The sequence below is a fragment of the Burkholderia sp. MSMB2157WGS genome (assembly GCF_001532755.1).
Lineage (GTDB): Bacteria > Pseudomonadota > Gammaproteobacteria > Burkholderiales > Burkholderiaceae > Burkholderia.
Window position 1 is genome coordinate 281,428 of record NZ_LPJG01000053.1, and the last position, 57,671, is coordinate 339,098.

The window sequence follows — 57,671 nt, forward strand, 5'->3', positions numbered from 1 at the left end:
GCGCGGCCCGCGAGACGCCGGCCGGGCGCCACACAGCGCCGCGCCGACGCTGCCGCCCGGACGACGCGCCACGCATGGCGCGGACGGAATCATGCACAATGCTGCGCATCTGAGTGGTGGAGAGAGACCGGTGGGCATCAATTTCGATTTGACCGACTTGCAGGCGTTCCGTGCGGTCGTGGAAACGGGCAGTTTCCGCAAGGCCGCCGAAGCGGTCAACCTCTCCCAGCCCGCGCTGAGCCGCCGGATCGACAAGCTCGAAGACGCGCTCGGCGTGCGGCTCTTCGAGCGCACCACGCGCCGCGTCGCGCTCACCACCGTCGGCCGCGTGTTCGCGCAGAGCGCCGAACAATTGCTCGACGATCTCGACGCCGCGCTGCTCGGCATCCGCGACGTGTCGTCGAGCCGCCTCGGCCATGTGACGATCGCGTGCGTGCCGTCGGTCGCCTACTATTTCCTGCCGCCCATCATCGCCCGCTATCATCGGCGCTTTCCGCGCATCCGGGTCAAGCTGCTCGACGCCGGCGCCAACGAGGTGCTCGGCGCCGTCATCAGCGGCGAGGCGGATTTCGGCGTGAGCTTCATCGGCAGCCAGGAGGCGGAGATCGAGTTCAAGGTCCTGCTCCAGGAACGGTTCGTCGCCGCCTGTCGCCGCGACCACCCGCTCGCGCGCAAGAAGCGCGCGACCTGGAACGAACTGTATGAACACGATTACGTCTCGGTGGACAAGACTTCCGGTAACCGCCTGCTGCTCGACCAGGCCTTGGCCGCCGTCGCGCCGCGCAAGCCGAGCGTGTGCGAGGCGCGCCACGTCACGACCCTGCTCGGGCTGATCGAGGCGGGCCTCGGCGTCGCCGCGGTGCCGTCGATGGCGATGCCGGGGCATGACCACCCTGTCCTCACGAGCGTGCCGCTCGTCGAGCCGGCCGTGAAGCGGCGCGTGGGCATCGTCAAGCGGCGCGGGCGCTCGCTGACGCCGGCCGCCGAGGCGTTTTACCGGATGGTCGTCGATGCGAAGAACGCGAAGCGCGGCGACGCCGGCGGCGGCGGCGCATCGGCATGACGACGACGGAACGCAAACGAAGGAAGACGGCATCGTGAGGTGGACCCGGCTGTTCAAATCGCTTTACGTGCAGGTCCTGCTTGCGATGATGCTCGGCATCGGCATCGGTCACGTGTGGCCGGCGGCGGGCGCGATGCTCAAGCCGCTCAGCGACGCCTTCGTCGCGCTCGTGAAGATGACCATCGCGCCGATCGTCTTCTGCACGATCGTGTCGGGCATCACGTCGTTGTCGAACGGGCGGGCCATCGGCCGCACCATCGTGCGGGCGCTCGCGCTCTTCTATCTGTTGACGGCCGCCGCGCTCGCGTTCGGGCTCGTCACCGCGTACGCGCTGCAACCGGGCGCCGGCATGCACATCGACGCCCGTCATCTGGATGCGAGCCTCCTCGCGCCCTATGCGAAGCATGCGGAGCCGCGCAGCCTGGTGGCGTTCGCGCTCGGCGTGATTCCGGACACGATGCTCGGCGCATTCGCGACCGGCGAAGTGTTGCCGGTATTGCTGCTGTCGCTGTTGTTCGGCTTCTCGCTGAATGCGCATCCGCGCGCCGCCCGGCCCGTGCTCGCGCTGATCGACGGCATCGCCCAGGTCGTGTTTCGCGTGCTCGCGATGATCATGCGGCTCGCGCCGCTCGGCGCATGCGGCGCGATGGCGTTCACGGTGGGCCGCTTCGGCATCGGCTCGGTCGGCTCGCTCGCGAAGCTGATGGTGTCGTTCTACGTGGCCTGCGTGCTGTTCGTCGCGCTGGTGCTCGCCCCGCTCGCGCGGCTGCACGGCTTCGCGCTGTGGCGGCTGCTGCGCTACCTGCGCGAAGAGTTGCTGATCGTGCTCGCGACGTCGTCCACGGAGCCGGTCCTGCCGCGCCTGATCGTCAAGCTGGAAGCGCTCGGCTGCGACAAAGGCGTCGTGGGGCTCGTGCTGCCGGCCGGCTATTCGTTCAATCTGGACGGCACCGCGATCTATCTGACGCTCGCGGCGTTGTTCATCGCGCAGGCCTGCGACGTCCCGCTTTCCGCGCCGCAGGTCGCGGCGATGCTCGCGATCATGCTGGTCACGTCCAAGGGGGCGGCCGGCGTGTCCGGCAGCGGGCTCGTCGCACTGGTCGCGACGCTCGCCGTGATGCCCGACCTGCCCGTCGCCGGGGTCGCGCTGCTGGTCGGCATCGATCGCTTCATGTCGGAGGCGCGCGCGCTGACCAGCGTGATCAGCAACGCGTGCGCGGTCATTTTCGTGTCGTCGTGGGAAGGTGCGTGCGACCGGTCGCGTCTCGTGCAGCGGCTCGCGGCGGCCGGGCCGTCCTTGCCGGACGGGGCCGATGAAGACAGCGCCGCGGCAGACGGCGGCGGTCGTGACGGGAAGACGATCTGATGCGCGCCCTCCCGTCGATCGGGCTCAATGCGCGGATACGGAATCCAGGCCGGTCGATTTCACGTCGGCCTGCACGTCGGGCGACGCAAGATAGTCGAGCAGCGCCTTCGCTTCCTGCGGATGCTGCGCACCGACCGGGATGCCGGCGGCGAAGCGCGTGACGGACTGCAGCGATTCGGGGATCTTGCCGACGAAGGTCGCGCCCTTGACGGGCAGCAGCTCGCTGACCTGCTGGAAGCCGATTTCGTAGTCGCCGTTCGCGACGACCGACGCCACCGGAATCCGCGGAATCATCTTCGCTTTCGACTTCACCTGCTCTTCGATCCCGAGCTTCCTGAACAGCTCGCGTTCGATATACACGCCGCTCGCGCTGTCCGAATAGGCGATCGATTTCGCGTGCAGCAGCACTTGCTTGAGGCCGTCGGCGGTGCTGATGTCGGGCTTGGCCGCGCCGTCGCGCACGACCATGCCGATGCGCGAGTCGGCCAGCTCGACGCGGGATTCGGGGATGACCTTGCCCTGCTTGATCAGATCGTCGAGCGCGTAGCCGACCATGATCACCGCGTCGGCGGGCTCGCCGCGCGCGAGCCGGTTCGGAATCGCTTCGGGCGACTTGCCCATCGACGGGCCGAGCGCGGTGGCCAGCGTATTGCCCGTCGTGGACGCGAACCGCGGGCCGAGCACCTTGTAGGCGGCGGTGAAGCCGCCCGAGCTCATCACGTGCAGTTCGGCGGCCTGGACGTTGGCCGCGACCGCCGCGGTGGCGACGAGCGCGGTCGCGCAGAATTTCAGGAGCAGGTTTCTCATGGTCGTGGTCGTGCGGATGGGTGGGTGTGAGTGAACGTTCCGGACGAGCTCGGCGTCAATGCGCGGGCGTCAACGTCGCCGTGCGATGACGATAGAGCGCGAACGTCGCGAGCAGCGCGCACACGGCGGCGAAGCTCATCCAGTAGCCGGGTGCGGCCTTGTCGCCCGTCGCGTGAATGAGCGCGGTCGAGATGGCCGGCGTGAAGCCGCCGAACACGGCCGTCGCGAGGCTGTACGCGAGCGAGAAGCCCGCGACGCGCACCTGCACCGGCATCACTTCGGTGAGCGCGACGACCATCGCGCCGTTATAGATGCCGTACATGAACGACAGCCAGAGCAGTACGAGCAGCATGTTGGCGAACGACGGCGCGTGAGCGAGGAACGACAGCGCCGGGTAGGCGGTCACGACGGTGAGCATCGTCATGCCGACCAGCAGCGGCCGGCGGCCGATCCGGTCGGACAGCGCACCGCCGATCGGCAGCCACACGAAGTTCGACACGCCGACGCACAGCGTCACGAGCAGGCTGTCGGCGGTGCTCAGATGCAGCACCGTCTTGCCGAAGGTCGGCGCGTAGACGGTGATCAGATAGAAGCTCGTGGTGGTCATCGCGACCAGCATCATGCCGGCGATCACGACGCCCCAGTTCTGGACCAGCGTACCGAACACTTCCTTCATGCCCGGACGATGCTTGCGGGCCTTGAACTCCTGGGTTTCCTCCAGGTTGCGGCGCAGCAGGAAAATGAACGGCACGATCATGCAGCCGACGAAGAACGGCACGCGCCATCCCCACGCGGCGATCTGCGATGCGCTCAGCCACTGATTGAGCGCAAAGCCGAGGGCCGCCGCGATGACGATCGCCACCTGCTGGCTGGCCGATTGCCAGCTCGTGAAGAAGCCCTTGCGGCCCGGCGTCGCGAGCTCGGCGAGATAGACCGACACGCCGCCCAGTTCGGCGCCCGCGGAGAAGCCCTGCAGCAGCCGGCCGATCAGCACGAGCACCGGCGCGAGCAGCCCGATCGTCGCGTAGCCCGGCACGAACGCGATCAGGATGGTGCCGCTCGCCATGATCGACAGCGTGACGATCAGGCCCTTGCGGCGGCCGACCTCGTCGATGTACGCGCCCAGCACGATCGCGCCCAGCGGCCGCATCAGGAAGCCGGCGCCGAACACGGCGAAGGTCATCATCAGCGACGCGAACTCGCTTTGCGCGGGGAAGAAGACGTTGGCGATCTGCGTGGCGTAGAAGCCGAACAGGAAGAAGTCGAACTGCTCGAGAAAATTGCCGGCCGTGACGCGAAAGATCGCGGCGGCCTTCGAGCGTTCGGCCGGAAGGCGGGACGAGGGATGCATCGGGGTGTCTCCTGAAAATCCTGGAATACGCGGGAGGGACTGGTCGATTGTCGTTTTTCGGCATGTTGGCGCGGGATCGATCAAACGATAAGTGCAATTTTTGGAACGATTGATGCAGCAGCGTTATCAATCCACGCGATCCGCGCGCGTCCGGGCCGCGCTCGGGCCGTATCGCCGCACGGCCGCACACGTTTGCGTCGTCGAGCCAGGCCGGGATCGTCGACGGGCGGCCATGCCGGCCTCGATTTTTCGTTAACCGTGCCGTTAACCGGGATTGGACCCGCGCCGGCGCACGTGCAGCCGGCATCTCAAAACGAGCGCGAGCATGCCCGCATTCACTTCGATCGAGAAAATCGCCGACTGGGCCGGACGCCACCCGTTCGTCGTCGGCGCGTTGGGCACGCTGATGTCGCTCGCGACGCTCGCGATCAGCGCGGTGACGCTGTGGGTGGCGCGCAGCGAAGTCGTCGAGCATGCGCACGAGACGTCGCGCAACGTCGCGGCCGTGCTCGCGAGCCAGATCGCGAGGACGGTCGAAACGTCGAACAACGCGCTGATCGCGCTGGCTGCCGATCTCGGCAAGCCGGACGTCCAGCGGATGGACGCCGGGCTGCGGCACGACCTGCTGTTCGAGCGAACCGCCGCGCAATTCGTGACCGGCATGGGCGTGACCGACAGGCACGGCCGGCTGATCGACGGATGCTGCAGCACGACCCACCGGTGGGACTTCGCCGATCGCGACTACTTCAAGGTCCATCGCGATGCGGACAACGTCGGGCTCTACGTCTCCCAGCCCTATCGCGCACGCTCGCGCGGCGGCAAGGAATCCATCGCGCTGTCGCGGCGCATCGAGCGGCCGGACCATGCGTTCGACGGGATCGCGGTCGTTGCCGTCGATCTCGCTTACTTCGAGCAGTTGCTGTCCCGCCTCGACGTCGGGCCGAACGGGGTCAGCGCGATCGTGCGCGCGGACGGCACGATCCTCGCGAGAAACCCGTCGTTGAACGACGGCCAGATGAACCTGCTGCGTCGCTCGACATCCTTCAAGCGGATGGTGAACAGCGAATCGGGCTTCTATCCGGCGCGCTCGAGCATCGACGGCATCGTGCGGCTGTATACCTATCAGCGGATACCGGGCACGCCGCTGATCGCGGTCGTCGCGCCGGCCGAGAGCGACGTGCTGGCCGGCGTCCGGCGCCTGTCGTGGACGGTCGGCGTGTCGGCATCCGTGATCGGCGCATCGTTCTGCGCGGCGGTCTGGCTGCTTGCCTTCGCATTGCGGGACAACTTCCGCAAGCAGACGCTGCTGACCGATCTCACGCGCACCGATCCGTTGACCGGACTGCGCAATCGTCGCGCGCTCGATACCGCGCTGGCCGACGAATGGGCGCGGCTGCAGCGCGGCAGCGGCGGCAGCCTGTCGGTGCTGTTCATCGACGCCGATCACTTCAAGCAATACAACGACCGGCACGGGCACGCGCTGGGCGACACCGCGCTGCGCTTTCTCGCCGAATGCATCCGCACGCATACGCGACGGCGCGGCGACCTCGCCGCGCGCTACGGCGGCGAGGAATTCGTCGCGGTGTTGCCCGATACGGACGAAAACGGCGCCGCGCAGGTGGCCGACGCGATTCGCCGCGAGGTGGAACGCAACCGGCTCGACGGGTTTGCGGAGACCGTTCCGCCATTCACCGTCAGCATCGGCTGTGCGACCGGCCGGCGCGCGCGACATGCGTCCGTGCACGCGCTGGCGCATCAGGCGGACATGGCGCTCTATCGCGCCAAGCGCGAAGGCAGGAACCGCGTGTGTTGCGCGCAAACGGAGCCGGCGTGAATGCCGCGGTCGAATCGGACCGGTGGCGGCACGCGCGCTGCCGATCGCGACGGCATTCCGCTCGGGACACCGTGGCGATGCGCGTGCGCTGCCGCGACCGCGGTCGTTTCACTGCCCGGGTTCGATATACGCCGCCAGTTCTTCCGGCTCGCCTGACGGAAACGCGTCCTTCAGGTGATCGAGAAACGCGGACACGCGCGCGCTCAATAATCGCCTGGACGGATACAACGCCCACAGGGCGATATCGGAGCCCGGCACGTCGCCCCAACTGACGAGCGCGCCGGCGGCGAGGTCGCGGCTCACGAGCGATATCGGCAGGCATGCCGCGCCCAAGCCGAGGCGGACCGTATCGCGCACCATGCTCAGCGACGACAGCCGCGCCACGGGCTCGACCGGTATGCGCACCATCCCGGCCTCGCCCGTGACCTCCCATGCGGCACGGGTGTCCTGCGCGCCGCGAATCACGGCCGGCGCGGGTGCGTCGCCGCTCGGCCGCGCCAGTTCGGGCGTCGCGACGACGACCAGCCGGTCGCGCAGGATCACGCGCCCGATCAGGCTCTCGTCCGGGTCCGGATTTACGCGGATCACGAGGTCGTACCCTTCCTCGATCATGTCGACGGGCCGGTCTTCGGTCGTCACCTCCAGCCGGACGTCCGGGTATCTCAGCGCGAACGTCGCCACCAGCTTCCCCATCGCGAACTGCGAAAACAGCATCGGCGCGCTGATCCGCAGGCGGCCGCGCGGCCGCTCGCTCCCCGCTGCGATCGCGGACGCGCTGTCGGCCAGCTCCGCGAGCAGCGCGCCCGTCCGCTCGTAGAGCGCGCGCCCTTCCTGCGTGAGCTTCACGCCGCGCGCGCCGCGCTCGAACAGGCGCAGCGACAGACTGTTCTCCAGTTCCGCGACCCGACGCGACAGCGTCGCCTTCGGGCGATCCGCGACGCGCGCGGCCTCGCCGAAGCTGCCATGGCGGGCGACGAGATTGAAATCGGCGAGAGCGAGCAGATCCATGTGTTCCACCAGTGAGACGGCATGTCTATTTATCACATCTTCCGGATCATGAGTGGATCACCTAATTTACGTGGGCAGTCCATCCCATCGTTACCTCAGGAGTGAACATCATGACCATTCTCGTTACCGGCGCTACCGGCCGCGTGGGCCGCCAGGTCGTCCGTCAACTCGTCGATCGCGGCGTCGACGTGCGCGTGCTGGTGCGCGATCCGGCCAAGGCCGATTTTCCGGCGGCCGTGACCGTCGCGCAGGGCGACATGCTCGACGTCGATGCACTGCGGGCGGCCTTCTCCGGCGTGCGCACGCTGTTCCTGCTCAACGGCGTCGCGGGCGACGAATTCACGCAGGCGCTGATTGCGCTGAACCTCGCCCGCGAAGCGGGCATCGAGCGCGCCGTCTATCTGTCGGTCCTCCATGCCGACCGCTTCGTGAACGTGCCGCACTTCGCGGTGAAATCCGGCGCGGAGCGGATGATCGAGCAGATGGGGTTCAGCGCGACGATCCTGCGACCCGCGTATTTCATGGACAACGAATCGATGGTCAAGGACGTGATCGTCGGACACGGCGTGTACCCGATGCCGATCGGCGGCAAGGGCGTCGCGATGGTCGACGTGCGCGATATCGCCGAAGTCGCGGCGATCGAGTTGATCCGCCGCAACGACGCGCCGGGCAAGCTGCCGGTCGAAACCCTCAACCTGGTCGGGCCCGACACGCTGACCGGCCCGCAACTGGCGTCGATCTGGTCGGACACGCTCGGTCGGCCGGTTGCGTATGGCGGCGACGATCCCGCGCCGTTCGAACGCAATCTGGCGCAGTTCATGCCGAAATGGATGGCCTACGAAATGCGGCTGATGGCCGAGCGCTACGTCAGCGACGGGATGGTGCCGGAGGCCGGCGACGTCGAGCGGCTGACCGCGATCCTCGGTCGCCCGCTGCGGACGTATCGCGACTTCGCGGCTGCGCTCGCGCGTTGAGTGAGATGCCGAGCGTTCATGCGTCGGGCGGCGGCGCAGGCGATCGCCGGGCCGTCGAACCGGCCGCGCCCGGCCGGTTCGTCCATTTGGCCGCCATGCAGTCGCCAGCGACGCGGCCACGCGGTGGCGTCGCCGCGTGCGCGGCGGATTGCGCGGCGTCCGCACGTCCGGCAGCGAAGCGGCGCCGTCAATATAATCGGCTGGTCCTGCCGATCGGCGCCCGGCAGTCCGCCGGTTTCGATTTCGACTGCGTACAACAGCCCACTGGAGAAGAGATGACCTTGCCCGCCCTTCCGTTTGCCGAATCGTTCGACCTCGAAGCCGCCTTCGCCGACGTATCCGAATACTGGTCGCCGAAGGTCGTCGCGCAGGTCAACGATCAGTACGTGAAAGTCGCGAAAGTACGCGGCCAGCTCGTGTGGCACGACCATGCGCACGAAGACGAGCTGTTCTTCGTCGTGCGCGGTCACCTCAGGATCCAGTACGAAGGCGGTCGCGTCGCCGACGTGCCCGCCGGCTCGATGCACGTCGTGCCGCGCGGCACGCAGCACAATCCGATCGCCGACGACGAATGCTGGATCGTGCTGATCGAGCCCGTGCAGACCCGGCACACCGGCGACGTTCAGTCGCCGCTGACGCGCACGATCGACGAGCAACTGGGCCGCGCGCGCTGAATGCGTCGGGTGCGGCGGCGGCCGACGGCTACAACATCGCCTGACTGACCAGCCCGTACAGTCCGACTGTCGGATCGGCCGCACCGCCGTGCGCGGCGGCCGGCGCATGGCGAACCATCTTCGAACAGGTATCCACCTGTTTCAGTCCCTGTTCGCTCAACCAGTCCGGCAGACTACTCCCGTCGGGCACATCGATACGCACGAATTCGCCGTCGCGTTTCGTCAGCCAATAGCCGATCAGCGCTTTCGCGCGCGCATCGTCGCTCGAACGCGGCGCGACCACCGGCCCGATCACGTCACCGCGACCGAAGCGCCGCAGCACCGAAAACCCGACGATCTCGCCGTCGCGCTCGAGCACCACGCTTTCTCCCCGCGTCTGCAACGCGGACAGCAGCGCGTCGCGTTCGAGGCCGGACGCACGCGCGTCGAGTTCGACCAGGCGCGGCCAGTCGGCCGGCGAACCGGCACGCAGCCGCTCGCCGTCGGGCACGGCAATCGCGGCGGGTCGATCCACGTTGCCCTGATATTGGCCCAGCGATCCGCACACGGTGAACCCCAGTTTCTCGTAGAGCGGCCGACCGGCCGGCGTCGCGTGCAGAAACGTGATGCGCGTGCCCAGTTCGTCGAGGAGCGTCTCCATCAGTTTTCGGCCGATGCCCCGGCCCTGATGCGCGTCGGAGACGATCACATGCCCGATCGCCGCGCGGTCCGCACCGTACTTCCAGCACATCGCCGTGCCGATGACCACGCCGTTTTCCTCGGCCGCGAACGCGGTCGACGTTTCAGCGGAAAACTGCCAGTCTTCCGCCCGGAACGGCCAGCGAAGCGCGCTGGAAAGCGCATGGGCGGCGGGGACGTCCGCCGCGGTGAATCTGCGGTAGCGAAGCGCCGACGTCGCGCCTTGCTCCTTCGCTTCAGGTTCCTGGTTCATCAAGTAGTCCTGTCGAATAATGTAGTCGTGCAACACGGCACGTCGGAAAAAATACGCGGCGATCACATCGAAGCGACGATGGATTGCACGGTTCTCGCCGGCTGGCCTGGGCGCACGACGATCCGGAAGCACGCGTGCCCCGGACGCGGCACCCGATCGACCTGACGTCCACCGGTTTCCACACCGCCCCGACGCATCACGGCGATCGCGCGAAGTAATGCTGCGCCAGCGCGACCCAATAGCGGACGCCGGCCGGAATGATGTCGTCGTTGAAGTCGTATTTCGGGTGGTGCAGCGCCGGAGAGGCCGCGCCGTCCCGCGCATTGCCGATCAGCACGTAAGCACCCGGCCGCTCCTCCAGCATGAAGCCGAAGTCTTCGGACGTCATGTTCGGCGGCACGTCGCGCTCGACGCGCGCGTCGCCGAACGTGTCGCGAATCACCGCTTCGCACAGCGCCGTCTCGGCCGGCGTGTTGACCGTCGCCGGGTAGTACTGGAAAAACTCGACGTCGACCTGCGCGCCATAGGCCCCCGCGAGCCCCTCGCACGCGAGCCGCACGTCGCGCTGCAGCTTCTGCTGCAATGCCGACGACAGCGTGCGGATCGTGCCGCGCAGCTCGGCGGTGTCGGGAATCACGTTGTCGGTCGTGCCCGCATGGAACATGCAGACCGAAATGACCGCGGGATCCACCGGGTCCTTGTGCCGCGCGGCGATGGTCTGGCACTGCAGCACCATCGAGCACGCGAGCGGTACCGGATCGATGCCCAGATGCGGCTGCGCCGCGTGCGCGCCCTTGCCCGTCACCGTGATCCTGAAGCGCGAACCCGCGGCCATGATCGGGCCGGTGCGCAACCCGAAATGCCCGGCCGGCAGACCGGGCCAGTTGTGCATGCCGAATACCGCTTCCGTCGGGTATTGCTCGAACAGCCCGTCGTCGATCATCCGGCGCGCGCCCGCGCCGCCCTCTTCGCCCGGCTGAAACACGAAATGGACGGTGCCGGGCAACTGCGGCAGCGCCTTCAGCACGCGCGCGGCGCCGAGCAACATCACGGTATGGCCGTCATGGCCGCACGCGTGCATGATCCCGTGCGTGCACGATGCATGCGCGAAGTCGTTGGCTTCGTGGATCGGCAATGCGTCGAGATCGGCGCGCAGCACGATGCCGCGGCGCGGATCCGCGCCGGGCAGGCTCGCGACCACGCCCGTGCCGCCGAGCCCGCGCGACACCGCATAGCCGAGCGCCTCGAGCTCGCGGGCGACGACGTCGGCCGTCCGGTGTTCTTCGAATCGCAACTCGGGATGCGCATGCAGGTCGCGGCGCAGTTTCGCCCAGTGCGCGTGATGCGCATGCAGCGACGAGTCGGGGATGACGGGGTTGTCCAATTTCGGTACCTCAGGCATGTAGCGGGCTTCCAACTGTACTGCGTGCGCGGATCGCGCGCAGCGGCTGCGTCAGTCGTAAAAGCCGACGATCGACTTGATCTCCATGTATTCCTCCATCCCTTCGATTCCGTACTCGCGGCCGTTGCCCGACTGCTTGTAGCCGCCGAACGGCGCCTGAGGGTCCCATGCCGGGTAGTTCAGATGCACCTGCCCTGCGCGGATGCGGGCGGCCACCGCGCGTACGCGCGCCTTGTCGGTGCCCTGCACGTGCGCGCCGAGCCCGTAGACCGTATCGTTCGCGATGGCGATCGCTTCGTCGACAGTGTCGTAAGGCAGGATCGCGAGGACCGGGCCGAAGATCTCCTGCTGCGCGATCGCCATGTCGGTGCGCACGTCGGAGAAAATCGTCGGCCGCGCATAAAAGCCGCGGTCGAGACCCGCGGGCCGGCCCGGGCCGCCGGCGATCAGCTTCGCGCGTTCGTCGATGCCCACGTCGATCATCTGCGCAACCCGCCCGAACTGCGCGCGATTGGCCAGCGGCCCGTGCGTCGTGGCCTCGTCGAACGGATCGCCGACCACGAGCGTTTGCATCGCCGCGACGGCCAGCGCCTCGACCGCGCCGAGCGCGTCGCGCGGCACGATCATGCGGGTCGGCGCGCTGCACGATTGCCCCATGTTGCGGAACGCGGCGGCCACGCCGGGCGGGATCGCACGCGACAGGTCCGCATCCGGCAACACGACGTTCGGCGACTTGCCGCCGAGTTCCTGCGCGACGCGCTTGACGGTCGGCGCGGCCGCCTGCGCGACGAGCACGCCGGCGCGCGTCGATCCGGTGATCGACACCATGTCGACCGCCGGGTGCGACGAAAGCGCGGCGCCCACCGTCTCGCCGCTGCCGCTCACGAGATTGAACACGCCGGCGGGCACGCCCGCATCGGCGAGCACTTCCGCGAACAGCAGCGCGCTGAGCGGCGACAGCTCGCTCGGCTTCAGCACTACCGTGCAGCCGGCCGCGAGCGCCGGGCCGACCTTCGCAGTGATCTGGTAGATCGGCCAGTTCCACGGCGTGATCAGCGCGCACACACCGATCGGCTCGCGCGCGATCGCGGTCGTCCCGCGCCGCTCGACGAACGGGTAGCGCGCGAGGTTTTCGCGTGCGACGCGGATATGTTCGGCCGCGAGCGGCACGTGCGCGCCGCGGGCATAGCCGATCGGCGCGCCCATCTCCAGCGCGAGCGCGGTCGCGAACAGCTCGGCGCGCTCCAGCATCAGCGCATGCACGCGGTCGAGCAGCGCCGCGCGTTCCTGCGGTGAAGTCGCGGACCAGCGTTCGAACGCTTGGCGCGCGGCCTGCACCGCGCGGTCGGCGTCGCGCGCGTTGCCGAGCGGGATCTCGCACAGCGTGTCTTCGGTGGACGGGCTGACGACCGCGAACCGGTCGCGGCCGTCCGGCAGCACCCAGTCGCCGTCGATGAAGAAACGATCCAGCCGGCCGGCTTGCATCAGGTGAACAACGGGGGAATTCATTGCAGCGTGTCCTTGAGTCGATACCAGGCGCCGACGAACGGCAGGAACCAGGGTTTGCCGAAGTGGCCCGGAATCGCGGGCCAGTCGAAATCCTTCCACGGGTTGATGTCGGCGCGTCCGTCCATGATCTCGGCCATCAACGTGCCCATCAGCGTGGCCATGTGCGTGCCGTGGCCGCTATAGCCCATCGAGTAGTACACGCCGTCGCGCTCGCCCGCGCGCGGCAGCCGGTTGGCCGTCATGTCGACCATCCCGCCCCAGCAGTAGTCGATGCGTACGTCGGCCAGCTCGGGAAACACGGCGGCCATCTGCTGCCGCAGGATCGCCCCGCTTTTTTCGTCGGAGCGCGGATTCGACGCGGCAAAACGCGCGCGCCCGCCGAACAGCATCCGGTTGTCGGGCGTGACGCGAAAGAAATTCACGAAGTTCTTCGTGTCGGTGACCATCCGGCGCGTCGGCAGCAAGCGATCGAGCAGGTCGTTCGGCAACGGCTCGGTGACGATGATGAACGCGCCGACGGGCACGATCCTGCGCCGAATCCAGCCGAACGGCCCGACCTGCGAAATGCCGCTCGCGAGCAGCACCTGGCCCGCGCGGATCTCGCCGAGCGGCGTACGCACCGCGTAGGCGCCGCCCGCTTGCCGCTTCAGGTCGAGCACCGGCGCATGCTCGAGAATATGCGCGCCGCGGGCTTGCGCGGCGCGCGCGAGGCCGCGCACATAACGGCCGACGTGCATCCCGGCGCTCTTGCCGAACAGCAGCCCGCCGTGATATCGGTTCGAGCCGATCTCGTCGCGCAGTTCGGCCTTCGTGATCAAGCGCGTGTCGGGGTCCACGCCCGCCGCGAGCAGCGCCTGACTGCGCACGAGCTTGTCGTAGTGCTCGGGCTTCGCCGCGAGCTTGAGCTTGCCGCGGCGCACGAAATCGCAATCGATCGACTCCTCCCTGACCAGCCGCTCGACCGTGTCGACGCCCGCGTCGAACGCGAGATACAGACGATTGGCCAGTTCCGTGCCGATGCGCTGCGACAGCGACGCGTAATCCTGCGCGAAGCCGTTGTTGCACATGCCGCCGTTGCGTCCCGATGCCGCCTGCCCGACGGTGCCCGCCTCGCAGACGATCACGCGCGCACCCTTCTTCGCCAGCGCCAGTGCGGCCGCCGAGCCCGTGATCCCGCCGCCCACCACCGCCACGTCGCAACTTCCGCCGGGCAACGCCGGCGAGCGGCTCGCGAACGGCTCCGACGTATCGAGCCAGTAGGAACTGAAACGCATCAGAAACTCCCAAGCTGTCCATCGCACCGCGCTTCCACGCTGCCGAACGATCGCCGCGCCGATCCGGCCGCTCGCTCGCGATCCGGATCGAAGCGCCGCGTCGGGAGGCGGCCCCGCATCGGTACGACGGCCTTGCACTAGAAATCCGCGACCTTGCCCCATGCGGACTCGCTGAACCGGCCGGGCCGGTACGGCGTCGGGTCGACGAACGGTTGCGCACCGGACGCGAGATCGGCGATCAGGTGCCCGGCCCCCGGCCCGATCCCGAAGCCGTGCCCGGAAAACCCCGCCGCGAGGATCAGCCCCGGCACGCCCGGCACTTCGCCGATGCCCGGCACGCCGTCCGGCGTGCTGTCGACGTACCCGGCCCATGCGTGCGTGATCTTCGCGTCGCGCAGTTCGGGCAACAGTTCGGCCGCGCGGCGATACGTTTCGGCGACGGTCGGCATGTCGGGCTTCGGATCGAGAATGCGTACCGCTTCCATCGGCGTCGGCGCATCGAGCCGCCAGCGCTTCAGCGTTTCATGGCCGCCGCGCACGCCTTCGAGGCCGCCCGGCAGCAGGTTGCGCCAGCGCTTCGCGAACATCGGCACGAATTGCGGCGCGAAGCGCAGGAACTGCGGCGTCAGGTCCACGCGCGCGCGGCCGCTGATCGCCAATGCGTAGCGTCCGTCGCTGCGGCGCGTGATGGACACGCCGGACGTGTACATCGCATCCGGCAGTGGCGTTTCGACGGGCGACACGCTCAGGATCGACTGACGGATCGATGCCTGCGGAAACCGGATGCCGAGCTGGCGGCAGAACGACGACGCCCATGCGCCGCCGGCCATCACGACCGTCCGGGTCTTGATGACGCCGGCCTCGGTGACGACGCCGGCGACGCGGCCGCCTTCGAGCTCGATGCCGCGCGCCGCGCAGTGCTGATGGACACTGCCGCCCAGCTTGATCAGCGCGGCGGCCACGGCCGGCGCGGCCTTGCCTGGATCGGCCGTGCCGTCGGTCGGCGAGAACACGCCGCCCTTCCACTGTCGCCCGGTCGCGCGTCCGCGCTCGGCCGCCTGCTTGCTGTCGAGCATGTAGGTGGTCACGCCCGCGGTCTTCGCGAATTCGCCCCAGCTCGCCCAGCGGGACAGCTCGGCCTCGTCGTTGCTGAGATACAGCAGCCCGCAGCGATGAAAGCCGGTATCTTCGCCGGATTCGGCGGCGAAGCGTTCCCACAGATCGATGCTCTTGCTCGCCATCGGCAACTCGCGCGCGTCGCGGTTCTGCTGCCGGCACCAGCCCCAGTTGCGGCTCGACTGTTCGGCGCCGATGCGCCCTTTCTCGACGAGCGCGACCGATATACCGCGGCGGGCGAGATAGTAGGCGGTGAAGACGCCGATGATGCCGCCGCCGATCACGACGACGTCGGCCGCGGCCGGCGGCGTGGACAAGGTTTCGATATGGCGCAGCGGAGGGGACATGCTCAGTCTCGTTCGGTGGAGGGTTTGACGTTCTGCATCACGTAGAACTTCGCCACGCGTTCGCTGCTTTCCCACCCGATCGCCGCGCCGCGCGGCACGAACAGCGCGTCGCCGGTACCGAGCGACGCCACGCTACCGTCGGGCGCCGCGAACCGGACGCCGCCGTCCAGCAGGAGCATGAACTCGTTCGCGCGATGCGGCCTGACGATCCGGTGATACGGCGTCGAATCCCATGTGCCCGCGCAGTACCCGGCGCCGTCGTCGGTGAACACGTTGTCGCTGCGGCATTGCGGCGCGGGGCCGAGCAATACCTCGGCCGGCAGCGTGGCGGACGGCTTGAAGTCCGCGTCGGCGCGCAGCGCAAAGACGCCGCGTTTCGTCGGTTGCGCGCACGCTGCCGCGCAGAACATCAGCAGCACCGGCGATTGCGCGGCGATGCGCAGCGCCGTGCCGCAGCCGATGACGGCGCCCTGTCCCGGGCCGACCACGAGCGGTGCGGCCCCGGCCGCTTCGAGCGTCAGTTCGCCCTGGACGACGACGAGGGTTTCGATGTGCGGAAAATTCGCCACGTCCAGTTCGCCCGCGAAGCCGATGCGCCCCGCGGCCATCGCGTCGGGGCCTTCCCACGCGATCTCGCGATGCGACGCGAACGGATCGCTCGCCCCGAACGCCTGCTGGCGGAACGCGGTGGAAGAAGGTGCGCCGTCGGCCCGGTGCAACACGAAAACTGCGGTCATTTCTGCTCCTGTGCAATGCGTGACGGATTCGTTCGGAAGCTGTCACGCGATATCGGAAATCGTCGTTGGCCGGCGCGCCTGCCGGACCTCCTCAGCGGGGCACGTCGTCCATGTCCATGCCCGTGCTTACGCCGCGTGATACGACGCATCGCGGCGTTCGCTGCGCACGCGCGTCGACGGCGCTCGCACCGGCGCGCCGCCCGTGCGGGCGACCACGTAGTCGCGCGGCGTGATCCCGAGCACGCGCCGGAAATGCCGGCACAGATGGCTCTGATCGAAGAAGCCGACGTCGGTCGCGACGACCGACGGCGCAAGACCGGCGCGCAACAGGTCCTGCGCCCGCCGTACCCGCACGAGACACAGATACCGGTGCGGCGACAGCCCGGTTTCGCTGCGAAAGCGCGCGGTGAAACGCGACACGCTCAACCCGGCGACCGCCGCGAGCGTATCGAGGTTCAGCGGTTGCGCGAACGACGCGTCGATCGTGCGCAGCACGTCGCCGATCGCCGGCGAGACGGGCCGCGCGACACGCGGCGAGCCAACGAATTGCACTGTCATGTCGAATTCTCCCGGCGCTCGCTTCAATGCAGGAAATCCTGCATCCGGTAATACGCGCCGACGAGCGGCAGGAACCACGCGTGCCCGAAATGGCCCGGTATCGCCGGCCATTCGAGCTCGCGCCACGGGTTCGACGCGGCCGCGCCATACAGCACGTCGGCCATCACGCGGCCCATGTGCACCGACATCTGCACGCCGTGGCCGCTGTAGCCCATCGAGTAATAGAGCCCGTCGTGCTGGCCCGCGCGCGGCAGCCGGTCGGCGGTGATGTCGACGAGGCCGCCCCAGCAGTAGTCGAGCCGCACGCCGGCCAGTTCCGGGAAGTAACCGGCCATGCCGGCGCGCAGGACGTCACCGCTCTTCGCGTCGGAGCGCGGGCTCGACATCGCGAAACGCGCGCGGCCGCCGAACAGCAGCCGGTTGTCGGGCGTCACGCGGAAGTAGTTGCCGATCTGGCGCGACGTCACGTACGCGCGGCGATGCGGAAACAGCCGGTTCAACTGCGCGTCGGGCAGCGGCTCGGTCACGACGATGAAGCTGCCGACCGGCGCGATGCGTCGCCGGAACCACGCGAACGGCCCGTGCTGCGACGCGCCGGTCGCGACCAGCACGCGATCGGCGACGAGCGTGCCGCGGGTGCACGTGACCCGGTGGCGCTCGCCGTCGAGCCGGTCGAGCTGCGTGACGGCCGCGTGCTCGTAAACGCGTGCGCCGGCACGCACGGCCGCTTGCGCGAGCCCGACGCCGAACTTGCCCATGTGCATCTGCGCGCCGTTGCGCTGCAGGAGCCCGCCGTAAAAACCGTCGGATGCGATTTCATCGCGGATCCGCGACGGCTCGATCAGTTCGATGTCCGGATCGACGTCGCGCCGCAACGCGTCGAAGGTTTTTTCGAGCCCCGCGAAATGTTGCGGCTTCGCGGCGAGCTTCAGCTTGCCGGCGCGCCGGAAATCGCAGTCGATCGCCTGTTCGGTCACGATCGCCTCGACGCTCTTCACCGCGCTTTCGTACGCGAGATAAAACTGCTTCGCCTGCGCGGCGCCGATGCGCGCGGCGAGCGACGCGTAGTCCTGCGCGACGCCCGTGTTGCACTGGCCGCCGTTGCGGCCGGACGCTTCGCTCGCGACCTGCGCGGCTTCGAGCACGACCACCGAGACGCCGCGCTGCGCGAGCGCGAGCGCCGCCGACAAGCCGGTGAAGCCGCCGCCGATCACGACCACGTCGGCGCGCCCTTCGACGGGGCCGACGCTACCGGCGCGAAACGCGGGGCGAGTATCCAGCCAGTACGATTCCAGTTTCATCGGATCCTTTGTGCATGCCGGCAACGACGATCGGCAACCATTCAATGCGAATCATTTAACCACTGGCAAAAACCGCAGTTGCCGCGTATTCGCGCGCGGCACGCGCACAAATCGCCGTTTTGCGCGACCGCCGCGGCACACTATGCGGCGGGCCGTCCACCGCACCGCGCGATGAACGGTTCGCGCGGTGCGCACTACAGCTGCACCGGCGTGACGCCGGCGGAAACCGGCTCCGCCTGGAAGCGCGCGAGATCTTCCTCGCTGCGATGGCACAGCACCTGCGCGCCGTTGCCGAGCGTGCGCAGCGACGGGGCCGTCCGGTTGCACACGCCGTCCACGCGCATCGCGCAGCGCGCCAGGAACGGACACAGCTCGGCCTCGTTCTCGCGCTCGCCGATCGGCACCAGCGGCCGGTGACAACGCTCGGCCGCATCGTCGAGCCAGCCCGCGCGCAACTCCGGCGCGGACGACACAAGCAAGTGCGAATACGGGTGATAAGGCGGTGCGCACAGCGCGTCGCGGCTGCCCGTCTCCACGCGGCGGCCCGCATACAGCACGACGATGTCGTCGCTGATCGCGCGCACCTTCGCGATGTCGTGCGTGATGAACACGTACGACACGCCGAGCTTCGCCTGCAGGTCGCGCAACAGCTCGATGATCGCGGCGCCCACCACCGTGTCAAGCGCCGACGTGACCTCGTCGCACAGGATCAGGTCGGGCTCGGCCGCGAGCGCACGCGCGAGATTCACGCGCTGCTTCTGTCCGCCCGACAGCTCGCCGGTACGCCGCGCGGCCACCGCCGGCGGCAGCCGCACGAGCTCGAGCAATTCCGCGACGCGCTGGCGTGCCCGCGCGCCCTTGATCCCGTGGTAGAACGCGAGCGGCCGTGCGAGCGTGCGCTCGACGGTATGCACCGGGTTGAGCGCGGTATCGGCGTTCTGGAACACGATCTGCACGCGCCGATGCTGCTCCTTGGTGCGCTTGCCGATATCGCGCGCGAGCGGCACGCCGTCGAGCAGGATTTCGCCGCCGGTCGCCGGCACGAGGCCCGCGATCACCTTCGCGAGCGTCGTCTTGCCGGAACCCGATTCGCCGATCACGCCGACCGTCTGCCCACGCCCGATGCGCAGGTCGACTTCATGCAGGATCACCTTCGCGGGCCAGCCGTTCGCGGTGCGGCCGCCGTAGCCGGCGATCGCGCCGCGCATGTCGAGCAGCGGCGCCGGCGCGACCGGCTCGGGTGCGCGCGCCGGCGCGCCGCGTTCGGCCTCGTTCGGCGTGACCGCCGCGATCAGGCTCTGCGTGTACGGGTGCGTCGGCGCATGCAGGATCTGTTCGGTGTCGCCCGCCTCGCGGATCACGCCGTCGCTCAGCACGACGATCCGGTCGGCCATCTGCGCGACCACGGCCAGGTCGTGCGACACGTACACCGCGCTCATCCCGTAGCGCCGGATCACGCGCTTGAACGCCTGCAGCACGTCGATCTGCGTGGTCACGTCGAGCGCGGTGGTCGGCTCGTCGAGGATCACCAGCTCCGGATCGGTGATCAGCGCCATCGCGGCCATCAGCCGCTGCAGCTGCCCGCCCGATACCTGGTGCGGATAGCGCTTGCCGATCGTCTCCGGCTCCGGCAGCGCGAGCGCGCGAAACAGCTCGATCGCCTTCGCCTGCGCGTCGCGCTTCGTCATCGTCTTGTGGATCAGCGCGCTCTCGATCACCTGGTCGAGAATCGTGCGCGACGGGTTGAACGCGGCAGCCGCGCTCTGCGCGATATACGCGACCTTACGGCCGCGCAGCGCGGTCAGCGCTTGCGCCGACAGCTTGCACACGTCGGTGCCGTCGACCTTCACCGAGCCGCCGGCGATCCGGCATCCGGCGCGCGCATGGCCCATCAGCGACAGCGCGATCGTCGTCTTGCCGGAACCCGATTCGCCGATCAGCGCGAGCACCTCGCCGCGCCCGATCTCGAAGTCGACGCCGTGGACGATCGTCGTTTCCTCGCCGCCCGGCCGGCCGCCGACCACGCGCAGCCCGCGCACCTCGACGAGCGGATTCGATTCGTGTCGCATCAGTGTCCTCCGGCGGCGCCGGCCGCGCCCTTGCGGCGGCCGCGATGCGGCAGACCGTCGATCATCAGGTTGACGCCCACCGTCAGGATCGCGATCGCGACCGCGGGCATGATCGCGACGGCCGAGCCGTCGCCGAGGCTCGCGATGTTCTCGCGCACGAGCGAGCCGAGGTCCGCATACGGCGGCTGCACGCCGAGCCCGAGAAAGCTCAGGCCGCTCAGCAGCAGCACGACGAACGTGAAGCGCAGCCCGGTGTCCGCCAGCATCGGATGGATCATGTTCGGCAGCATCTCGACGCACGCGATGTACAGCGCGCTTTCGCCGCGCGCCCTGGCCACCTGCACGAACTCGAGCGTGCTGATGTTGATGGCCAGCGCACGCGCGATCCGGTACGAGCCGGGCATGTAGCTGACCGCGGCGGTGAGGACCAGCAGCGGCAGCGACGAGCCGAACGCGGCGACGAACATCAGCGCGAACATCTTCGACGGAATCGACGTGAGCGCGTCGAGCAGCCGGCTCATCGTCTCGTCGACCGCGCGGCCCGACACGGTCGCGAGCAGCCCGAGCGTCGTGCCGGTCACCGCGGCGAGCAGCACCGCGGCCAGCGCGAGCAGCACGGTCAGCCGCGTGCCGTACAGGATCCGGCTCAGCATGTCGCGGCCGAGGAAGTCGGAGCCGAACGGCAGCTTCGCGCTGAACGGCGCGAACACGTCCGGCGTGACGATCGCGCCGACGTCGTGCGGCGCGAGCAGCGGCGCGAACACCGCGACGAACAGCATCAGGCCGGCCATCGACAGGCCGACGCGGCCGCCGGCGGTCAGTCCGATGCGTGCGCCGCGGCGCTTGCGCGGCTGGTCGGGGGACGGCGCGGCGGGCGGCGTCGCGCCTCCCCACGGCGAGCGCGGCTCGCCTGACGGCGGCAGCGCGCTGCTGCGATGAACGGGGTCGGTCGGGTGCATGGGCGGCATCTCGGAAGGTGGACGGGGGCGCTCAGGTCCGCAGTCGCGGGTTCGACACGATCGAGCACAGGTCGGCGAACAGCACGAGCGTCAGGTAAGCGACGCAGAAGATCAGCGTGCACGCCTGGACCAACGGGAAATCGCGATTGCTGACGGCGTCGACCATCAGGCTCGCGAGGCCCGGATAGTTGAAGATCGTCTCGACGACGATCACGCCGCCGAGCAGATACGACAGGCTCAACGCGATCGCGTTGGCGATCGGGCCGATCGCGTTCGGCAACGCGTGGCGCAGCACGACGCGCGCGGGGCTCGCGCCCTTGAGCACGGCCATCTCGACGTACGACGCGCTCAACTGCTCGATCACCGCGGCGCGCGTCATGCGCGCCATCTGCGCGATCACGACCGCGCACAGCGTCAGCACCGGCATCGCGTACGCACGCAGGAAATCGTGCAGGCTGTCGATCGGGCCGCCGTACGACAGCGCGGACAGCCAGCGCAGCTTCACCGCGAACACGAGCACGGCGACCGTCGCGATCAGGAATTCCGGCGTCGCGACGAGCGACAGCGTGCCGAGGCTGATCACGCGGTCGATCGCCGATTCGCGCCTGACCGCCGCGAGGATCCCGAGCAGCAGCGCGATCGGCACCGACACGGCGGTCGTGATCGCCGCGAGCGCGAGCGACTTCGGCAGGCGCCCGCCGATCAGCTCCGACACCGGCATGTCGCCGGACAGCGACCGGCCGAAATCGCCGTGCAACAGCCCGGCGAGCCAGTGCACGTAACGCACGTGCGCCGGCATGTCGAGACCGAACTGCTGGCGCAGCGCGGCGACCGTCTCCGGCGTCGCCGACTGGCCGAGCGCGGCCTGCGCGGCGTCGCCCGGCAGCAGGTTCGTGATCGTGAAGATGATCGCGGACACGATCAGCAGCGTCAGCGCGGTGACCGCGATGCGCCGGCCGATCAGCCCGATGAGAATTCGGTTCATGGAGCGTCACTCCCGAAAAAACCGCGCGTGGCCGGCGCGGTGATCCGCACCGGCCGCGCGACGGCGGCCAGCGACAACGTCATGCGTTCCACCACACGTTCTCGGCGAACATGAAGCCCATCATCCCGCCGGTCGGAATCGAACCGAGGCCAGCGAGCCGCTTGTCGTATCCGTCGAGGAAGCTGATGAACGCCGGAATGCCGACCCGGCCCTGCTGCGACACGATCGCCTGCATGTCGCCGTACATCTGCTTGCGCTTCGCGTCGTCGGTTTCCGAGCGCGCGGCGAGGAGCAACTGATCGAACTTCGCGTTCTTCCAGCCCGACTCGTTCCACGGCGCATCCGACTTGAAGAACTGCGTGAACAGCACGTCGGCGCTCGAGCGCGGGTTGATGTTGCCGAACGTGAGTGGGTGCTTCATCCAGTGATTCGACCAGTAGCCGTCGGGCGACGCGCGGTTGACCTGCAGGTTCAGCCCGATCTTCTGGCCGGCCTGCTGCAGCAGCACGGCCATTTCGATCGACCCGTTCGCGTCGGAGGTCGCATAGATCGGCGGCAGCGTGGCGCCGAGCGCCCCCGCCTTCTGGAGCAGGAATTTCGCCTTGTCCGGATCGTGCGGCCGCTGCGGCAGCGATGCGTTGAAGTAGCGATGGCCCGGCGGAATCGGTTGATCGTTGCCGATCACCGAGTAGCCGCGGAACACCGCCGAGCGGATCTGCTCGCGATCGAACAGGTACTTCATCCCTTCGACGAAATCGGGATTCGCGACGATCGGGTTGTCGGTGCGCGCGATCAGGTCGGTATAGAGGCCCGACTTGGTTTCCTTCAACGCGTAGCCCGGCGTCGACGAGACCCGCTGCGTCGAACGCGGATCGATCGCGTTGATCAGGTGCACGTCGCCCGACAGCAGCGCGTTCAGCCGCGCGGCGCTGTCGCTGATGCCGATCAGCTCGATCTCGTCGAGATACGGCCGGCCCGGCTTGAAGTAGCTGTCGTTGCGCACGCCGACGGTCGATACGCCCGGCTTGAACGATTTCAGCTTGTACGGGCCGCAACCGATGCCGGTCGAGAAGTCGGTCGTGCCGTCCTTGACGATCACGAGCTGCGGCGTCGCGAGGATCACCGGCAGATCGGCGTTCGCGCTCGCGAGCGTCAGCGTGACTTCGTCGGGGCCGGTCGCCTTCGCGTCGGCGAACTGCTCGGCGAGCGGCTTGACCTTCGACGCGGTGGCCGGGTTCTTGTGGCGCATCAGCGAATACACCACGTCGGCCGGGCCGACCGGCTTGCCGTCGTGGAACGTCACGCCCTTGCGCAGCTTGATGATCCAGGTCTTCGCATCGGTCGTCTGCAGCGACTCGGCGAGGTTCATCTGCGGCGTCAGGCTCGCATCGAGCTGCGTGAGGCCGCTGTAGAACATGAAGAAGCGCGTGTAGTCCGCGCCGGTCGAGCCCTTGGCCGGGTCGAGCGTGTCGGCCGTCGAGCCGGATTCGTTCGCGACCCGGATCTTGCCGCCGCGCTTCGGCGCGGGCGCGGCGAATGCCGCGTCGGGGGTCATCAGCAGTCCGCCGGCACCGGCGGCCATCATGCCGCCCGCCGCCATGACCTTCATCATGTCGCGGCGCGTGAAGCCGCCCTTGCCGTCATTGTCGATATCGTCGCTCATCCGAACTGCTCCTGACTGTGGGAAGTGGGTCCAAGGGTCCAGCGTGGTTGTTCAATCTCGCCGCGCCCGCTTGCTGGTGGCGGGTACGACGTCGTTCACATGCAATTCATTTAAGCATCGCCAAAATGGCGGTTGTCCCGATTCGAGGCACCCTCACGATACGAATCGACCGTTTTGGGTAGCCTGCGCAGCATGATTTGCTGCATGCGCCGGGGACTGCCGGCGCGTGCCGGCCGCATGCCGACGCGCGTGAAAGTTCAGAGGATTGTTCGCCGGCATCGACGCGCTCATCCCGAACGCGCGGCGCGAATGCGCGCAGGCTGGCGCGACGTGGCGACGCCGGCAGCCTGCCGCCTGCGCGGAATTTCCCCGGGATCGCGACGGGCGGCGACATGGTGTGCGCGACACCGCACCGGGGAAACGCGTCGCTTACAACCCGAGCTGCGTCGCGAGCTGGCCGATGTCCGACACTTCGTAATAGTTGTAGAACGGCGTGCCCGGCTCGTGGCCGCGGTTCACGAACGCCTTGTGCTTGATGCCGAGATCCTCGGCCGTCATCAGGTCGTAGCGCAGGCTCGACGACACGTGCAGCACGTCCTCCGGCTTGCAGCCGAGCTTGTCGAACATGTATTCGAAGCCCTGCATCCGCGGCTTGTACGATTGCGCCTGCTGCGCGGTGAACACGGCGTGGAACGGCGCGCCGAGCTTGTCGACGTTGCTCATGATCTGGTCGTCCATCGCGTTCGACAGGATCACCAGCTTGTACTTCGATGCCAGCCGCGACAGCCCGGCCGGCACGTCCGGGTGCGGCCCCCAGGTCGGCACCGCATGATAGAAAAGCTCGGCCTCGGCTTCGTCGAACTTCACGCCGAGCCGCGCACAGGTGCGACGGACCGCGTTGACCACGACGTCGCGGTACGGCTTCCACGCGCCGAGCACCTCGTCGAGCCGATAGGCGGCGAACGCGCGCACGAATGCTTCCATCGCGGCCGGCGACAGCCGGTCCGCATAGATTTCCCGCGCCGTCTCGGCCATCCGGAAATGGGTCAGCGTGCCGTAGCAGTCGAAGGTGATGTACTTCGGTTCAAACTGGATCATGGTGACGTCCTGTCGGTGTGAAGCCCCGGCAGGGCCGGGGATGGCTGGGTTCAACGAAATTGAATCAGGGCAAAAAGTCGTTCGCGCATCGTTCGGCGCCGCTCAAAACGCAGAATCGCCGCGTGTTGCCCGCCACATGCAGCACGATCTGCGGCGCGATCGGGCACGGCGCGGCGCGGCCGGCCGATGGGCGCCGCGCTACCGCAGCGGGCTCGCCGCCGGTGCGGCGCTTCGGCGGCAGCGGCGGCGTGCATTCATCGTAGTGGCATTCCACAGCACGCGTGACCGGATCGACGTGCCGCGCCGGCACGATCCACGCGTTCGTTCGCGCCGATCGCGCCGGTTTGCATCGATCTCGCGGGCGCGCCCGCCGCCGCCGGAAAACAGGCGAATCGTCCTATCCGTGCCGCCACCGCGCTGGCAGAGTGAACGGATCGTTCCCACCCATCCGGAGTCCGGCGTGTCCGACCTCAATCCTTCCCGCACGCTCATCTATCGCCCGTTCGCCGAAGCCGACCTGCCCGCCGCCCATCGCCTGTCGGAGGCGGTCAAGTGGCCGCACCGGCTCGACGACTGGCGCTTCGCGTTCCAGCTCGGCGGCGGCTTCGTCGCCGAAGACGAAACCGGCGTCGTCGGTACCGCGCTCGGCTGGCGCTTCGGCGAATCGCACGCGTCGCTCGGCATGGTCATCGTGTCGCCCGAACGCCAGGGCTGCGGCATCGGGCGCGAGCTGATGACCCGCGTGGTCGACAGCCTCGGCACGCGGACCATTTTTCTGCATGCGACGCCGGCGGGCGAGCCGCTGTACGCGAAATTCGGCTTCGAGGCGATCGGCACGATCGACCAACACCAGGGCGCGGCGTTCCAGCCTCCGCTGATCTCGCTGCCGCCCGGCGAGCGCCTGCGCCCGCTCGGCACCAACGACGGGCCGCGCCTCGCCGCGCTCGCGTCGCGCGCGGCCGGCTACGAACGCGGCGCGGTGATCGACGCGCTGCTCGACGTCGCGAACGGGATCGCGCTCGATCGCGACGGCGAACTGCTCGGCTTCGCGCTGTTCCGCCGGTTCGGCCGCGGCCACGTGATCGGCCCGGTGATCGCGCCGGATGCGCTGCGCGCGCAAGCGCTGATCAGCCACTGGCTCGCGCTGCACGAAGGCATGTTCGTGCGGCTCGACGTACCGGGCGACAGCGGGCTGTCCGACTGGCTGCAGGGGCTCGGGCTGCCGCGCGTCGACACCGTCGTCGCGATGGCGCGCGGCGCGACGCCCGAACGCGACCCCGCGCTGCGCGCGTTCGCGATCGTGAACCAGGCGCTCGGCTGAACGGAGCGCACGATGAGCTTTCTCTACAAGGCCGACCCGGTGCGCGGCGCGCAGTGGGCGGCGCGCTTCGCGCAACAGGCGCCGGATCTGCCGTTCCGGATCTGGCCGGACCTCGGCGACGCCGAAGCCGTCCGCTATCTCGCCGCATGGCAGCCGCCGGACGATCCGGTCGCGCTGCTGCCGAATCTCGAAGTCGTGTTCTCGGTCGGCGCCGGCATCGACCAGTTCGACCTGTCGCGCGTGCCTGCGCACATCCCCGTCGTGCGGATGATCGAACCGGGCATCGTCGAAGGGATGGTCGAATACGTGACGCAGGCCGTGCTGACGATCCATCGCGACCTGTTCGACTACGCGGCCCAGCAGCGCGACCAGGTGTGGCGCGAGCATCCGGTGCGCGCGGCCGCGTCGCGGCGCGTCGGCGTGCTCGGGCTCGGCATGCTCGGCCAGGCGGTGCTCGACACGCTGCGGCGCTTCGGTTTCCCGTGCGCCGGCTGGAGCCGCACGCTGCGCACGCTCGACGGCGTCGACTGTCATGCAGGCGATGCGGCGCTCGACGCGTTCCTCGCCCGCACCGACATCCTGATCTGCCTGCTGCCGCTCACCGACGGCACGCGCGGGCTGCTCGGCGCGCGCGTGTTCGACGCGCTGCCGGCCGGCGCGTCGCTCGTGCAGGTCGGGCGCGGGCCGCAACTGGATTCGGCGGCGCTGCTCGCGGCGCTCGCGAGCGGCCGCCTCGACAGCGCGATCCTCGACGTGACGGATCCCGAACCGCTGCCGGCCGGCCATCCGTTCTGGACGCATCCGCGCATTCGCATCACGCCGCACATCGCCAGCGCGACGCGGCCCGACACCGCGGTCGACGCCGTGCTCGCGAACCTCGCCCGCCATCGCGCGGGCCAGCCGATGATCGGCGTCGTCGATCGCGCGCGCGGCTACTGACGTGCACGCCCGGCCCGTCGGGCGCGCAGCAGAAAATGCCGAAGCGCCCCGCCCAAACGCCGCGCGCATACGTTTCGGGCCGCAAATTGAAGACGCATGCGGATTTCTCGCCCGGTAGCATGAACTCACCGCTGACACCTGACGAGAGTCCCGCCTTCCCATGAACCAAGCCGCGCTGATCGAAGCCGATCGTCAACACCTGATCCATCCCGTCGTCAACTACCGTGCGCACGAGGCGCGCGGCGTCACCGTGCTGGAATCCGCGGACGGCGTGTTCCTGCGCGACGCCGCGGGCCACACGCTGCTCGACGCGTTCTCGGGCCTGTGGTGCGTGAACGTCGGCTACGGCCGCGACAGCATCGTGAAAGCCGCCGCCGACCAGATGGCGAAGCTGCCCTACGCGACCGGTTATTTCCATTTCGGCTCGCAGCCGGCGATCGAGCTCGCCGAACGGCTCGCGGCGCTCGCGCCGCCGTCGCTGAACCGCGTGTACTTCACGCTCGGCGGCTCGGACGCGATCGACTCGGCGGTGCGTTTCATCACGCATTATTTCAACGCGACCGGCCGCCCGTCGAAAAAGCAGATGATCGCGCTGGAACGCGGCTATCACGGCTCGTCGTCGATCGGCGCCGGCCTCACCGCGCTGCCGGCGTTCCACCGTCACTTCGACCTGCCGCGCGCGGACCAGCACCATGTTCCGTCGCCGTACCCGTACCGCCATCCGCTCGGCGACGATCCGCAGGCGCTGATCGCCGCGTCGGTCGCCGCGCTCGAAGCGAAGGTCGCCGAACTCGGCGCGGACAACGTCGCCGCATTCTTCTGCGAACCGGTGCAGGGTTCCGGTGGCGTGATCGTGCCGCCGGCCGGCTGGCTCAAGGCGATGCGCGACGCGTGCCGGCGCCTCGGCATCCTGTTCGTCGCCGACGAGGTGATCACCGGCTTCGGCCGCACGGGCCCGCTGTTCGCCTGCGAGGCCGAACAGGTCGACCCGGACCTGATGACCGTCGCGAAGGGTCTGACCGCCGGCTATGCGCCGATGGGCGCGGTGCTGATGTCCGACGAAATCTACGAAGGGATCGCGGGCGAGCGCGCCGATTCGCCCGTGGTCGGCCACGGCCATACGTATTCCGCGCATCCGGTCAGCGCGGCGATCGGCCTCGAGGTGCTGAAGCTCTATCACGAAGGCGGGCTGCTCGCGAACGGCCAGGCGATGGCGCCGCGCTTCGCCGCGGGGCTCGACGCGCTGCGCGCGCATCCGCTCGTCGGCGACGCACGCTCGGTCGGCCTGCTCGGCGCACTCGAACTGGTGACCGACAAGGCCCGCAAGACGCGCTTCGACGCGGCGCTGAACGTGCCGGACAAGATCGCGGCCGCCGCGTACGCGAACGGCGTGGTGTTTCGCGCGTTCGGCGACGGCGTGCTCGGCTTCGCGCCGGCACTGAGTTTCACCGCGGGCGAGTTCGACCTGCTGTTCGAACGCGTGCGCAAGACGCTCGACGACGTGCTGGCCGACGCGGGCGTGCAGCGCGCGCTCGACGCCGCGCACGCGCTGCCGGCCTGACGCGCCAAGGGAAAGCCGGGCTTGTGGCCGCCATCGTTCGACTCTAAAGTAACCGGACATTCCATTTTTGCCCTTTCACGTGAACATGACGGACAGCAAGCTGGATCGCATCGACCTGCGCATCCTCTCCCAGTTGCAGAAGCGCGGCCGCATGACCAACGTCGAGCTGGCCGATGCGGTCGGGCTGTCGCCCAGTCCATGCCTGATCCGCGTGAAGCGGCTCGAGAAGGCCGGCTACATCGGCGGCTACGGCGCGCACATCCAGCTCGAGAAACTCGGCGACGTGCAGGTCGTGTTTACCGAGGTCACGCTGGCCGACCATCGGCGCGAGGATTTCGACCGCTTCGTCGCGGCGATCCGCAACGTCGACGAGATCGTCGAATGCCACCTCGCGAGCGGCGGCTACGACTATCTGCTGAAGTTCATCACGCGCAGCGTGAGCCATTACCAGACGATCGTCGAAGGGCTGCTCGAGCAGAACATCGGCATCGAGAAGTATTTCAGTTACGTGATCATCAAGTCGCCGTTCGTCAAACGGCACTACCCGCTCGAATCGCTGTTCGGCGAACGTCACTGACACCCGGCGTGCGTCGCCCCGTCACGCGGCAGTCGGCTGTCCGCGCGGGCGGAGTCGCGCCCGCCGCGCGCAGCCAGCGTCGCCGAACCGCTTCATTCAAGGAACTGTCATGCCGCTTACGCTGTCCCGAACCGAACTCGTTCGCACCGCCAACCTGATCGACGGCGCCTGGCGCGATGCGCTCGACGGCCGCCGCTTCGCCGTCACCGATCCGGCCACGCTGGAGACCGTTGCCCACGCACCCGACAGCGGCGCCGCCGACGCCCGCGCGGCGACCGACGCCGCGGCGCGCGCGCTGCCTGCGTGGCGCGCGACGCCCGCGCGCGAACGGGCCGCGATCCTGCGTGCCTGGCATGCGGCGATCGTCGCGCACACCGACGATCTCGCGAAGCTGATATCGCGCGAACAGGGCAAGCCGCTTGCCGAAGCGCGCGGCGAAGTCGCGTACGGCGCGTCGTACGTGCTGTGGTTCGCGGAGGAAGCGACGCGCACGTACGGCGACCTGATCCCGCAGCAGCAGCGCGGCAAGCGGCTCAGCGCGGTGAAGGAGCCGATCGGCGTCGTCGCCGCGATCACGCCGTGGAATTTCCCGCTCGCGATGATCGCGCGCAAGATCGCGCCCGCGCTCGCGGCCGGCTGCACGGTCGTCGCGAAACCGGCGGAGGACACGCCGCTGACCGCGCTCGCGCTCGCGTTTCTCGCGCAGGAAGCCGGCGTGCCGCCCGGCGTGCTGAACCTGATCGCGGCGTCGCGCGAACGCGGCATCGACGCCGCGGCCGACTGGCTCGCCGACGCCCGCGTGCGCAAGATCACGTTCACCGGCTCGACGGCCGTCGGCAAGCTGCTCGCGCGCGAATCCGCGGCGACGTTGAAGAAGCTGTCGCTCGAACTCGGCGGCAATGCGCCGTTCATCGTGTTCGACGACGCCGAGCTCGATGCCGCGGTCGACGGGCTGATGGCCGCCAAGTTCCGCAACGGCGGGCAAACGTGCGTGTCGCCGAATCGCGTGTACGTGCAAGCCGGCGTCTACGACGCGTTCGCCGCGAAACTCGCCGCGCGCGTCGCCGCGCTGAAGGTCGCGCCGGCGACCGATCCGGCCGCGCAGATCGGCCCGATGATCAACGCGCGTGCGGTCGACAAGATCGCGCGCCACGTCGGCGACGCCGTCGAGCGCGGCGCACGCGTGCTGACGGGCGGCAAGCGCCTGAGCGAGCTCGGCGCGAACTATTACACGCCGACGGTGCTCGCCGACGCCACCCGCGACATGCAGCTGACCTGCGAGGAAACCTTCGGCCCCGTCGCCGCGCTGTTTCGCTTCGCGTCCGAGGACGAAGCGGTCGATGCCGCGAACGACACGCCGTTCGGGCTCGCCGCATATTTCTACACGCAGGACGTGCGGCGCATCGCGCGCGTGTCGGCGCGGCTCGAGACGGGCATCGTCGGGATCAACGAAGGCGCGCTCGCGAGCGAGGCCGCGCCGTTCGGCGGCGTGAAGGAATCGGGCTATGGTCGCGAAGGCTCGCGCTATGGGCTCGACGATTATCTGTCGATCAAGTATCTGTGTCAGGGCGGGCTCGACTGAACCGGCGTCGCCGCGCGTCCGATTTCCCGTTGCGCTTTCCGCATCCGCCGGCCTGTCCTTGCGGGTGCGGGCGCCGCGAAGCGGTCGGCGCGGGCGTCATGCCGAATCATGCGTGCCTGACGCGCCGTCCCGTCGTCCGCGGCGGCCCCGCATTCGCTGCCCCGTGTAAAAACGCATTGCCAACCGGAATTTGTGTGCGCATTGTCGGCGGAAGCTTCGTCCATCGCCCCACTCGCCATGCATTCCGCTCCGCTGCCGAAGATGTCGTGCCACGGGTCGCCTTCGCCGTGCTTGCAGTCAAGATCACTACATTTTTTCCTTCATACCCGAATTGATCAGCCACCAGTTGACGGGATAGCTGGTGGCGAACCCTGCCAGCATCGCGAGCTGCATCGCGAACCAGAATTCGGGGCTCGCAACTTTCGCGATACCCCCGTAAACCGGCTTGAACCACAGGAACTGGATGATGGCCATCAAGCCGTACATGCCTACCTGCCAAGCAGTAATCGACGCGATATCGGCTCTGACGGCCGCAATCAAACCTGCACCGACCGAAAGCCCACGCATCGGTTTGATCGTGAAGTACTGAAAAACGATGCCGAACAGAAAGGCGGCGATAAAATCGGGGATCCAGACGGCAAACGTTTTTTCATTGAACACCGTGTGCCAACCGAACCAGACTGCCAAGGCGGGGAAGGCAAAAGCCGACCACTCGACAATGATGTCTCCGAGCGTACAGCCCGCGCCGCAGTGACTCGTACCCTTCATCACCATCGCGACGAACGGCTGTTCGTCGGCGTCGTGTCCCGCGTCCGTGACATTCCGTCCCCACACGTAGTAGGCGGCAATCCATAAGACCGTTCCGAACAACGCCGTCAGGGGCCAGACGACGTTCATGATCCACATCTTCTGAGGATGCCGAACTTCGTCAACGACGATTGCAACGGCACAGACCGCACCCAAAATGATCCATGTGACCGATAGCGTATGCAGCCAAGGTGGAAAGGTTCCGTAAATCATCGATATTCCTGCTGGCGAGTCAAATGCCAGACACGCAGCAAGGCACGTTCCGTTCACAGGGGGAAGTTTTCCGTCGTCAGGGCGGCCGATTCACTTGGCCGAGTGTCGTCTCTTGGCCGGCTGCAGTCGCACGTGTTCGGCTGTAGCAGACCCAGAACGGCCCTTCAGATTTATCCAAAGCGGCCAATCGTTGTGACCTGCGGCGGGGTTTTATAGCCACGCTCGATGAGTATCTTGGCCTCGGCGCGACTGCGGAATCATTCCCGATTAAATCGCTTCTCCCGCAGCGTGCCGTTGGAACCTTCAACGGAGTCGTTCTGCCAAGGGCGGCAAGAACGGACACAGCGTGTACGATCTGGTCTTCAAGAAAACCATCCAAGGAGAGAGGAATGAATCCGGAACAGGCCCGAGCCGAAGAAACCCAGGCGATGGAGCGCATGGTGGCCGCCACGCTGCGCGTGCAGAGTACGTTCGCCTCGATGCAGAAGCAATTTCCGCCGCAAGGCAGCGGCGAGCCTTCGCCGTTCGCGCTGCAAACCTTTGATGCCGCCCTGCAGGAACTTGAAGACGCACAGGCCGCGTTCGATGCGCTGCTGAACGATCTGATCGACGGTAACCGCTAAAGGCTACGCCCGTATCCGCACCGATTGTCGACGATCTAAAAAGCTGTGTCGAACGGCCGTTCGTGGCCGCATGCCGCCCGACGCGTTTAGCTATAACCGTCCCGCAGAAGACGCGCGCCATTCCCGAAACCGGCTTTGAGACCGCTTGACGCTCCCGGGCTCGACCTGCCTCCCTACCGCCTGCACAACGCCTGAGCCAGCGCATCCCCCGCAGCCAGAATATGCGCGGACAGAGCCGCACACGCTGCGTCCACATCCCCATCACGTATTGCCCGAACGATATCCCGATGCTCGCCGTTCGAGCGATCCTGCCAGTCCAGTTGCTGCCACGTCGCATACAAATGCCGTGCGCTGGCCCGATGCATGTCGCCAATCGCGGCGACGAGCCGCGGCATCCCGCACCGCGCGGTCAATGCGCGATGAAACCTCAGATTCAGCGTACCCAGCACGGCTATGCCATGCGCCGCCGCCTCCTGATCGAGGATCGCATCGAGTTCCTCCAGCGCACACGCGTCGAGAGCGGGCATCGCCTCGCGCAGCGCCAGCGCCTCGAAAGCGGCACGCATCTTGGCCATTTCAAGCACGTCCGCCGGCTCGAGCGGCGCCGCCCGCACGCCTCGTCGCGGTTCCACCACGGCCAACCCCTGCGCTTCCAGCCGTCTGAACGCCTCGCGCACCGGCACATGGCTCGCGCCGAACTCCGCCGCGATGTGGTCCTGACGCAGCCACTCCCCCGGCGCGATGACGCCCGAGATGATGCGGTCCGCCAATGCGACAGCGATCCGATCGGCCAGCGAGCGATCGTCCTTGACTTCAACCTTCATGTCGACCACCATGCATATATTATCTATTAAATTGTAACAAGATCGGAGGCTCGATGCGCCACCACCGTCCTGTGCGTCTGCAGCACATTGCCGGCATCGGCGTCGATCGCATGGGTTCGATCGCCGATCGTGCCGACGTCGACCTCTTGCGACTCGAAAATCTCGATACCGACATCCCACCCACTTCGGAAGCGCTCGCCTTCACCCGAGACGCAATCCAGCGAGACTCGGCCAATTCATATTTGCCCTTCGTCGGTCAGGATCGGCTACGCGCAAGCGCTGCCGCCCACGTATCGGCGCTTTCGGGGCAGCGCTTCACGGCCGACCAGGTGGTGGTGTCGGCCGGCGGACTCTCCGGCATTCTGAATACGCTGCTCGCCACCATCGAGACCGGCGACGAAGTCATCGTCACCGATCCGACGTACGCGGGTCTGCTGAACCGCGTCCGCCTTGCGGGCGGTGTGCCCCGGCAAGTCCCGTTCGCCTTCACGCCGGGCGGCGAATGGAAGCTGGACCAGGCCGCGCTGCGGGCAGCGATCGGTCCGAAAACGCGGGCCATGCTGCTGATGTCTCCGTCGATGCCGTCGGGGGGCGTCTTCGATGCGTCCGACTGGCAACTGATCGCGAGCCTATGTGTGCAGAACGATCTGCTGCTGATCCTCGACAGCGCGATGGAACGGCTGCTCTTCGATGGACGCACGGTCATCCATCCTGCCGGCCTGCCCGGCATGGCCGAGCGTACGGTCACGGTCGGCGCCGCGTCGAAGGAGCTGCGCATGATTGGCTGGCGGGTCGGCTGGATCGTCGCGCCGGAATGGCTGATTCCGGATCTTGTGGCCGTGTCGCTCGCCAATGTCGTGGTGCCGGTCGGCATAGCTCAGGAGGCCGCGGCGGTTGCGCTCGAGCATTCCACATCCGATCTGCCTGGCTATGTGAGTGAACTCGAGAAGCGGCGGGATACCGTCGCCGCCGAACTGTCGGGACTCCCGTTCGGCATGCCGGCGGGCGGCTGGTCGATGCTGCTGCGCGTGTCCGATTTCGGCCTGACCGGATCGCAGATGTCGGAGCGACTGCTACGCCACGGCGTATGTGCGACGGCTATGACCGGATGGGGCGTCACCCACGGCGCGCAGTACGTGCGTTTCGTGTTCTCGAACGAACCGGTCGAGCGGTTACGCACGCTCGGGAACAAGGTGCGCTTCGCACTGGAGGACGCATGACGCCCGCCGACGAGAAAGCGGAGTAGCGCGCCGGGCGTCCCTGGCTGGAGGTAGCCGGAATTCCGCGTGTGACGGTCGAGCGAACTCACACGAGATCAATCCACGTGGCGCGATGCCTCCGGCGCCGGGCCGGCGCGATGTCCCGGCCCGGCATGTCATGTCGGGCGAACGCCCTACCGCCCCGCCGGTGGCCGCAGAATATCGCGCGGAATCGACGCGATCAGCACGCAACTGATCAGCAGACAAGCGCCCAGCGCATAGGTCCCGTTGTTGATGTCGCCGGTCATCTGCTTGGCGACGCCGGTGATCATCGAGCCCGTGAAGCCGGACAGGTTGCCCACCGAGTTGATCAGCGCGATGCCGGCGGCCGCGGCCGTGCCGGACAGGATCTGCCCCGGGAAGGTCCAGTAGATCGGCATCAGCGCGAGAATGCCGCACGTGGCGATGGTCACGAATACGATCGACAGCGCCACGTTCCGCGCAAACGCCGCGCTCAGGATCAGGAAGACGCCGCCGATCAGCGCGGGAATCGCCGCATGCAGGCGGCGTTCGCCGGTCTTGCGCGAGTGCGACGCGTTCCACACCATCGCGAAGATCGCCGTCAGGTACGGAATGGCCGTCAGCACGCCGATGTGCAGCGGGCTGTGCACGCCCGACGCGCGAATGATCGACGGCAGCCAGAAGGCCAGCCCGTAGAAGCCGGTATTGAACGTGAGCAGGATGAAGGTGAGCAGCCACACGCGCGGGCTGCGCAGCGCGGCGCCGATGCTGTGCGACTTGTGCGCGGCCTCGGATTCGAGGTTGCGCGACAGCACCGCCTTTTCGTCGGCGGACAGCCACTTCGCCGACTGCGGGCCGTCGCCGAGGCAGGCCAGCACGACGAACGCCACCACGATCGACGGCAGCCCTTCGAGCAGCAGCATCCATTGCCAGCCGCTCATGCCCGACAGGCCGTGCGTCTGCTCCATCAGCCAGCCGGACACCACACTGCCGAGCGTCAGGCTCAGCGGGATCGCGACCAGGAAGCCCGACATCGCCACGCTCTGGCGGCGCGCCGGGAACCAGTAATTCATGTACAGGATGACGCCCGGGAAAAACCCGGCTTCGCACAGCCCCAGCAGGAAGCGCAGCGTGTAGAACATCGTGGTCGTCTGCACGTGGAAGAACTGCGCGAGCGGCACGATGAACGCCATCGACGACGACACGATGCCCCACGTGATCATGATCCGAGCGATCCAGAAGCGTGCGCCGTAGCGGTGCAGCAGCAGGTTGCTGGGCATCTCGAACAGGAAATAGCCCCAGAAGAAGATGCTGGCGCCGAGCGCATAGACGCCGTCGCTCAGGCTCAGGTCGTCCAGCATCTGCAGCTTCGCGAAGCCCACGTTGACGCGGTCCAGGTAAGCCACGACGTAGCAGAGCAGGAGCAACGGCAGGATGCGCCGCATGACCTTGCGGTAAAGGGCGTCTTCGGACGAGTCGGCCGCGGCCGGTGCGGCAGCGGCCTGCGTAATGGATGGCATCGGTCTGTCTCCTGTTCGTGTAGGTCTTCTTCGTACCGGCGAGTGCGCTTGACGCATCGATGTTACCGATAACATCCGGTGGCAAAAAAAAGCCGACGAGGCGACGGGAGCGATCAGTGCGTTGATACCGGTAACAAACCTCAAGGTAGCATGCCGCGACAGGCGCGTACAAGTGCCGCCGAACGCGTGGTTTCCCTAGTACGGACCTCACCGCGACGAGCACGCCGCGGCCGGCCTGCACGGTACGCCGCCCCGGTATGATGTAGCCTTTCCGGCTTTCTCCCGATCGCGATTCCGATGCCCAGTCCCACCGCCGTCCGGCCCGCCGGGCCGCCCCGCATGTCCGACGTAGCGCGCCTCGCCGGCGTATCGAAGATGACGGTGTCGCGCGTGCTCGCCGGCCACAGCGTGGCCGCCGAGACGCGCGCACGGGTCTGCGAGGCCATCGAGCAGCTCGGCTACGTGGCGGATGCCGCCGCCGGTGCGCTGTCGTCTGGGCGGTCGGAATTCGTCGCGGTGCTGGTGCCGTCGCTGTCGAGTTCCAACTTCTCGGACACCGTGCGCGGCCTGACCGATGCGCTCGAACCGCATGGCCTCCAGTTGCTGCTCGGCGACACCGACTACGACCTGGAACGCGAAGAACGGCTCGTCCGGTCGATGCTGCGACACCAGCCGCGCTGCATTGCGCTGACGGGGTCGCAGCACACCGATGCGACACGCAAGGTATTGGAGCGCTCGGCGATTCCGGTGGTCGAGATGTGGGACCTGCCCACGCGCCCCATCGACACCGCCGTCGGCTTCTCGAACGTGCGCGCCGCCCGCGCGATGGTGCGCCACCTGGCCGAGCGCGGCTATCGACGCATCGGCTTTCTGGTCGGCGCGAGCGAACTGGATCGCCGCGGCCTCGACCGGCTCAAGGGCTACCAGGCGGAGATCAAGGCGCTGGGCTTGGGCGAACCGCGCGTCGTGCGGCTCGGCGAATCGCCGATCACGATGAGCCACGGCGGCCCCGCAATGGCAGCGCTGCTGGCGCAATGGCCGGATACCGACGCGGTGATGTGCGTGAGCGACATGTCGGCATTCGGCGCGATCATGGAGTGCCACCGGCGCGGGCTCGCCGTGCCGGCCGACATCGCCGTCGCCGGCTTCGGAAACTTCGAAGTCGCGACATGCTGCCACCCGACGATCACGACCGTATCGGTCGACGCGTACGGCATCGGGCTGCGCACCGGCGAAGCGTTGCTGGCGGCGCTCCAGGCGCGTGACGGCGGCGAGCGGACCGACGCGAAAAGCATCCGTATCGACTACACGATCATCCCGCGGGAAAGCGCCTGACGAGCCGACGGCCGCGCGCATCCCGACACGCGATGCGCGCGGCTTCGTACCGCCCCCCTGCCCCGCTCCTTCGCCACGCGCGCACGAAATCCCTTCCGCTACGCAAAAAACCCGTGCTAACATCCAGACGATGTTACCGGTACCATCCGGCACGCAAAACGAGAAAGGCCCCCTCAGGAGACAGCCTGCCATGTCACACACCCCTCGCCGCCTGCGCAGCCAGGAATGGTTCGACGATCCCGCGCACGCCGACATGACCGCGCTCTATGTCGAGCGCTTCATGAACTACGGATTGACGCGCGAGGAGCTGCAGTCGGGCCGCCCTGTCATCGGCATCGCGCAGACGGGCAGCGATCTCGCGCCGTGCAACCGTCACCACATCGAGCTGGCCGAGCGCACCAAGGCCGGCATTCGCGATGCGGGCGGCATTCCGATGGAGTTCCCCGTGCATCCGCTGGCCGAGCAGAGCCGCCGGCCCACGGCCGCGCTCGACCGCAATCTCGCCTACCTCGGGCTGGTGGAAGTGCTGCACGGTTTTCCGCTGGACGGCGTGGTGCTGACGACCGGCTGCGACAAGACCACGCCGGCCTGCCTGATGGCGGCCGCGACCGTCGACATGCCCGCGATCGTGCTGTCGGGCGGCCCGATGCTCGACGGCTGGCACGAGGGCAAGCGGGTCGGCTCGGGCACGGTGATCTGGCATGCGCGCAACCTGCTCGCCGCGGGCGAGATCGACTACGAAGGCTTCATGCAGCTGACCACGGCTTCGTCGCCGTCGATCGGCCACTGCAATACCATGGGCACGGCGCTGTCGATGAACAGCCTCGCCGAGGCGCTGGGCATGTCGCTGCCCGGTTGCGCGAGCATTCCCGCCGCCTATCGCGAGCGCGGCCAGATGGCATACGCCACCGGCAAGCGCGCGGTCGAACTCGTTCGCGAAGACCTGCGCCCGTCGACGATCATGACGCGCGCGGCCTTCGAGAATGCGATCGTCGTCGCGTCGGCGCTCGGCGCCTCGACCAACTGTCCGCCGCATCTGATCGCCATCGCACGCCACATGGGCGTCGAGCTGAGCCTGGACGACTGGCAGCGTTTCGGTGAAGCCGTGCCGCTGCTCGTGAACTGCATGCCGGCCGGCGAATACCTCGGGGAGAGCTTCCACCGCGCCGGCGGCGTGCCGGCCGTGCTGCGCCAGCTCGACGCGGCTGGGCTGCTGCGGCGCGACTGCCTGACCGTATCGGGCCGCGCGATCGGCGAGATCGCCGATACCGCGCAGGACGCCGACCGCGACGTGATCCGTACGCCCGACGCGCCGCTCAAGCATGGCGCCGGCTTCATGGTGCTGTCGGGCAACTTCTTCGACAGCGCGATCATGAAGATGTCGGTGGTGGGCGACGCGTTCCGCCGGACCTATCTTGCCGAGCCGGGCGCGGAGAATACGTTCGAGGCGCGCGCGATCGTGTTCGACGGCCCCGAGGACTACCACGCGCGCATCGACGATCCCGCGCTGAACATCGACGAGCGCTGCATCCTCGTGATCCGCGGCTGCGGCACGGTCGGCTACCCGGGCAGTTCGGAAGTCGTGAACATGGCGCCGCCCGCCGAGCTAGTGAAGCGCGGCGTCACGTCGTTGCCGTGCATGGGCGACGGACGCCAGAGCGGCACGTCGGCCAGCCCGTCGATCCTGAACATGTCGCCGGAAGCCGCGGTGGGCGGCGGCCTCGCGCTGCTGCGCACGAACGACCGCGTGCGCGTGGACCTGAATCGCCGCAGCGTCGACGTGCTCGTCGACGAGGACGAACTCGCGCGCCGTCGCGAGACCGCCAGCTTCACCGTGCCGCAGGCGCAAACGCCGTGGCAGGAACTCTATCGCCGGTTCGTCGGCCAGTTGTCCACCGGCGGCTGCCTCGAACCGGCCACGCTGTACCTGAAGGTCATCGAGCAGCGCGGCAACCCGCGCCATTCGCACTGACTCCACCGCCCCCGACTCTTGCCGAGCTGACCATGCGTACTCCTACCGTTTCCGACTGCCTGCCGCACGACCTCGCCCACGCGCTGCTGATCGGCCGCGTCTGGCGGCACGACACCGCCCCCGCGGGCCCGAGCGTCGTCGCCGTGCGCGGCGGCGAAGTGTTCGACATCACGCGCACCGTGCCGACCACCGCGGACCTGTTCGACCGCCGCGATGCGCTCGCCGTCGCGCGCACCGCTCCCGGCGAATCGCTCGGCCGCGTCGAGCCGCTGCTGCAGGCGGCGCTAGACGGCACGCCCGGCGCCACGCACCTGCTCGCGCCGTGCGACGTGCAGGCCATCAAGGCGTGCGGCGTCACCTTTGCGGTCAGCCTGATCGAGCGCGTGATCGAGGAACAGGCCGGCGGCGATCCGGCCAAGGCGGCGGAGGTACGCGACATCATCGCCGCGACCATCGGCACCGATCTGTCGAAGATCGTGCCGGGCTCGGAAGCCGCGCTGCGCCTGAAGGCGGAACTCGAGCGCCGCGGCGCGTGGTCGCAATACATGGAGGTGGGCATCGGCCCGGATGCCGAGGTGTTCTCCAAGTCGCAGCCGATGTCCGCGGTCGGCTTCGGCGCGGACGTGGGGCTGCTGCCCGTGTCGGTGTGGAACAACCCGGAGCCGGAAATCGTGCTGGCGGTCGCCAGCGACGGCCGGCCGGTGGGCGCGACGCTCGGCAACGACGTGAACCTGCGCGACGTCGAAGGCCGTTCGGCGCTGCTGCTCGGCAAATGCAAGGACAACAACGGCTCGTGCGCGATCGGCCCGTTCGTGCGGCTGTTCGACGACGGCTTCACGCTGGACAGCGTGCGGGAATGCAGCGTGTCGCTGCGCGTCGAAGGCGCGGACGACGGCTTCGTCCTCGACGGCATCAGCCACATGCGCGAGATCAGCCGCGACCCGGCGGACCTCGTCGCGCAGACCTGCGGCGCGCATCACCAGTATCCGGACGGCTTCATGCTGTTCCTCGGCACGATGTTCTCGCCGATCCAGGATCGCGACGCGCCGGGCGGCGGGTTCACGCATCACCTCGGCGATCGCGTCACCATCTCCACGCCCGCGCTCGGCGCACTCGTCAACACCGTGCGGCTTTGCACGGAGATCGCGCCGTGGACCTTCGGCGTGCGCGCGCTGTATGCGAATCTGGCGGCACGCGGGCTGCTTGCCTGACTGGAACGACAGCGATAGCGATACCGGCCTGCCTGCGCGCAATCGATCGTAGCCAATCACGGCGTGAGCGACGCATCCGCCGATCGGCGCAGGATACGGGCGCGATTCCGCCCATCGCCGGCGGGCATGCCAGCCGGGCGGGCTGCACGGCGCCGCCATGCGCCTGCGGTGCGGTGCACGAAGCAGGCGCTGGCCGGCCCCGTCGACCGGACCGTCACGCCGGCACGATACGCTCCGCCAGCTTGAACTCGCCGACCGTCTGCGCGAGCCGGGCCGCCTGCTCGCGCAGCGACGTCGCGGCAGCCGCCGATTGCTCGACGAGCGCCGCGTTCTGCTGCGTCGTATCGTCGAGCTGCGACACCGCCTGATTCACCTGCTCGAGCCCCGTGCTCTGCTCCTTCGCGGCGACGCTGATTTCGGCGATCACGCTCGTGATGTTGCGCACGCCGTCGACGATTTCGTCCATCGTCGCGCCGGCCGTCTGGACGAGCCCGGAGCCGCCCTCGATCTTCTCGACCGACGCGTGGATCAGTTGCTTGATTTCGCGTGCAGCCTGCGCGCTGCGCTGCGCGAGCGCACGCACCTCGCCGGCGACGACCGCGAAGCCGCGGCCATGCTCGTTCGCACGTGCCGCCTCGACGGCGGCGTTCAACGCGAGAATGTTGGTCTGGAACGCGATGCCGTCGATCACGCCGACGATGTTGGCGATTTCTCCCGACGCCTGCGTGATGTCGTTCATCGTCGAGACGACCTCGCGCACGACCGTGCCGCCGCGCAGCGCGACATCCGACGCCGATTCCGCCAGACGGTTCACCTGGCTCGCCGCATCGGCCGAATTGCGGGCCGTGCCCGCGATCTCCTCGAGCGCGGCGGCCGTTTCCTGCAAGCTCGACGCCGCGTGTTCGGTACGGGCCGACAGATCCTGGTTGCCCTGCGCGATCTCGGCGCTTGCGAGGTTGACGGACGTGCTGAACTCGCGGATCTGCAGCAGAATCGCACTGATCTTCTCGGCGAAGGCGTTGAACGCTCGCGCGATCTGCGCGGCCTCGTCGGCGCCGTCGGCGGGCAGGCGCTTCGTCAGGTCGCCGCTGCCGCTCGATACGTCCGTGAGCGCATCGCGCACCATCAGGATGCGCTTGAAGGCTGCGTTCGTCATCGCGCCGACGAGCGCGGCCGCGACGACGGCGACGATCGCGATCGCCAGCAGCGTCGTCGTCGCGACCGCTCGCATGCCGGCCGTCACGTCGCCCTTGTCGAGCGCGAGCACCAGCGACCAGTCGGTGCCGACGATCGGTTGCGCGCGCATCAGCTTGGCGGCGCCGTCGATGTCGACCGCGACGGGCGCGGATGCCGTCTGCAGTGCAGCGAGGCGGTCGGCATCGAGTTCCGGCGAGAGACCGGTGGCCGGCTTCATGATCAGGTCGGTCTTGGCCGACGCGATCACGCGCCCGCTCTTGTCGACCAGAAACGCGAAGCTCGCCGGGGTCGGGTGAACGGAAGTCACGATCGAGCTCACGTTCTCCATGAACAGGCTGGCTGCCAGCACGCCCTTCACCGCGCCGTCGCGCACCACGGGCACCGCGAACGCCACGGCCGGCTTGCCGCTCGTCGCATCGCGGTAAAGCGCCGTCACGACCAGACGGCCCGCGCCGACGGCCTGCTTGTACCAAGGTCGCGCGGTCGGATCGTAGCCGGGGGCGAGCGGCACATTCGAGAACGCCGTCTTGTCCGGCAGGCCGAGCGTCAGCACCGCGAAGCCGCCCGACTTGCCGAGCAGCTTCAACGCCGGCACCGGGTCGCCGTCGCCGATCGCGATCGTGTCCGCGAGCGCCTGGGTTTCGCGCGCCCGGCTCGCCACCCATTCGTCGATCGCGAGCGCGTGGCCGGCGAGGATCGACTGGTGATTCTGGTCGATGGCCTCGTCGTTGTGGGTCTTGACGACGTAATAGACGAGCCCCCCGGTTACGGCCAGCGCCGTCACGACGATGGCGACGCACGTCGCCAGTATCCGGGCGCGAATTGATGACAGCATGATGACTTTTGTCTCCGTTACCGCGTGATGATTGAACTGGATCGGTGAACAGGCCGATCCTGATCCATTTAACGGCACCGGGGGCGGGAAGTTGAGCGATGTCGGAACGACGGCGTGATGCGTGCGGCGCACGGCGCGAATTTTTTTCGAAGGTCGGTTACGCGCAAACGATTGCCCCGGCGCAGCGGTCCTAAATTGTTCATTCACCATTCCGATAATAAGGAAAGCTATTTGATACTCACGACCGGAATTTCCCCATGAGCGATCGACGGTTAACGGTTCGCACGAAGCTGATCATCGCTTTCGGACTGCTGACGTGCACGGTTGTGCTCGTCTCCCTCCTCGGCATCGTATCGCTCGGCAACGCGAACGCGGCATTCGAGCATTACGTCAACGGCACCAACGCCCGCGCAACGCTGGCGGACAAGGTTCGCGTCGCGGTCGACCGGCGCGCGATCGCCGCCCGCAACCAGGTCCTGGCGACTGGGCCACGCGACGCGGACATCGAGAAGGAGGCGGCACTGCAGGCCGACCGCGACGTCAGTGCGCTGTTGGGCGAGCTGACGAACGCGGTCCGCGAAGGAAGCGGCGCGTCCGACAAATCGCGCGAACTGGTTCGGCAAATCGCGGCGGTCGAGGCGCAGTACGGCCCCGTGGCGCGCGCCATCGTCGATGCGGCGGCCAACAACCGGCGCGATCAGGCGATCGCGATGATCAACGAACAGTGCCGCCCGCTGCTGGCCCAACTCGTCGCGGCCACCGACGCGTATGCGACGTACACGCGCTCGCGGGCCGCCCAACTCGTGACGGAATCGAACGACCGCTATACCTCGCGACGACTGATGCTGATCGCCCTCTGCATCGCCGCGGCGGCGGCAGCGGCAATCTCGGGCGTCTTCATCACCCGCGGCCTGCTGCGCGCGCTGGGCACGGAGCCCGCCGCGCTCAGCGAGATCGCCGGCCATATCGCCGCCGGCAACCTCGGCGCCGAATCCACGACCGGCGCCGCGCCGCCCGGCAGCGTCCTGGCGTCCATGCGCGACATGCAGGCGAACCTGATCCGCCTGATCTCGGAAGTGCGTACCGCATCGGGCAACGTCGCGACAGGCGCCGGCGAAATCGCGTCCGGCAACCAGGACCTGTCCTCCCGCACCGAGCAGCAGGCCGCATCGTTGCAGGAAACCGCGTCGAGCATGGAGCAACTGACATCCACCGTGCGCCTGAACGCCGACAATGCGCAGCAGGCGAGCGGCCTGGCCAACAACGCATCCGAGGTCGCCCAGCGCGGCAGCGCGGCGGTCGGCCTGATGGTCGACACGATGACGGACATCAGCACGAGCTCCACCAGGATCGCCGAGATCACCGGCATCATCGAAGGGATCGCGTTCCAGACCAACATTCTCGCGCTCAACGCAGCCGTGGAAGCCGCCCGCGCCGGCGAGCAGGGTCGCGGCTTCGCGGTGGTTGCCAGCGAAGTCAGGAGTCTTGCGCAGCGTTCGTCGAGCGCCGCGAAGGAAATTCGCGCGCTGATCTCGCAATCGGTCCGGAAAATCCAGGACGGCTCGCATATCGCGAACAATGCGGGCGAGACGATGAGCGAGGTCACGCATGCGATCTCGCGCGTGACCGACATCATGGGCGAGATCGCCGCGGCGTCGAGCGAGCAGAGCCGCGGCATCGAGCAGGTCAATCTGGCCATCACGCAAATGGACGAAGTCACGCAGCAGAATGCGGCACTCGTCGAGCAGGCCGCCGCCGCATCGAAGTCGCTCGAGGAACAGGGCAGCCGGCTTGCCGAGGCCGTATCGCTGTTCCGGCTCGACGTGCGTGCGGCCGGCGCGTAGGCCGGCGTCCGTCGCCCTGTCTCGGTGACGGGTGCACGCGTTCGCGCCGCCGTCACGTTAAGCATCGGAAATTAACCAGATAGTGGGAATTTGGTGCGTATCGACGACGACGCGAAACAATTCCGTAACGGCCGCGTAACGATCGCTCCCCACAATCCTCCATCTTCGACCATCAGGATGGAGTCTTGCATGTTTGCGTCACGAAGCCGTTTCCCGCTGCACGTCGCGGCATTGTCGAGTGCGATCGTACTGGCTGCCTGCGGCGGCGGCGACGACGTCACGTCGACCGGCACGATCGCCGCGGCCGTGCCCGCGCCGCCCGCCGCCCCCGGCTTCGTCGACAGCGCGCCGATCCCGAGCGCGCCCGCTTTCGTCGACAACGTCGCGACCAACCAGCGCGGCGATGCGCGCTATGCGACGCTGTCGACCAACGCCGCGGTGCGCGTGTTGAGCCGTTTCCTCGATCTCTGGCAACCGTCGACGATGCTGGTCGACGCGGGCGTGTCCGCGCCGGCGAACGGCGCGTTCCCGGCCGTCTCGCCGTCGACCTGCTCCGGTCTGCCGAACAGCGGCGTGCCGTGCGGCACGATCCTGAACGATGCGGTGCTGTCGGCCAACGTGCAGTACGTGATCGACGCGACGACCGCGCGCACGCCGCAACAGGCCGATGCCGCGTACTACGACGACCGGCGCGGCAAGGGCTACAGCGTGACCGACGGCATGGGCCCGCTCACCGCCGCGTGGCGCACCGCGGCCCAGCAGACGACCAGCATCACCAGCGTGCCCGCCGATGCGACGACCGTGCTGTACAACGACGCCGGCAACAACGTCGGCGTCGGCAGCAGCGGCGGCAACGCCGGCTTCGGCAAGGTCGTCGACCTGCTCAACGAAATGGGCAACAACGCGTCGACCGAGCCTTCGAAGCGCTTCTTCAAATACGCGCGTCCGTACCGCTGGAGCACGAGCGTGATCGTCGCGCCAACGCTCGTGCCGGCCGAAAGCACGACGCCCGCGACCGACGGCGGCTTCATCAGCGGCCACACGGCCGAGGCGGTGCGCGATGCGACGACGATGGCGTGGCTCGTGCCGGAACGCTTCCAGGAAATGATCAGCCGCGGCCTCGAGCTCGGCGAGAACCGGATTCTGGCCGGCATGCATTCGCCGCTCGACGTGATCGGCGGCCGCATGCTCGCGCTGGCCGTCAGCGCGGCGAACCTGAGCGCGTACGCCGGCGACGCGCAGGCCGCCTACACGCAAGCCCATCAGACGCTGCAGCAACTGACGGGAACGAACGCCACGACGTTCTCCGCATTCGCGCATTCCGGCACGCCGGCCACCGACCGGTTCGCCGACTACACGGCGAACCGCGCCGCGTTCCTGCGCCGCATGACGTTCGGCTTCGGCGCGCTCGAATCGACGAACGCACCGCCGGTCGTGCCGAAGGGCGCGGAGATTCTGCTGCAGACGCGCTTTCCGTACCTGAGCGCCGACCAGCGGCGCGTCGTGCTGAAAACGACCGAGCTGCCGTCCGGCTATCCGGTCATGGACGACGCGGAAGGCTGGGGTCGTCTGAACCTGTTCGCCGCGGCCGACGGCTACGGCGCGTTCAACGGCAACGTGATCGTGTCGATGGATGCGTCGCAGGGCGGCTTCAATGCCGCCGATCTGTGGCGCAACGACGTCGCGGGCGCCGGCAAGCTGACGCTGCAAGGCAGCGGCACGCTGACGCTGGCGGGCAACAACGGCTATACGGGCGGCACGCAGGTGAATGGCGGCACGCTGGCGGCCGCGTCGACGACGGCGTTCGGCAAAGGCGACGTGTACGTCGGCCCCGGCGGCAGCGTGCGCATCGCGGCCGCCGCGCCGGTGACGATCGCCGCCCGCTACACGCAGCTCGACAATACGACGCTCGAACTCGACATCGACGGCAACGGCGGCGGACGGCTGCGCGTGGGCGGCCCGCTCACCATCGCGGGCGGCACGCTGCACGTGAAATTCGTGAACGGCTACGCGCCGAAGGCCGGCGACACCATCGCGCTGATCGACGGCGCGGCGGCGGCCGCGAAGTTCGCGACGGTGACGGTCGACGGCTTCAAGGCCACGCCGGTCTACACGGCGACGGGCGTGTCGATCACGCTGTCGGCGGCGTAGCCGGCGGCGAAGATCGCGCCTGCAACGGCGCCGCCCACGGGCAAGACCGCGTACCGAAGCGCCGTTGCAGTTCGATGATCGTCGGCAGGTTGAAATCGTGAACATCCGGCGCGGCGGCGCCCTGCCGCCGGCTGACCTCGACACAGAGTTCCAGCGCCCGCGCGCGCGTCTCGGCGAGCAGCCGCAGCGCCTCATCGAGCAACCCCTTCTCCAGTTCCGACAGCGAGCCGCCGTGGCCGGGTTCGCCGATCCCCGGCTCGCTCATGCGGGTTTCCATCGCGGCTTCTCCTTCGCTGTCCGATTGCGCACGCGGTCGCACCTCGCCTTTCGCGTCACATGACCGCGCCGCGCAGCCACGGCACGAACTCGCGTTCGCCGATGCCGTTGTCCTCGCTGCAAGAGCGTCGTCCGGAGGCGACGTCGAGCATCAGCCGAAACAGCCGCGCGCCCGCTTCGTCGACCGTGAGCGAACCGGCGACGATCCCGCCGCTGTCGAAATCCATGTCCGATCGCATCCGCTCGAACAGGCCGGTCGTCGTCGCGATCTTGATCGTCGGCACCGGCTTCGACCCGAACACCGAACCGCGGCCCGTCGTGAAGCACACGAGATTCGCGCCGCCGGCGATCTGCCCGGTGGCCGACACCGGGTCGTACCCGGGCGTATCCATGAACACGAGCCCGGCTTGCCGCACCGGCTCCGCGTAATCGTAGACCGCGCGCAACGGCGAGCGCCCGCCCTTCGACACCGCGCCGAGCGACTTCTCGAGAATCGTCGTGATGCCGCCGGCGAGATTGCCGGGCGACGGGTTGTTGTTCATTTCGCCGCCGTGATCGGCGACGTAGCGCTCCCACCACTGCAACCTGCCGCGCAGACGCTCGGCCACATCGCGCGAGGCCGCCCGCGCGATCAGCAGATGCTCGGCGCCGTAGATCTCGGGCGTCTCGGACAGAATCGCGGTGCCGCCGTTGCGGACCAGCAGATCGACGGCCGCGCCGAGCGCCGGGTTCGCCGTGATGCCCGAGTAGCCGTCGGACCCGCCGCATTGCAGGCCGACCGTCAGCCGCGCGGCCGGCACCGCGCTGCGGCGCGCGCCGTCGGCCACCTCCACCAATTCGCGCACGATCGACACACCGCGGGCCACGGTGTCGCGCACCCCGCCCTCGTCCTGGATGACCAGCGTGCGCACGGTGCCCGGCGCGGCCGCATCGAGCCGTTGCGCGAGCGCCCCGACCTGGTTGACCTCGCAGCCGAGGCCGACGAGCAGCACGCCGGCGAAGTTCGGGTTGCGTGCATAGCCGACGAGCGTGCGTCGCAGCAGTTCGATGCCGTCCCCGGTTGCCGACATGCCGCAGCCGCTCTGATGGGTGATCGCGACGACGCCGTCGACGTGACCGAACGCATCGAGCGCGCCGTGCCGGTATGCATCGGCGATCGCATGACAGACGCTCGCCGAACAGTTGACGCTCGCGATCACGCCGACGTAGTTGCGGGTTCCGACGCTGCCGTCGGGCCGCACGAATCCGTCGAAGGTATCGGCGCGATCCGCCGGAACCTCGTGCACGTCGCCGGCACGCGCGTCGTCATGCGCATGCCGCTTGGGCATCCCGACGTTGTGCGCGTGCACGTGCTCGCCCACGGCGATGTCGCACAGCGCGATGCCGATCGGCTGCCCGCATTTGACGATCGCGTCGCCGCGCGCGATCGGCGCCGTGGCGACCTTGTGGCCGGCCGGCACCGCGGCCGCCGGCCGCAACGGCGCGCCACGCACGTCGATCGGCACGTCCGGCGTCAGTGCGTCGAGTGCGACGGCGACGTTGTCGTCGCCGTGAAGGATCACGATTGCCGGTTGCTTCACGATGCATGTCTCCCTGTCGTTGCGCCGGCCGCCGGATCGCCGGCCGCCGGGTCATGGCGGGCGACGAGTTGCCGCAACCGGGGTTGTTCGGCCGGCAGCGCCAGCGAATCCGCGAGCGCGAGCAACGGCTCGATCCGCCGCGCCACCTTCTCGCGATGATTGACCGCGATATCGGCGATGCGATGCGCGAGAAACGGATTGAGAAAGCGCTCGCGCACGCTGTCGACGTACCGTTGCGCCGTGTCGCGCAAGCCCAGCTCGACGAATACCGGCGCGACTTCATCGCGCCACACCGCCTCGAGGCCGTCGCGCAGCCGCGCATCGTTCATCGCGTCCAGCACCGTCTCCGATGCATCGCGCCCCGCCGCGAGCCACTGCTCCGCGAGCCAGCTGTGCCCGAGATTGAGGAAGAACAGCTTCAGGCGCTCGTGGCTGCGCAAATCGTCGGTGACGACGATCTGCGCGTGCCGGCACGGCAGCGCCATGCCGGCGCGCCGTTCGATCGCCCACAGCGCATAGGGCTCCGCGATCGCGCCGACCGGATGCAGCGGCTCGGACACGATGCGGTCGACGAGCGAATTGACCCACACGCAGCGGTTGGACAGATAGTCTTCGAACGCGTCGGACAGCCGCCACCGGCGCGCGAGATCCAGCACGATGTCGCGCAGCGTGTCGCCGTTGTTCGTCACCAGTTCGCAAGGCAGGACGGAGATGCCGTCGTCGGGCCGCACCCGCCAGCGCGCATGCAGCAGCGCGAGCAGCTTCGCCGGAAAGCCGCGCGGGGTTTGCTCCGGCCGGTCGAGCACGTCCGCGGCGTCGCGCGGATCGGCGCGATAGCCTGCATCGCCGGTGTTCGACACGATCGCGCGCACCGTTTCGATCGCGGCACGGCGTATCTCCGCCCAGTCGCGCTCGGCGTCCCACGCGCGCTGCACGGCGCGGCATTCGACGACTTCGTCGACGATGCCGCCGCGATCGCGCCCGCGAATCCGCACCGGATAACGACCGGTGGCGCGCAGCGCGTCGATGCGGGCGCGGCTCGCCGGATTGCCGGTCGTCTGCACGATGCCGATGCCGCCCATCGCGTTGCCGTCGTCCAGCGCCTGGGAGACGAACAGGTCGACGTGCGCCAGCAGGAAGCGGCTCGTGCCGAACTGCAGGATCGGCGGCGTCATCGCGTGCGCTCCGCGTGCCGGATTCGGTCGCTCAGCATTCGACGAGCGCCTTCACGACGGTCTGCCCCGCTTCCAGCAGACGCGGAAACGCGTCCGGCACCTCTTCGAGCCGCATCCGGTGCGTGTTCAGCGCGCGGTCCGGAATGCGCCCCGCGCGCATCGCGTCGAGCACCGTCGCGAAATCCTCGGCCGTCGCATTGCGGCTCGCGAGCAGCGTGGTTTCCCGCTTGTGGAATTCGGGATCCGAAAACGCGACGTGCCCGCGCACGATCGAGATCAACGTGTATTTGCCGCCGTGCGCGACGAATTCGAAGCCGCGATTCATCGCATCGAGGTTGCCCGTCGCGTCGAACACCGCATCGAAATACTCGCCGTTCGTCAACGACGCGAGACGCGCCGCGTCGTCCGCCCCCACCTCCACCGCCGCATCGACCGCCAGGTGCTGGCGGCAAAACGCCAGCCGGTCGGCCCGCGTGTCGAGGCATGTGACGTCGGCGCCGCGCAGCTTCGCGAACATCATCGCGGCCATGCCGATCGGCCCGGCGCCGACGACCAGCGCCCGCTGCCCGGCCCGGACGTCGGCCCGCCGCACCGCATGCGCGCCGATCGCGAGAAATTCCAGCATCGCTGCCTGGTCGAGCGAAATGCCGTCGGCCTTGTGGACGAACTGCGCGGGGACGCTGAGGTATTCGGCGAGCGCGCCGTCGCGATGCACGCCGAGCACCTTGATGTTCACGCAGCAGTTCGTGTTGCCGTGACGGCATGCGACGCAGTGTCCGCACGACAGGTACGGCATCACGTACACCGCATCGCCGGCGCCGAGCCCCGACTCGGGTTCCGCCTCCACGACGACCGCGGAAAGCTCGTGCCCCATCACGCGCGGATAGTCGAGGTACGGCTGGTTGCCGGTGAAGATATGCAGATCGGTGCCGCAGATGCCGACGCGCTGCACGCGCAACAGCACTTCGCCGCTGCCGCGCACGGGCAGCTCGCGCTGCTGTACGCGCAGCACGCCGGGGGATTCGCAAATCACGCTGAGCATGTCGGGTTCCTTTCGTGATGGTTCATTCTTCGTGGCGTGCGGTGTCGATCCGGTAAAAGCGGCGTGCGTTGCCGCCGAAGAGGTCGGCCAGTGCGGCAGCGCCGAGCAACCGCGCGCAGTCGTCCTCGCACGCGGCCAGCCATTCGCCGTAGCCGCCGCACGCCGACGCCAGCCGCAACACCGGCCAGTCGCTGCCCCACATCAGGCGCGTCGGCCCGAACAGCTCGGCCAGCGCATCGACGTACGGCCGCGTGCGCACTCGCACGACATCCGGGCCGGCTGATGGCCCGGCCTCCGTCCACAGGCCGGACAGCTTGCAATGCAGCTTCGGCAGGCTCGCGAGCCTGCGCATCGCCGACAGCCACGGCTGCAGCACGCCGCGCTCGACGAACGGCTTCGCGCCGTGGTCGATCACGATCGGCAGATCCGGATGGCGCCGCGCGAATGCATGTAGCGCATCGAGATGGCGCGGCATCACCAGCGCATCGAAACCGAGCCGATGCTCGAGCATCGCGGCGACCGCGCGATCCAGTCGCGGATCGTCGATCCACGCGTCGTCGGGCAGATCCTGCAGCATCGGTCGCAAGCCGCGCGCCTTCGGCGCGGAGGCGAACGCCGCGATCCGCGCCGGCGCGTCGTCGGCCTTCATGTCGACCCAGCCGACCACGGCGCCGACGCTCGGCGTGGCGGCCGCCAGATCGAGCAGAAAGCGCGTGTCGGCTTCGCTCGGCAGCGATTGCACGAGGACGGTGGTGTCGATGCGCGCGGCATCGAGCAGCGGCGCCAGATCGGCGGGACCGAAATCCCGGTGAATCGCGTCGAGTTCGGCCGGCGGCCAGCAGCCGGCCCGCGCGCCGATTCGCCAGTAGTGCTGATGAGCGTCGATGCGCGCGGTCATGCGCGTGCTCCCGGAACCGGCGCGTGCGCGTCGATCAGACCTTCGTCGCGCAGTGCATCCCATAGTTCGGCCGGCGCAGGGCGCTCGAACCATGCGATGTTCTGCTTCAGCTGAGCGACGCTGCGCGCGCCGACCACGCACGACACGACGGCCGAATGGCCGAACGGAAACTGCAGCGCAGCGGCGGGAAGCGGCACGTCGAAGCGGTTGCACAGCGCGCCGAGCCGCATGGCCTTGTCGATCACGTCGGCGCTCGCGTCCGCATAGTTGAACTTGCCGTTGCCGGCGAGCAGGCCGGAGTTGAACACGCCGCCGATCACGACGCCCGTCCCTTCACGGGCGCATGCGTCGAGCAGCGGTTCGAGCGCCGTCTGTTCGAGCAGCGTGTAGCGGCCGGCCAGCAGCACGGCGTCGAGCGCCGCTTCGTTCAGCGCATCGGCCGCGACTTCCCATTCGTTCACGCCGAGACCGAACCCGCCGATCTCGCCGCCCGAGCGCAGCGCGTCGAGCGCGCGAAGCCCGCCGCCGCGAGTCAACTGTTCCCAATAGTGCGCATGACGATCGCCGTGCGTCATCGCGCCGATATCGTGCACGTACAGCATGTCGACGCGCGCGAGCCCGAGCCGTTGCCGGCTGTCGTCGTGCGAGCGCATGATCCCGTCGTAGCTGTAGTCGTAGACCGGCCGGAACGGCAACGGCTCGGCCCAGCCGTCGTCGCCCGGCCGCACGCTCGCGTCGGCGCGCATCAGCCGCCCGACCTTCGTGCTGAGCGTGAAGGCGCCGCGCTCGCGCGAGGCGAGCGCCGCCCCCACGCGCCGCTCGGACAGCGTGTAGCCGTAATACGGCGCGGTGTCGAAGTAGCGCAGGCCGGCCGTCCACGCGGCGTCGACGAGCGCGGCGGCATCGACGGCCGACATCGGACGATAAAGGCCGCCCAGTTGCGAGCAGCCGAGGCCGAGGGCCGACATCGTCATCCCGCTGCGCGGCAAGCTGCGTGTGTCGTTTGCGTTCATGAGTCGTGACTCGAAACGGGAAAGCGGCACGGCCGGTCAGTACAGGACATTCTTCGCCGCCTGCGAATCGAGGTTCTGCTTGTCGACCATCACGACGCCGGTATCGATCAGCTTCGGCGCGGGCCTGCGCGCGATGACGTCGAGCGCCGTGCGCACGCCCTGGTTCCCCATCTGCCAGGAGCCCTGCACGGCGATCGCCTGCACGGTGCCGTCGCGCACGAAGCCCTGCAGGTCCTCGTTGCCGTCGAACCCGATCGCCACCACCTTGCCCGCCTTGCCCGACTGTTTCAGCGCGCGGCCCATCCCGACCGCGGTCGGCTCGTTCGCGCCGAAGATGCCCTTCAGGTCCGGGTTCGCCGACAGCACGTCGGTCGTCTGGTTCAGCGCGGTCGCCATTTGCGATTGCGAGTAGTACGGACCGACGATCTGCAGCTTCGAATGGCTCTCGATATATTTGCGGAACCCGCCGACGCGGCTGACCTCGGAGCCCGCACCCGGCACGTACGACATGATCGCGATCTTGCCGGATTGCCCGACGCGGTCGATCAGCGCCTTCGCGCACAGCGCGCCCGCCTTCTCGTTGTCGGTCGACAGGAATGCCTGGTAATACGGCTTGCCGGCGTCCGCGATGGCCGAGTCGATCAGCACGACGGGAATGTGCGCTTCCCACGCCTTCTTGATCGCGGGGACGAGCGCATCGGGGTCGGACGGCGCGAGCACGATGCCCGCCACATGGCGCGTGACCGCGTTGTCGACCATGTTGACCTGTCCGCTGATGTCCGACTCGGCCGCCGGCCCCTGGAACGTCATCGTGTAGCCCTTGGCCCCGTCGAGCGCCGCCTTCGCGCCTTTCTGCACGTTCTGCCAATAATTTGAATTGACCGTCTTGACGATCACGGCGATCTCGCCGCCCGCCGCCTGCGCGCCGCCGCTGCACACCGCGAACACGCATGCCGATGCCGCCAGCAGGATGAATTTGTTCATGTCTCGCTCCGCTTCTCGTTGGTAGGGACTGCTTGCTGCCGGTCAGGGCCGGCGATTGCGCAACTGGTCGATCCACACCGTGCCCAGAATCACGACGCCGATGATGATCTGCTGGATGAAGCTCGACACGCCGTTCATGTTCAGGCCGTTGCGCAGCACGCCGATCACGAACGCGCCGATCGCCGTGCCGGAAATCGTGCCGACGCCGCCCATCAGCGACGTGCCGCCGATCACCGAGCTGGCGATCGCGTCGAGCTCGTACATCACGCCCTCGTTCGGCTGCCCGGTGACGAGCCGCGACATCAGCACGCAGCCGGTCACGCCGGCGAGCGCGCCGGACAGCACGTAAGTGAACAGCTTCACGCCCTGCACGTTCACGCCCGACAGCCGGGCCGCCTCCGCGTTCGACCCGACCGCGTAGATATGACGGCCGAGCGACGTTCTCGACAGCAGGACGGACACCACGACGAACAGCACGACCATGATCACGACCGGATACGGAATGCCGGGAAAGGTCGTGTCGGGGAACCCGTCCGCGCCGATGCGCGAGATCCGCAACAGCGCGCCGTTGCCGAGCGCGCCGAACGCGTCGCCGAGATCCGATACCGGCCGCGCGCCGGTGATCTGCAGCGCGATGCCGCGCGCGACCAGCATCATGCCGAGCGTCGCGATGAACGGCGGCAGCCCCATCTGCGTCACGCAGATGCCGTTGACGAGCCCGCACAGCGCGCCGACCAGGATGCCGGCCGCCATCGCGGCGGGTACCGGCACGCCGGCCTTGACCAGCAGCGCCGCGCACACGCCGGCCAGCGCGAGCACCGAGCCGACCGACAGGTCGATGCCGCCCGTGATGATCACGCAGGTGGCGGCCGCGCCCAGATAGGCGATCGACGTAACCTGCAGGCCGACCGTCATCAGGTTGTCGACCGAGAAGAACGCCGCGCTCGAGATCGAGAACGCGAACACGAGCACGACGAGACTGCCCAGGGCCGCGAACTTCTGGATCAGGTCGCGTCGCCGCTGTCGCGCCGCCCGTTCGTCGGCCTGGCTTCGATCGGATGTCATTTCAAGCATGGGAACGCCCCGACGCGTAGTGCATGATCTCCTCCTGACTGGTGTGTTTCGTCTCGAGCAATGCGGTCATTCGACCTTCGTGAAAAACGGCGATCCGGTCGGTCATGCCGAGCAGCTCCGGCAGTTCCGAACTGATCAGCACCACGCCGACGCCGTCGGCGGCGAGCCGGTCCATCAGCCCGTAGATCGCGAATTTCGCGCCGACGTCGATGCCGCGCGTCGGCTCGTCGAAGAACAGGATCTTCGAACCGCGATAAAGCCATTTGCCGATGACGACCTTCTGCTGGTTGCCGCCGGACAGGTTGCGCACGCGCTGGTGCACGGACGGCGTGCGAATCGCGAGGTCCTGCACGTAGCGGCGCGCCACGTCCAGTTCGTCGTCGAAGCGCAGGAACCCGAGACGCGACGCGATGCCGCGCACGTTCGCGAGCGTGAGATTCGCCGCGACGGGCATCGACAGCGCGAGCCCCTCCGTCTTGCGGTCCTCCGACAGATACGCGATGCCGTGCCGGATCGCCTCGCGCGGCGAGCGGATCGTCACGGGCCGGCCGTGCAGCGCGATCGTGCCGCCGTCGGGACGGTCCGCCCCGAAGATCGCGCGCGCGATCTCGGTGCGCCCGGCGCCCATCAATCCCGCGAAGCCCAGGATCTCGCCGCGGCGCAACGCGAACGACACCGGCCCGAACACGCCGTCGCGGCGCAGGTCCCGCACGTCGAGCAGCACGTCGTCCGTCGGCGCCGACTGCCGCGACGGATAGGCGTCGTCGAGCGAGCGTCCGACCATGCGCGCGACGATGTCGTCGATGCTCACGTCGGCGAAATCGTCCGTCGAGATATGGCGCCCGTCGCGCAACACCGTCACGCGATCGACGATCTGCGCCATTTCGTCGAGCCGGTGCGAGATATACAGAATCGCCACGCCGTCTGCGCGCAGCTCCTCGATGATGCGAAAGAGCTGCACCGTTTCCGCTTCCGTCAGCGACGACGTCGGCTCGTCCATGATCAGCACGCGCGCATCGAGCGACAGCGCCTTCGCGATCTCGACCATTTGCTGCTGCGCGATCGACAGCACGCCGACCTTCGTCGTCGGCGCAACGTTCAGGCCGATTCGCGCGATGCAGCGCGCCGCATCCGCATTCATGCGCCGCGTATCGACGAACGGCCCGCGCCGCGGCTCGCGTGCGAGGAACAGGTTCTCCGCCACGCTCAGGTGCGGGACGAGATTGAGCTCCTGGTGAATGATCGCGATGCCGGCCGCCTGCGCTTCGGAAGCCGAACGAAATCGCACCGGCGCGCCGCGATAGCGAACGACGCCCTCGTCGGGCAGGTACTGGCCGCTGATGATCTTCATCAGCGTGGATTTGCCCGCGCCGTTTTCGCCGCACACCGCATGCACTTCGCCGCGGCGCAGGTCGAGGCGAATGCCGTCGAGCGCCAGCACGCCCGGAAAGCGCTTGCGAATCCCTTCCAGGCACAGGATCTCCCGGTCCGTTTCGTCCGGCGCGGCCTGACCGGGCAGATTGCGGGGCAATGCCATTGCGTCTCCTTGGAGTGGATCGACCTCGGCACCGTCTGGTCAGTCCAATTTAGACGAATTACAGCAATCAAACCAATTTTGGTCAAGCCAATTTAGCTATTCACATCTGATCTTACCAATAGTGAAAACCCGCACATCCGGATGAACGGGCCGCCACAACGGGCGAAACGACGCGCGTGATAGACTCCGCGACACGCGCTTGCGCCGAAAGCGCATTGATCCCACTGCATCGGATGAAATCGACAGAACCCAAGCGGCTTTACCAATCGGTCGCGGCCCAGATCGTCGCGTTGATTCGCCAGGGCGAATTCGCGATCGGCGAGCGGCTGCCGCCGGAACGCGAGCTGGCACTGACGCTCGGCGTCTCGCGCCCGTCGCTTCGCGAGGCGCTGATCGCACTGGAAATCGGCGGCCAGATCGAGATCCGGATGGGCTCCGGCGTGTATGTGCGCGACACGGCGGCCGATGCCGTCGGCCCGATGGCCACGCTCGGCGACAGCCCGTCGGAATTGATGCAGGCCCGCGCGGCCGTCGAAGGCAGCGTGGCCGCATTGGCCGCCGCGCGGATGACGGCCGCGATGCTCGAGCGCCTGCGCCGCACCGTTCAGCGCATGAAGCGGCTCGCGGAGGCCGGCAAATCGCCAGTCGAAGCCGACCGGCAGTTCCACATGCTGATCGCGGAAGCCGCCGGCAATTCGGTGCTCACCCGCTTCGTCGGCGAGCTGTTCGACAGCCGCCACGACCCGATCGCGACGGCCATGCGCGGCCACGCGGAGAATCCTCAGACCTGGACCGCCGCCGTGCGCGAGCACGAGGACGTGCTCCTCGCACTGCAAGCCGGCGACCCGATCGCCGCGCAGACGGCGATCCGCGCGCATCTTCGTGCGTCGGAAGCGCGGTGGATCGAAGGCGGGCTGAAAGCCGATCCGGATTGAGCGGCGCGGGCGCGGACATGCGTGGGCATCGCAACGCACCGGCCCTCGGCGCTTCTGTCACCGAGACTCAGCCCGCAGCGACCGGATTGCCTGCCGTGACCTCGCAGACCATGCGCCAGTGGCGATCGAGCGTCCGCGCGGTTTCACCGACCACGGTCGCACAACCGGCCAGATGGATGTCGCGACTGGAACTGCCCACCATGATGTCGAACTCGCCTGGCTCCACGATCCGCTCGCCCCGTTCGTCGGTGAAATTGAGCATATCGACGGGCAGCCGGACGTTCACCGTTCTGCGCGCACCGACAGGCACGAACACGCGCTGGAAGCCCTTGAGTTCCCGTACCGGTCGCACGACCGACGCCACGCGATCGCGCACGTAGATCTGGACGACTTCCGTAC

At 68.2% G+C, this 57,671-nt stretch carries 49 protein-coding genes (1 of these 49 running past the window's edge); 18 read left to right on the top strand and 31 right to left on the bottom strand.

Annotated elements, in window-relative coordinates:
- The first annotated feature begins 130 nt into the window (after positions 1-130).
- Complete coding sequence (locus tag WT53_RS30860) at positions 131-1,063, top strand: LysR family transcriptional regulator (protein WP_060262632.1); 933 nt, start codon at positions 131-133, stop codon at positions 1,061-1,063.
- Between the two features lie 34 nt (positions 1,064-1,097).
- Positions 1,098-2,429, top strand: a complete 1,332-nt coding sequence (gene dctA, locus WT53_RS30865; protein ID WP_059779998.1) for a C4-dicarboxylate transporter DctA — start codon at positions 1,098-1,100, stop codon at positions 2,427-2,429.
- A 24-nt stretch (positions 2,430-2,453) separates the two neighbouring features.
- On the opposite strand, the gene WT53_RS30870 is transcribed toward dctA, so the two are convergent.
- Together WT53_RS30870 and WT53_RS30875 are read right to left on the bottom strand one after the other, a co-directional pair.
- The gene (locus WT53_RS30870; protein ID WP_060262634.1) at positions 2,454-3,236 is read right to left on the bottom strand and encodes a substrate-binding domain-containing protein; all 783 of its coding nucleotides are present in this window, start codon (positions 3,234-3,236) and stop codon (positions 2,454-2,456) included.
- A gap of 55 nt (positions 3,237-3,291) precedes the next feature.
- Positions 3,292-4,587 (bottom strand): MFS transporter, encoded by a 1,296-nt coding sequence (locus tag WT53_RS30875; protein ID WP_059779859.1) that lies wholly within the window; start codon positions 4,585-4,587, stop codon positions 3,292-3,294.
- 325 nt (positions 4,588-4,912) lie between these two features.
- Between WT53_RS30875 and WT53_RS30880 the strand changes: the two genes are divergently transcribed.
- A complete protein-coding gene (locus tag WT53_RS30880) occupies positions 4,913-6,421 on the top strand; it encodes a diguanylate cyclase (protein WP_060262679.1) in 1,509 nt (502 codons plus the stop codon).
- Positions 6,422-6,529: 108 nt separating this feature from the next.
- Here the strand turns inward: WT53_RS30880 and WT53_RS30885 are convergent, their stop codons facing one another.
- Complete coding sequence (locus WT53_RS30885; RefSeq protein ID WP_060262636.1) at positions 6,530-7,429, bottom strand: LysR family transcriptional regulator; 900 nt, start codon at positions 7,427-7,429, stop codon at positions 6,530-6,532.
- A 110-nt stretch (positions 7,430-7,539) separates the two neighbouring features.
- On the opposite strand from WT53_RS30885, the gene WT53_RS30890 reads away from it, so the two are divergent.
- Together WT53_RS30890 and WT53_RS30895 are read left to right on the top strand one after the other, a co-directional pair.
- Complete coding sequence (locus WT53_RS30890) at positions 7,540-8,403, top strand: SDR family oxidoreductase (protein WP_060262681.1); 864 nt, start codon at positions 7,540-7,542, stop codon at positions 8,401-8,403.
- Between the two features lie 275 nt (positions 8,404-8,678).
- The gene (locus WT53_RS30895) at positions 8,679-9,077 is read left to right on the top strand and encodes a cupin domain-containing protein (protein ID WP_034209128.1); all 399 of its coding nucleotides are present in this window, start codon (positions 8,679-8,681) and stop codon (positions 9,075-9,077) included.
- A gap of 28 nt (positions 9,078-9,105) precedes the next feature.
- Here the strand turns inward: WT53_RS30895 and WT53_RS30900 are convergent, their stop codons facing one another.
- The 14 genes from WT53_RS30900 to WT53_RS33730 form a co-directional block, all read right to left on the bottom strand.
- The gene (locus WT53_RS30900; protein ID WP_060262683.1) at positions 9,106-10,008 is read right to left on the bottom strand and encodes a GNAT family N-acetyltransferase; all 903 of its coding nucleotides are present in this window, start codon (positions 10,006-10,008) and stop codon (positions 9,106-9,108) included.
- 196 nt (positions 10,009-10,204) lie between these two features.
- Positions 10,205-11,392: a M20 aminoacylase family protein gene (locus WT53_RS30905; RefSeq protein WP_060262639.1), complete on the bottom strand. Its 1,188-nt coding sequence runs from the start codon at positions 11,390-11,392 to the stop codon at positions 10,205-10,207.
- A gap of 69 nt (positions 11,393-11,461) precedes the next feature.
- The gene (locus WT53_RS30910) at positions 11,462-12,919 is read right to left on the bottom strand and encodes an aldehyde dehydrogenase family protein (RefSeq protein ID WP_034209126.1); all 1,458 of its coding nucleotides are present in this window, start codon (positions 12,917-12,919) and stop codon (positions 11,462-11,464) included.
- Positions 12,916-14,193, bottom strand: coding sequence for an FAD-binding oxidoreductase (locus tag WT53_RS30915; RefSeq protein WP_034209125.1), 1,278 nt, complete (start codon positions 14,191-14,193; stop codon positions 12,916-12,918). The genes WT53_RS30910 and WT53_RS30915 overlap by 4 nt, the downstream gene beginning before the upstream one ends.
- Before the next feature lie 137 nt (positions 14,194-14,330).
- On the bottom strand, positions 14,331-15,656 hold the full coding sequence (locus WT53_RS30920; RefSeq protein WP_034209124.1) for an FAD-binding oxidoreductase: 1,326 nt from the start codon (positions 15,654-15,656) through the stop codon (positions 14,331-14,333).
- 2 nt (positions 15,657-15,658) lie between these two features.
- Positions 15,659-16,393, bottom strand: coding sequence for a cupin domain-containing protein (locus WT53_RS30925; protein WP_034209123.1), 735 nt, complete (start codon positions 16,391-16,393; stop codon positions 15,659-15,661).
- Positions 16,394-16,519: 126 nt separating this feature from the next.
- Positions 16,520-16,951 (bottom strand): helix-turn-helix domain-containing protein, encoded by a 432-nt coding sequence (locus WT53_RS30930; protein WP_034209122.1) that lies wholly within the window; start codon positions 16,949-16,951, stop codon positions 16,520-16,522.
- A gap of 23 nt (positions 16,952-16,974) precedes the next feature.
- Positions 16,975-18,252: an FAD-binding oxidoreductase gene (locus WT53_RS30935; protein WP_034209121.1), complete on the bottom strand. Its 1,278-nt coding sequence runs from the start codon at positions 18,250-18,252 to the stop codon at positions 16,975-16,977.
- Between the two features lie 194 nt (positions 18,253-18,446).
- The gene (locus WT53_RS30940; RefSeq protein ID WP_034209120.1) at positions 18,447-20,321 is read right to left on the bottom strand and encodes an ABC transporter ATP-binding protein; all 1,875 of its coding nucleotides are present in this window, start codon (positions 20,319-20,321) and stop codon (positions 18,447-18,449) included.
- Positions 20,321-21,280, bottom strand: coding sequence for an ABC transporter permease (locus WT53_RS30945; protein WP_060262641.1), 960 nt, complete (start codon positions 21,278-21,280; stop codon positions 20,321-20,323). The genes WT53_RS30940 and WT53_RS30945 overlap by 1 nt, the downstream gene beginning before the upstream one ends.
- 31 nt (positions 21,281-21,311) lie before the next feature.
- Positions 21,312-22,265, bottom strand: a complete 954-nt coding sequence (locus WT53_RS30950; protein WP_034209118.1) for an ABC transporter permease — start codon at positions 22,263-22,265, stop codon at positions 21,312-21,314.
- 79 nt (positions 22,266-22,344) lie between these two features.
- On the bottom strand, positions 22,345-23,928 hold the full coding sequence (locus tag WT53_RS30955; protein ID WP_060262644.1) for an ABC transporter substrate-binding protein: 1,584 nt from the start codon (positions 23,926-23,928) through the stop codon (positions 22,345-22,347).
- A gap of 429 nt (positions 23,929-24,357) precedes the next feature.
- On the bottom strand, positions 24,358-25,026 hold the full coding sequence (locus WT53_RS30960) for a haloacid dehalogenase type II (RefSeq protein ID WP_034209116.1): 669 nt from the start codon (positions 25,024-25,026) through the stop codon (positions 24,358-24,360).
- A gap of 64 nt (positions 25,027-25,090) precedes the next feature.
- Positions 25,091-25,336: a hypothetical protein gene (locus WT53_RS33730; RefSeq protein WP_156444603.1), complete on the bottom strand. Its 246-nt coding sequence runs from the start codon at positions 25,334-25,336 to the stop codon at positions 25,091-25,093.
- Between the two features lie 150 nt (positions 25,337-25,486).
- Between WT53_RS33730 and WT53_RS30970 the strand changes: the two genes are divergently transcribed.
- The 5 genes from WT53_RS30970 (at position 25,487) to WT53_RS30990 (ending at position 31,006) form a co-directional block, all read left to right on the top strand.
- Positions 25,487-26,347, top strand: a complete 861-nt coding sequence (locus tag WT53_RS30970) for a GNAT family N-acetyltransferase (protein ID WP_060262646.1) — start codon at positions 25,487-25,489, stop codon at positions 26,345-26,347.
- 12 nt (positions 26,348-26,359) lie between these two features.
- Complete coding sequence (locus WT53_RS30975; protein ID WP_060262648.1) at positions 26,360-27,286, top strand: glyoxylate/hydroxypyruvate reductase A; 927 nt, start codon at positions 26,360-26,362, stop codon at positions 27,284-27,286.
- Positions 27,287-27,446: 160 nt separating this feature from the next.
- A complete protein-coding gene (locus WT53_RS30980; protein WP_060262650.1) occupies positions 27,447-28,847 on the top strand; it encodes an aspartate aminotransferase family protein in 1,401 nt (466 codons plus the stop codon).
- Positions 28,848-28,932: 85 nt separating this feature from the next.
- Positions 28,933-29,424 (top strand): Lrp/AsnC family transcriptional regulator, encoded by a 492-nt coding sequence (locus WT53_RS30985; RefSeq protein ID WP_006749694.1) that lies wholly within the window; start codon positions 28,933-28,935, stop codon positions 29,422-29,424.
- Positions 29,425-29,533: 109 nt separating this feature from the next.
- Positions 29,534-31,006, top strand: coding sequence for an NAD-dependent succinate-semialdehyde dehydrogenase (locus WT53_RS30990; RefSeq protein WP_060262653.1), 1,473 nt, complete (start codon positions 29,534-29,536; stop codon positions 31,004-31,006).
- 306 nt (positions 31,007-31,312) lie between these two features.
- Here WT53_RS30990 and WT53_RS30995 read toward each other — a convergent pair whose 3' ends face one another.
- Complete coding sequence (locus WT53_RS30995; RefSeq protein WP_060262654.1) at positions 31,313-32,026, bottom strand: DUF4396 domain-containing protein; 714 nt, start codon at positions 32,024-32,026, stop codon at positions 31,313-31,315.
- Between the two features lie 389 nt (positions 32,027-32,415).
- Between WT53_RS30995 and WT53_RS31000 the strand changes: the two genes are divergently transcribed.
- The gene (locus WT53_RS31000; RefSeq protein ID WP_011549124.1) at positions 32,416-32,649 is read left to right on the top strand and encodes a hypothetical protein; all 234 of its coding nucleotides are present in this window, start codon (positions 32,416-32,418) and stop codon (positions 32,647-32,649) included.
- 173 nt (positions 32,650-32,822) lie between these two features.
- Here WT53_RS31000 and WT53_RS31005 read toward each other — a convergent pair whose 3' ends face one another.
- Entirely contained in the window at positions 32,823-33,485 is a 663-nt protein-coding gene (locus WT53_RS31005) for a GntR family transcriptional regulator (RefSeq protein ID WP_060262656.1), read from the bottom strand.
- 41 nt (positions 33,486-33,526) lie between these two features.
- Here WT53_RS31005 and WT53_RS31010 point away from each other — a divergent pair, with 41 nt between their 5' ends.
- Complete coding sequence (locus WT53_RS31010) at positions 33,527-34,693, top strand: pyridoxal phosphate-dependent aminotransferase (RefSeq protein ID WP_060262658.1); 1,167 nt, start codon at positions 33,527-33,529, stop codon at positions 34,691-34,693.
- 173 nt (positions 34,694-34,866) lie between these two features.
- Here WT53_RS31010 and WT53_RS31015 read toward each other — a convergent pair whose 3' ends face one another.
- The gene (locus WT53_RS31015; RefSeq protein ID WP_060262661.1) at positions 34,867-36,213 is read right to left on the bottom strand and encodes an MFS transporter; all 1,347 of its coding nucleotides are present in this window, start codon (positions 36,211-36,213) and stop codon (positions 34,867-34,869) included.
- 297 nt (positions 36,214-36,510) lie between these two features.
- Here WT53_RS31015 and WT53_RS31020 point away from each other — a divergent pair, with 297 nt between their 5' ends.
- The 3 genes from WT53_RS31020 (at position 36,511) to WT53_RS31030 (ending at position 40,731) form a co-directional block, all read left to right on the top strand.
- Complete coding sequence (locus WT53_RS31020) at positions 36,511-37,548, top strand: LacI family DNA-binding transcriptional regulator (protein ID WP_080747847.1); 1,038 nt, start codon at positions 36,511-36,513, stop codon at positions 37,546-37,548.
- 190 nt (positions 37,549-37,738) lie between these two features.
- Positions 37,739-39,520: an IlvD/Edd family dehydratase gene (locus WT53_RS31025; RefSeq protein ID WP_034209105.1), complete on the top strand. Its 1,782-nt coding sequence runs from the start codon at positions 37,739-37,741 to the stop codon at positions 39,518-39,520.
- A gap of 32 nt (positions 39,521-39,552) precedes the next feature.
- On the top strand, positions 39,553-40,731 hold the full coding sequence (locus tag WT53_RS31030) for a fumarylacetoacetate hydrolase family protein (protein WP_034209104.1): 1,179 nt from the start codon (positions 39,553-39,555) through the stop codon (positions 40,729-40,731).
- Between the two features lie 214 nt (positions 40,732-40,945).
- On the opposite strand, the gene WT53_RS31035 is transcribed toward WT53_RS31030, so the two are convergent.
- Entirely contained in the window at positions 40,946-42,763 is a 1,818-nt protein-coding gene (locus WT53_RS31035; protein ID WP_034209103.1) for a methyl-accepting chemotaxis protein, read from the bottom strand.
- A gap of 257 nt (positions 42,764-43,020) precedes the next feature.
- On the opposite strand from WT53_RS31035, the gene WT53_RS31040 reads away from it, so the two are divergent.
- Both WT53_RS31040 and WT53_RS31045 read left to right on the top strand, forming a co-directional pair.
- Positions 43,021-44,607 (top strand): methyl-accepting chemotaxis protein, encoded by a 1,587-nt coding sequence (locus tag WT53_RS31040; RefSeq protein WP_034209102.1) that lies wholly within the window; start codon positions 43,021-43,023, stop codon positions 44,605-44,607.
- 189 nt (positions 44,608-44,796) lie between these two features.
- Positions 44,797-46,758 (top strand): phosphatase PAP2 family protein, encoded by a 1,962-nt coding sequence (locus WT53_RS31045; RefSeq protein ID WP_034209101.1) that lies wholly within the window; start codon positions 44,797-44,799, stop codon positions 46,756-46,758.
- Here WT53_RS31045 and WT53_RS31050 read toward each other — a convergent pair.
- From WT53_RS31050 to WT53_RS31090, 9 genes are read right to left on the bottom strand one after another with little or no spacing between them, the layout of a single operon-like run.
- Complete coding sequence (locus WT53_RS31050; RefSeq protein ID WP_052100406.1) at positions 46,739-47,035, bottom strand: hypothetical protein; 297 nt, start codon at positions 47,033-47,035, stop codon at positions 46,739-46,741. The two genes, WT53_RS31045 and WT53_RS31050, sit on opposite strands and share 20 nt — an antisense overlap.
- Positions 47,036-47,090: 55 nt before the next feature.
- Positions 47,091-48,614, bottom strand: coding sequence for a UxaA family hydrolase (locus WT53_RS31055; protein ID WP_060262663.1), 1,524 nt, complete (start codon positions 48,612-48,614; stop codon positions 47,091-47,093).
- Positions 48,611-49,789: a D-mannonate oxidoreductase gene (locus WT53_RS31060; protein WP_034209099.1), complete on the bottom strand. Its 1,179-nt coding sequence runs from the start codon at positions 49,787-49,789 to the stop codon at positions 48,611-48,613. The genes WT53_RS31055 and WT53_RS31060 overlap by 4 nt, the downstream gene beginning before the upstream one ends.
- A 31-nt stretch (positions 49,790-49,820) precedes the next feature.
- Positions 49,821-50,831, bottom strand: a complete 1,011-nt coding sequence (locus tag WT53_RS31065; protein ID WP_034209098.1) for a zinc-binding alcohol dehydrogenase family protein — start codon at positions 50,829-50,831, stop codon at positions 49,821-49,823.
- Positions 50,832-50,853: 22 nt separating this feature from the next.
- A complete protein-coding gene (locus WT53_RS31070; protein WP_034209097.1) occupies positions 50,854-51,729 on the bottom strand; it encodes an amidohydrolase in 876 nt (291 codons plus the stop codon).
- Positions 51,726-52,742: an aldo/keto reductase gene (locus WT53_RS31075; RefSeq protein ID WP_034209096.1), complete on the bottom strand. Its 1,017-nt coding sequence runs from the start codon at positions 52,740-52,742 to the stop codon at positions 51,726-51,728. The genes WT53_RS31070 and WT53_RS31075 overlap by 4 nt, the downstream gene beginning before the upstream one ends.
- 36 nt (positions 52,743-52,778) lie before the next feature.
- Positions 52,779-53,726, bottom strand: a complete 948-nt coding sequence (locus WT53_RS31080) for an ABC transporter substrate-binding protein (protein WP_060262665.1) — start codon at positions 53,724-53,726, stop codon at positions 52,779-52,781.
- Between the two features lie 42 nt (positions 53,727-53,768).
- Positions 53,769-54,800, bottom strand: a complete 1,032-nt coding sequence (locus WT53_RS31085) for an ABC transporter permease (RefSeq protein ID WP_034209094.1) — start codon at positions 54,798-54,800, stop codon at positions 53,769-53,771.
- A complete protein-coding gene (locus tag WT53_RS31090) occupies positions 54,793-56,337 on the bottom strand; it encodes a sugar ABC transporter ATP-binding protein (protein WP_034209093.1) in 1,545 nt (514 codons plus the stop codon). Before WT53_RS31090 ends, WT53_RS31085 begins: the two co-directional genes overlap by 8 nt.
- Positions 56,338-56,570: 233 nt before the next feature.
- On the opposite strand from WT53_RS31090, the gene WT53_RS31095 reads away from it, so the two are divergent.
- Positions 56,571-57,272: a FadR/GntR family transcriptional regulator gene (locus WT53_RS31095; protein ID WP_034209092.1), complete on the top strand. Its 702-nt coding sequence runs from the start codon at positions 56,571-56,573 to the stop codon at positions 57,270-57,272.
- Positions 57,273-57,339: 67 nt separating this feature from the next.
- On the opposite strand, the gene WT53_RS31100 is transcribed toward WT53_RS31095, so the two are convergent.
- Positions 57,340-57,671: the end of a glycoside hydrolase family 3 N-terminal domain-containing protein gene (locus WT53_RS31100; protein ID WP_230624956.1), read on the bottom strand. The gene runs 2,323 nt beyond the window's last position; 332 of the gene's 2,655 nt are visible here — the last part of the coding sequence; its start codon lies beyond the right edge, outside the window; it ends in the stop codon at positions 57,340-57,342.

Excerpts from the sequence above, each read along its gene's own strand:
- WT53_RS30870 (WP_060262634.1), bottom strand. The coding sequence starts at position 3,236 with ATGAGAAACCTGCTCCTGAAATTCTGCGCGACCGCGCTCGTCGCCACC.
- WT53_RS30875 (WP_059779859.1), bottom strand. The coding sequence starts at position 4,587 with ATGCATCCCTCGTCCCGCCTTCCGGCCGAACGCTCGAAGGCCGCCGCG.
- WT53_RS30880 (WP_060262679.1), top strand. The coding sequence starts at position 4,913 with ATGCCCGCATTCACTTCGATCGAGAAAATCGCCGACTGGGCCGGACGC.
- WT53_RS30885 (WP_060262636.1), bottom strand. The coding sequence starts at position 7,429 with ATGGATCTGCTCGCTCTCGCCGATTTCAATCTCGTCGCCCGCCATGGC.
- WT53_RS30890 (WP_060262681.1), top strand. The coding sequence starts at position 7,540 with ATGACCATTCTCGTTACCGGCGCTACCGGCCGCGTGGGCCGCCAGGTC.
- WT53_RS30895 (WP_034209128.1), top strand. The coding sequence starts at position 8,679 with ATGACCTTGCCCGCCCTTCCGTTTGCCGAATCGTTCGACCTCGAAGCC.
- WT53_RS30900 (WP_060262683.1), bottom strand. The coding sequence starts at position 10,008 with ATGAACCAGGAACCTGAAGCGAAGGAGCAAGGCGCGACGTCGGCGCTT.
- WT53_RS30910 (WP_034209126.1), bottom strand. The coding sequence starts at position 12,919 with ATGAATTCCCCCGTTGTTCACCTGATGCAAGCCGGCCGGCTGGATCGT.
- WT53_RS30915 (WP_034209125.1), bottom strand. The coding sequence starts at position 14,193 with ATGCGTTTCAGTTCCTACTGGCTCGATACGTCGGAGCCGTTCGCGAGC.
- WT53_RS30920 (WP_034209124.1), bottom strand. The coding sequence starts at position 15,656 with ATGTCCCCTCCGCTGCGCCATATCGAAACCTTGTCCACGCCGCCGGCC.
- WT53_RS30925 (WP_034209123.1), bottom strand. The coding sequence starts at position 16,393 with ATGACCGCAGTTTTCGTGTTGCACCGGGCCGACGGCGCACCTTCTTCC.
- WT53_RS30930 (WP_034209122.1), bottom strand. The coding sequence starts at position 16,951 with ATGACAGTGCAATTCGTTGGCTCGCCGCGTGTCGCGCGGCCCGTCTCG.
- WT53_RS30935 (WP_034209121.1), bottom strand. The coding sequence starts at position 18,252 with ATGAAACTGGAATCGTACTGGCTGGATACTCGCCCCGCGTTTCGCGCC.
- WT53_RS30940 (WP_034209120.1), bottom strand. The coding sequence starts at position 20,321 with ATGCGACACGAATCGAATCCGCTCGTCGAGGTGCGCGGGCTGCGCGTG.
- WT53_RS30945 (WP_060262641.1), bottom strand. The coding sequence starts at position 21,280 with ATGCACCCGACCGACCCCGTTCATCGCAGCAGCGCGCTGCCGCCGTCA.
- WT53_RS30950 (WP_034209118.1), bottom strand. The coding sequence starts at position 22,265 with ATGAACCGAATTCTCATCGGGCTGATCGGCCGGCGCATCGCGGTCACC.
- WT53_RS30955 (WP_060262644.1), bottom strand. The coding sequence starts at position 23,928 with ATGAGCGACGATATCGACAATGACGGCAAGGGCGGCTTCACGCGCCGC.
- WT53_RS30960 (WP_034209116.1), bottom strand. The coding sequence starts at position 25,026 with ATGATCCAGTTTGAACCGAAGTACATCACCTTCGACTGCTACGGCACG.
- WT53_RS30975 (WP_060262648.1), top strand. The coding sequence starts at position 26,360 with ATGAGCTTTCTCTACAAGGCCGACCCGGTGCGCGGCGCGCAGTGGGCG.
- WT53_RS30980 (WP_060262650.1), top strand. The coding sequence starts at position 27,447 with ATGAACCAAGCCGCGCTGATCGAAGCCGATCGTCAACACCTGATCCAT.
- WT53_RS30985 (WP_006749694.1), top strand. The coding sequence starts at position 28,933 with ATGACGGACAGCAAGCTGGATCGCATCGACCTGCGCATCCTCTCCCAG.
- WT53_RS30990 (WP_060262653.1), top strand. The coding sequence starts at position 29,534 with ATGCCGCTTACGCTGTCCCGAACCGAACTCGTTCGCACCGCCAACCTG.
- WT53_RS30995 (WP_060262654.1), bottom strand. The coding sequence starts at position 32,026 with ATGATTTACGGAACCTTTCCACCTTGGCTGCATACGCTATCGGTCACA.
- WT53_RS31000 (WP_011549124.1), top strand. The coding sequence starts at position 32,416 with ATGAATCCGGAACAGGCCCGAGCCGAAGAAACCCAGGCGATGGAGCGC.
- WT53_RS31005 (WP_060262656.1), bottom strand. The coding sequence starts at position 33,485 with ATGGTGGTCGACATGAAGGTTGAAGTCAAGGACGATCGCTCGCTGGCC.
- WT53_RS31010 (WP_060262658.1), top strand. The coding sequence starts at position 33,527 with ATGCGCCACCACCGTCCTGTGCGTCTGCAGCACATTGCCGGCATCGGC.
- WT53_RS31015 (WP_060262661.1), bottom strand. The coding sequence starts at position 36,213 with ATGCCATCCATTACGCAGGCCGCTGCCGCACCGGCCGCGGCCGACTCG.
- WT53_RS31020 (WP_080747847.1), top strand. The coding sequence starts at position 36,511 with ATGCCCAGTCCCACCGCCGTCCGGCCCGCCGGGCCGCCCCGCATGTCC.
- WT53_RS31025 (WP_034209105.1), top strand. The coding sequence starts at position 37,739 with ATGTCACACACCCCTCGCCGCCTGCGCAGCCAGGAATGGTTCGACGAT.
- WT53_RS31030 (WP_034209104.1), top strand. The coding sequence starts at position 39,553 with ATGCGTACTCCTACCGTTTCCGACTGCCTGCCGCACGACCTCGCCCAC.
- WT53_RS31035 (WP_034209103.1), bottom strand. The coding sequence starts at position 42,763 with ATGCTGTCATCAATTCGCGCCCGGATACTGGCGACGTGCGTCGCCATC.
- WT53_RS31040 (WP_034209102.1), top strand. The coding sequence starts at position 43,021 with ATGAGCGATCGACGGTTAACGGTTCGCACGAAGCTGATCATCGCTTTC.
- WT53_RS31045 (WP_034209101.1), top strand. The coding sequence starts at position 44,797 with ATGTTTGCGTCACGAAGCCGTTTCCCGCTGCACGTCGCGGCATTGTCG.
- WT53_RS31050 (WP_052100406.1), bottom strand. The coding sequence starts at position 47,035 with ATGGAAACCCGCATGAGCGAGCCGGGGATCGGCGAACCCGGCCACGGC.
- WT53_RS31060 (WP_034209099.1), bottom strand. The coding sequence starts at position 49,789 with ATGACGCCGCCGATCCTGCAGTTCGGCACGAGCCGCTTCCTGCTGGCG.
- WT53_RS31065 (WP_034209098.1), bottom strand. The coding sequence starts at position 50,831 with ATGCTCAGCGTGATTTGCGAATCCCCCGGCGTGCTGCGCGTACAGCAG.
- WT53_RS31070 (WP_034209097.1), bottom strand. The coding sequence starts at position 51,729 with ATGACCGCGCGCATCGACGCTCATCAGCACTACTGGCGAATCGGCGCG.
- WT53_RS31075 (WP_034209096.1), bottom strand. The coding sequence starts at position 52,742 with ATGAACGCAAACGACACACGCAGCTTGCCGCGCAGCGGGATGACGATG.
- WT53_RS31080 (WP_060262665.1), bottom strand. The coding sequence starts at position 53,726 with ATGAACAAATTCATCCTGCTGGCGGCATCGGCATGCGTGTTCGCGGTG.
- WT53_RS31085 (WP_034209094.1), bottom strand. The coding sequence starts at position 54,800 with ATGCTTGAAATGACATCCGATCGAAGCCAGGCCGACGAACGGGCGGCG.
- WT53_RS31090 (WP_034209093.1), bottom strand. The coding sequence starts at position 56,337 with ATGGCATTGCCCCGCAATCTGCCCGGTCAGGCCGCGCCGGACGAAACG.
- WT53_RS31095 (WP_034209092.1), top strand. The coding sequence starts at position 56,571 with ATGAAATCGACAGAACCCAAGCGGCTTTACCAATCGGTCGCGGCCCAG.